Raw genomic sequence first — 56,729 nt, 5'->3', positions numbered from 1 at the left:
CTGGGTGCTGCTGCGCACCAAGTACGGCAACTGGGTCTTCGCGGTCGGCGGCAACCAGGACAGCGCCCGCGCGGTCGGCGTCCCGGTGAAGTTCACCAAGATCACGCTGTTCACGCTCGTCGGGTTCGGCGCCTGGTTCATCGGCATGCACAACCTGTTCTCCTTCAACACCGTGCAGTCCGGTGAGGGCGTCGGCCAGGAGCTGATCTACATCGCGGCGGCCGTCATCGGCGGCTGCCTGCTCACCGGCGGCTACGGCTCCGCGATCGGCCCGGTCTTCGGCGCGTTCATGTTCGGCATGGTCAACCAGGGCATCGTCTACGCCGGCTGGAACCCCGACTGGTTCAAGGCCTTCCTCGGCGTGATGCTGCTCGGCGCCGTCCTGATCAATCTGTGGGTCCAGCGCACCGCGACCCGGAGGTAACCCGCGATGACAAGCAACGAAGCCGGCACGCACGGCGCCGTCCTCGCCGACCCCCCGCCCCCCGGCGAGGCCCCCCTGGTCGAGCTGCGCGGCGCGGGCAAGTCCTACGGCAACATCCGCGCCCTGCACGGCGTCGACCTCGCCGTCCACCCCGCGAAGGTGACCTGCGTCCTCGGCGACAACGGCGCCGGCAAGTCCACCCTCATCAAGATCGTCTCGGGGCTGCACCAGCACACCGAGGGCGAGTTCCTCGTCGACGGGCAGCCGGTGCGCTTCAGCACCCCGCGCGAAGCCCTCGACCGCGGCATCGCCACCGTCTACCAGGACCTGGCGACGGTGCCGCTGATGCCGGTGTGGCGCAACTTCTTCCTCGGCTCGGAGATGACCAAGGGCCCCTGGCCGGTCCGCCGCCTGGACATCGCCCGCATGAAGGCCACCGCCGACCGGGAACTGCGCAACATGGGCATCGTCCTGGACGACCTCGAACAGCCCATCGGCACCCTGTCCGGCGGCCAGCGCCAGTGCGTGGCCATCGCCCGCGCCGTCTACTTCGGCGCCCGCGTGCTCATCCTCGACGAGCCGACCGCCGCCCTGGGCGTCAAGCAGTCGGGCGTGGTGCTGAAGTACGTCGCCGCCGCCCGCGACCGCGGGCTGGGCGTCATCTTCATCACCCACAACCCCCACCACGCCTACATGGTCGGCGACCACTTCAGCGTCCTGCGCCTGGGCACCCTGGAGCTGAGCGCCCCCCGCAGCGAGGTCGGCCTGGAGGAGCTGACCAACCACATGGCGGGCGGCGCCGAACTCGCGGCCCTCAAGCACGAACTGGCGCAGGTCCGCGGCGTCGACACCGGCGGTCTCCCGGGCGGGGACGACCTCACAGCGCCCGCGGGGGATTGACCGGGCGCAGGCCGGGAACCAACCGGGGCACGCGGGCGTTCCACCTTCCGACGGGGGAACGCCCGCGACGACGGGAGGACGACATGGCACATCGCACCCAGCCGGACACGGCGCCCCGGGAAGCCACCGAGACGGCCCCGCACACCCAGCGCTTCAGCCGCCTGCCCGAGCGGATACGCCCGGAGGACATGGTGGAGACCAGGCCCGCGACCCTGCCGGACCCGGCACGGGACCGGTACCACGCGGACGAGTGGCTGGTGCGGTACTGCGGCTGACGCGGCCGGCAGGGCACGCGTACGGCGCCGGACCCACGCCCGGCGCCGTCTTCGCGCGTCTCAGTCCCCGCGTACCTCCGCGAGCGTCACCGGGCGGTGCTCGTGCAGGGACAGGGTGCAGGCCTCCGCGATCCAGCCCGCCTCCAGGGCGTCCTCGACGGTGCACGGAGAGGGGCGGGTGCCCGCCACCACCTCGGTGAAGGCCGTCAGTTCGGCGCGGTAGGCGTCGGTGAAGCGGTCCATGAAGAAGTCGTGCGGGGTGCCGGCCGGGAAGGTCACGCCCGGCTCGACCGAGCGCAGCGGCAGCTTGTCGTCCAGACCGACGGCGAGGGAGTCCGCGAAGCCGTGCAGTTCCATGCGCACGTCGTAACCCCGGGCGTTGTGGCGCGAGTTGGAGACCACCGCGATCGTGCCGTCGTCCAGGGTGAGGATCGCGCCGGTGGTGTCCGCGTCGCCCGCCTCCCTGATGTAGGCGGCGCCCCGGTTGCCGCCCACCGCGTACACCTCGGTGACCTCGTGGCCGGTCACCCAGCGGATGATGTCGAAGTCGTGCACGGAGCAGTCGCGGAAGATGCCGCCGGAGGCGGCGACGTACGCGGCCGGCGGCGGCGCCGGGTCCAGGGTCGTGGAGCGCACGGTGTGCAGCGCGCCCAGCTCACCGGCGCGTACGGCGGCCCGCGCGGCGGCGAAGCCCGCGTCGAAGCGGCGGTTGTAGCCGATCTGCACGGGCACGTCGTGGCCGCGCAGGGCCTTGAGGACCTCCATGCCCTCGGCCATGGTGCGGGCGACCGGCTTCTCGCAGAAGACCGGCACGCCGGCCTCGGCACCGGCCAGGATCAGCGCCGGGTGGGCGTCCGTGGCCGCGGCGACGACCAGGCCGTCCACCCCGGCGGCCAGCAGGGCCTCCGGCGAGTCGGCGACCTCGGCGCCGAACCGCTCGGCGGCGACCTTCGCGGCGTCCGCGAAGGGGTCGGCGACGACGAGCGACTCGACGGCGTCCAGTGCGGAGAGGGTCTCGGCGTGGAAGGCGCCGATGCGGCCGAGGCCGAGGATTCCGATGCGCATGAGGGGTGCGGCTCCTAAGGTGCGAAGTGCGGACGTGCGGTGGTACGGGAGGAGGCTGACGGCTAGTCGAGGCCGCCGAGGACGTTCTGGTCCCAGTCGATCACCGAGCCGGTGACCACGCCCGAGCGGTCGGACAGCAGGAGGACCACGAAGTCGGCGATCTCGTCCGGCCGGCCGAGCCTGCCCATCGGCAGCCGTGCCGCGGCCTGCTCCTGCCAGTCGTCGCCGGCGCCGTGGAAGGCGCGCTGGGTGGCGTCCTCGCCCTCGGTGGCGGTCCAGCCGATGTTCAGGCCGTTGATCCGGATCCGGTCCCAGCGGTGGGCGTGCGCCGCGTTCCGGGTCAGGCCCACGAGACCCGCCTTCGCGGCGACGTACGGGGCGAGGAACGGCTGGCCGCCGTGCGCCGACGAGGTGATGACGTTGACGATCGTGCCCGGCGCCCCGCGGGCCACCATGTCGGCGACCGCCGCCTGCATCGCGAAGAACGGCGCCTTGAGGTTGATCGCGATGTGCGCGTCGAACAGTTCGGGCGTGGTGTCCAGCAGGGTGCCCCGCGACGTCAGCCCCGCCGAGTTCACCAGGCAGTCGATCCGGCCGTACGCCTCGACGGCCGCGGCCACCGACGCCTTCGCCTGCGCGGCGTCCGCCAGGTCGGCGCGGTGGAACGCCGCCTTGCCGCCCGCCGCCGCCAGTTCGGCCACCAGCGCCTCACCGGGCCCGGGGCGGCGGCCGGTCACGGTCACCGCCGCCCCCTCCCGCACGGCGGCCCGCGCGATCGCGGCGCCCACGCCCTGGCTGCCGCCGTTGACGAGGACGACCTTGTCGTCGAGCAGTCCCATGGGTCTCTCCTCAGCTCTCGCGCCGCCGGGCGGCCGCGCGCAGCTCCTCGCGGAGCGTGCCGGGGGTCCATTCCTCGCGCAGGGCCCGGCGTACCAGGTCGGCCTGCGAGGGCGGGGCGAGGCCGTCGACCGGCGGGTCGCCGTCGAGGTTGGTGGGGAAGGGGTAGCCCTCGGCGCACGCGGCGACCACGTTCGCCAGCCACCGCTCGCCCACGCCCTCGGCCCTGCGCTCCAGCAGGACGGGGTACACCGCGTCCACGACCGCCGCCCGGTCCACGGTCTCCATGGCCCGCCCGAACGCGGAGGACACCTGGAGCAGGTTCGCCATCCGGCGGACGTCCGCCGAGCGGTTCGAGCCGGCGGCGTGGAACAGTGCCGGGTTGAAGAACACCGCGTCGCCCTTGGCCAGCGGGAGCTGGACGTGGTGCGCCTCGAAGTAGGCCTGGAACTCGGGGAGCCGCCAGGCCAGGTACCCCGGCTCGTACCGCTGCGAGTACGGCAGGTACAGCGTCGGACCCGACTCCACCGGCATGTCGCAGTGCGCGACGGCGCCCTGGAGGGTGAGCACGGGGGAGAGGCGGTGCACCTGGGCGGGGTAGCGGGCCGCGACCTCGTTCGCCAGGAATCCGAGGTGGTAGTCGCGGTGCACCGTCTGCGCGGCGCCGCCCGGGTTGACCACGTTGATCTGCGAGGTCACCTGGTAGCCGGGGCCCAGCCAGGCCTCGGCGACCAGGGCCAGCAGGTCGTTGGCGTAGTAGTCCGCGAACGCGGCGGGGTCGTGCAGCGCGCCCTTCTCCAGCGCGTTCCACACCCGGTCGTTGGCGCCCGGCCGGGCGAAGTGGTCCCCGGCCGCCGCGCCCGAGGCGCGCTGTGCGGCGATCAGGGCGTCGAAGACGGCCGTGGCCCGGTCGACGACCTCCGGGTCGGGGAACGCGCCCTTGAACACCACGATGCCGGGACCGTCCGCCAGGGCCCGCACCAGCTCGGCCTGCACGGCGCGGCGGTCACCGGCGGCGCGCAGCCGCTCCCCGTCGTACACCGGGACGCCCCGGTCCACGGAGTCCGCGTACGGGTGGTCGGCGAGGTCGGTGGTCCGCTCGACCAGGGCGCGCAGCGCGCCGAGGTCGCAGTCCTGCTCGGACAGCCAGGCGGGGCCGGCTGCGGGGGTGAGGGACATCGGTGTCCTTCTTTCGGTCACGGGAGCGACGCGGCCCTGTCATTCTTGTCAGTACAAACCCCTCGAACAACCAGCAGGCAACCATCAAAAACCCCTCAAGGAGCCGGTCCATGGGCCACCCGTTCCCCCTCCGGGAGATCGCACGACAGGCAGGACTCAGCGAGGCCACCGTGGACCGGGTGCTGAACGGCAGGGGAGGCGTGCGGGAGAGCACCGCGCGGGAGGTGCACCGCGCCATCGCCGACCTGGACCGGCAGCGCACCCAGGTCCGGCTGGTGGGCCGGACCTTCATGGTCGACATCGTGGTGCGGGCGCCCGAGCGGTTCACCACCGCCGTGCGCGCCGCCCTGGAGGCCGAGCTGCCCGCGCTGCACCCGGCGGTGGTCCGCTCCCGCTTCCACTTCCGCGAGACCGGACCCGTGGCCGAGCAGGTCGCGACGCTGGACCGGATCGCCCGCCGGGGCTCGCAGGGCGTGATCCTCAAGGCGCCGGACGTCCCCGAGATCACCGCCGCAGTCGGCCGGCTCATCGCGGCCGGCATCCCCGTCGTCACCCTCGTCACCGACCTGCCCGCCAGCGGCCGTCTCGCCTACGTCGGCATCGACAACCGGGCCGCGGGCGCGACCGCCGCCTATCTGACGGGCCAGTGGCTCGGCGACCGGCCCGGCAACGTCCTCACCAGCCTCAGCAGCGGCTTCTTCCGCAACGAGGAGGAGCGGGAGATGGGATTCCGCAGCGTCATGCGGGCCCGGCACCCGCAGCGCACGCTGGTGGAGACGGCCGAGGGGCAGGGCCTGGACGCCACCCAGTACGACCTCGTCCGCGCCGCGCTCGAACGCGACCCGGAGATCCGGGCCGTGTACTCCATCGGCGGCGGCAACAACGCCACCCTGCGCGCCTTCGCCGACCTCGGCCGGGAGTGCGCGGTGTTCGTCGCGCACGACCTCGACCACGACAACACCCGCCTGCTGCGCGAGCACCGCCTGTCCGCCGTGCTCCACCACGACCTGCGGCACGACCTGCGCGAGGCCTGCCACGAGGTGATGCGCCACCACGGCGCCCTGCCGCCGGCCGGGCCGGTCCTGCCGTCCGCCATCCAGGTGGTCACCCCGTACAACATGCCTACGACGACGGCAGGCTGACCCACGCGCCGCTCTCGGCCGACACCACCATGGCGTCCAGCACCTCGGCGCTGCGCACCGCGTCCGCGAGGGTGGTGCCGTACGGCCTGCCCTCCGCGATCGAGCGCAGGAACCGGTGGGCCTCGATGACCTTGAGGTCGTCGTAGCCCATCGCGTTGGCCGCGCCCGGCTGGAACGCGGCGAACTCGCCGTCGCCCGGGCCGACGTACACGGTGCTCACCGGCTCGTCCTGGTAGGCCGTGCCGCGGCTCACCCCGAGCTCGTTCATCCTGCGGAAGTCCCAGAACACCGCGCCCCTGGTGCCGTGCACCTCGAAGCCGTAGTTGTTCTGCTCGCCGACCGATACCCGGCAGGCCTCCAGGACGCCGCGGGCGCCGGAGGCGAAGCGCAGCAGGCAGCCGACGTAGTCCTCGTTCTCGACCGGGCCCGGCTCGCCGCCCGAGGCCAGCGCGTGGCCCGCGGTGGCGCCGGCCGGACGCGCCCGCTGCGGGACGAACACCGCCGTGTCCGCGGTCAGCGAGGCGATGTCGCCGAGCAGGAACCTGGCCAGGTCGGCGCCGTGCGAGGCCAGGTCGCCGAGCACCCCGCTGCCGCCCCGCTCGCGCTCGTAACGCCACGTCAGCGCGCCGTCCGGGTGGGCCGCGTAGTCGCTGAACAGGCGGATGCGGACATGGGTGACCGTACCGATCCCGCCGGAGGCGATCAGGTCGCGGGCGGCCTCCACGGCGGGCGCGTTGCGGTAGTTGAACCCGACCGCGCCCTGGACGCCGGCCCGGGCGACGGCGTCGGCGACCGCGCGGGCGTCCTCACCGGTCAGCCCGACCGGCTTCTCGATCCACAGGTGCTTGCCCGCCTCGGCCATCGCGACGCCGATCTCCCGGTGCAGGAAGTTGGGAGCGGTGACGCTGACGGCCCGCACCCGCGGGTCGGCGGCCACCTCCCGCCAGTCGCGGGTCGCCGTCGCGAAGCCGTACCGCTCGGCGGCCTCCTCGGCCCGCCCCGGCACCTCCTCGGCCACCGCGACCAGTTCCGGACGCAGGGGGAGCCGCGGATAGTGGTGCCGGACGCGGGCGTAGGCCTGGGTGTGCACCCGGCCCATCCACCCGAACCCGACGACGGCGACACCGAGCGCATCCACCATGACAGCCCCTCTTGACCTCATTGGACGGGTCCATGCTTCTGTGCGGGCCACCTTTGTTCTGACAAATGGAGCGTGTCAAGGTTCCGGTCCCCCTTCGACAGCGCCACCGCCGCGTGGACCGGTCAGGCCGTGACGCCGGAGGTCACGGCACGACGGCGCCGCCCCCGGGCCTCACAGGGTGATCGCGTACGCCTTGCGCAGCGTCTCGTGCACCGTCCACGTCGTACGGTCGCCGGCGCGCAGCACGGCCATGTCGCCGGGCCCCACCCGCAGCACCGGCCCGCCCTCGACCTCGATCGTCGCCGACCCGCTGACCACCACGAACAGCTCGTCCGCCTCGGTGTCGGTGACCACGCCGGGCGTGATCTGCCAGATGCCGCGGATCTGCCGGCCGTCCGCCGACTCCCAGACCACCTTCCCGGTCACCTCCGGGCTGCCGGAGACGATCTGCTCCGGGTCGAGGGGCTCGGGTTCGAGGGCGGCGTCCGGGATGTGGAGCGCGAAGCTGTGCGTCATGCGCCGACCCTAGCCAGGGTGCGGGCCGCCCGGCCGTCGACAGAGTGTGCGGCATCGGGGCTGGTGGGAGGACACTTCGTCGGGCCGGCGAGTGGCGGGCCGGGCCGGTGCGGGTCATCGTGGGAGGCATGGCCGATTCAACGGCGGCCGCCGGCGAGCCGCGCCGGGGGCACGGCACGCGCGAGGCCGTGCTGTTCGGGGGTGTCTACGGCGCCGTCCTCGCCAGCTCACTGGTCGCCGCGCTCACCCAGTACGGCCACAACTCCGCCGCCAGCCGCCGCTACGACGCGCTCTGGCTGCTGGTCACCGCCTTCGCCTCCGCCCTGGCCCACGGCTACGCCCACTACATCGCCGAGCGCGACCCACGCCGCCGCCTGGTCGCCCTGCGTGCCCTCGCCGACGAGTGGCCGCTGGTCACGGCCGTGCTGCCGACGGTGTTCCTGCTCGCGGGCGCGGGCTGGGGCTGGTGGTCCGCGACCGGCGTGGAGTACCCGGCGTTCGGCCTGAACATGGCGATCCTGTTCACCCTCGGACTGGTCACCGCACGCCGGGCCAGGAGCAGTTGGCCGGTCGCCGCCCTGATCGGCCTGGGCGACGCGCTGCTCGGGGTGATCGTGGTGGTGGCCAACGCGCTCATCAAGTAGCCCGCACAACCGGGGGAGCCGGGCTCAGCGGCCGGTGCGCACGCCGTCCAGGGCGATGGACAGGACGCGCCGGCGCCGGGCGTCGTCCTCGAAGGCCGTCGCCGTGATGCCGGCGACCATCCGCAGCAGGTCCCCGAAGTCCATGTCGGCCCGGGCCGCGCCCGCCTGCTGGGCGCGCTCCAGCAGCGGGCCGCCGGCCGCGTACATCGAGTCGCGGCAGGCCACGAAGATGTCCGACTCGTCGTTCAGGGCCTCGCGTACCGCGCGCTTGGTGACCATGTAGCCGGCGAACCGGTCCAGCCAGGCCGTCAGGGCCTCCCACGGCTCCCGGCCGGCCAGCTCGACGGCCGCCTGGCACAGGGCGTCGACCTCGTCGGCGTAGACGGTCTCGAAGAGGTCGCGGCGGGTGGGGAAGTTGCGGTACAGGGTGCCGATGCCCACGCCCGCGCGGCGGGCGATGTCCTCCAGGGAGGCCTCCGCGCCGTGCTCGGCGAACGCCTCCCGGGCGGCGGCGAGGAGGGCGTCGTAGTTGCGGGCGGCGTCCTTCCGGTGCGGCCGGCGGGTCGCGACGATCTCGCTGACGGGGTACGGCGTGGCCGTCACTGCTGCCTCCCGGGGAGCCGGTGAACCGGAGGAATGCCTCCGATTGTTTGAAGTGGAGGGTCACCTCCGCTACAGTGGAGGGGTACCTCCACTTTACCAGTGCGAGGCCGGCTTCGCCGTGGACGGACGCGTCCCGGCGCGGGCCGCCCGCACCCCCGGGGGCCCGGGCCCTGCCGCACCGCGCACCGCCCGCCCTCCCCGGCCCGTCCGACCCTCCGCTCCGATCCGGAGAGGCTCCGCCATGCCCCGCACGTCCACCCGCCTCACCTTCGCGGTCCTCGCGACCGGTGCCGGCGTGTTCGCCATGCTGCAGTCGCTGATCGCGCCGGCCCTGCCGACCGTCCAGCACGCGCTGCACACCTCCCAGTCCACCGCGACCTGGGTGATGACGGCCTATCTGCTGTCCGCCTCGGTCTTCACCCCGATCCTCGGCCGCGTCGGCGACCTGGCCGGCCGCAAACGCACCCTCGTGGCCGTCCTGGCGACCGTCCTCGCTGGCTGCCTCCTCGCCGCGCTCGCCCCGAGCATCGGCGTACTGATCGTCGCCCGGGTCGTCCAGGGCGCCGGCGGCGCCCTGTTCCCGCTCTCCTTCGGCATCATCCGCGACGAGTTCGCGCCCTCCGAGGTCAGCGGCAGCATCAGCAACCTGTCCGCCGTGATCGCCGCGGGCGGCGGCGTCGGCATGGTGGCCGCCGGCCCCATCGTCTCAGCCCTCGACTACCGCTGGCTGTTCTGGATCCCGGTGGCCGTCGTCGCCGTGACCGTCCTGATCGCCCTGCGCTACGTCCCCGAGTCCCCCAACCGTGCGGAGGGGAAGGTCAGTTGGCTGGGCGCCGCACTGCTCTCCGCCTGGCTGGTCGCCCTGCTGCTGCCGCTCAGCGAGGCCGGGCGGTGGGGCTGGGGCTCGGCGCGGGTGCTCGGCCTGCTCGCCGCCGCCGTCGCGCTGTTCGCCCTCTGGCTGGCCACCGAGGCGCGCTCCCGCAGCCCCCTCATCGACCTGCGCGTGATGCGGCTGCCCGCGGTGTGGACGACCAACGCCGCCGCCCTGCTCTTCGGCGCGGGCATGTACGCGATCTGGTCCTTCCTGCCCGGCTTCGTCCAGACGCCGTCCGCGGCCGGCTACGGCTTCGGAGCGAGCGTCACCGCCGCCGGACTGCTCATGCTGCCGATGCTGGCAGCGATGTTCCTCTCCGGCGTCCTCGCCGGCCGCCTCGAACCCCGCGTCGGCGCCAAGGCGTTGCTGACCGCGGGCGCCGCACTCGGCGCGCTCGCCTGCGGCTTCCTCACCCTGTGGCACGACGCGCCGTGGCAGATCGCCGTCGTCGCGGGCCTGTTCGGACTCGGCATCGGGCTGGCCTACGCCTCGATGGCCAACCTCGTCGTCGGCAGCGTCCCGCCCGAGCAGACCGGCGCCGCCACCGGTATGAACGCCAACATCCGCACCATCGGCGGTTCCATCGGCGCCGCGGTCACCGGCGTCCTGGTCACCGGCCGCCTCCAGCCCTCCGGGCTGCCCTACGCCTCCGGCTACACCCACGGCTGGGCCCTGCTCGCCCTGCTCTGCCTGGCCGCCGCCGGTGCCGCCCTCCTCGTCCCGGCCCACCGCACCGCCCGCGTCCCGGCTCCCGCCGCGACCGGGAGCGCACGGGAACCGGCACGAGTGCGGTAGGGTCGACCTGCGTGATCACGCGGAACACCACCGCGTGAGCCGCAACGGGACGTGGCGCAGCTTGGTAGCGCACTTGACTGGGGGTCAAGGGGTCGCAGGTTCAAATCCTGTCGTCCCGACGTGCGGAGCAGTGGTCAGAGGTCATCACGGCGTGAGCCGAGGTGGCCTCTCGATCGTTTCCGCGCTCGGTGAGGCACTGGCACTGGGTGATGCGCTCACTGTGCCGGAAGGACCGGCGGACGGCCGCGCGGTCGGGGTCCCCGTCGGCGCGGCCGGACTCGGGCGGCCACTGGGCCGCCGGGGGGTCGGGTCGGCCTTCGCCGGAGGACGCGAGACGGCGGTGGCGGTGGGAGTCCGGGTGGCCGGTGGCTGCCGGTGGGACGCCGTCGGGCCAGGGCGTGCGGGACGGCCGGTGATACGGCCCCGGTGACCCTCGCGCGTGCCGTGTGTGGCCGTGGGTTTCGGTGCGGCCGGCGCGTCGGTGACCTGGACCCGGGACTCGTCGGGGAGCGGCTGGTCCGGTGCCGGTGCCGCCCGGGGGCTCGTCTGCTGAGGCAGCAGCGTCGCGGCGGCCACGCCGCCGAGCACGGTGAAGGCGGCCGCGGCCAGCGCCCGGCCGGCGTATCTCCTCAGCCTCCGTGGCCGGTCGGCCCGCGCGGTAGTGGGGGACTCGAGTATCTCCAGGGCCTCGTGCGGGCCCGGTTCGTCGCCGAAAAGGGCATCCGGCAGCGGGGCGACCGCCACCGGAGCGCTGTCGCCGCGGTCGCTCGCCTCTGCCGGCCCGGAGTCGTACGCCCCGCACTCCGGGCACGTCACGGCGCCGTTGAGGGTGCGGTCGCAGGGGATGCAGTAGTCCATGGGCATGACCTCGCTCACCGGCGGGCAGGGTGGATCACCGGTTACCGAGGTCAACGGGGCGGAACGGGACGGCACTCAGCCCCCGGCCGGAACGTGGGACAGCTAACGTTCCGGTGAACGGGCGGCGCGGGCCGCACCGGGCGTCCCGGTACGGCCTCCTGGTCACGCCCGGAACCTCACCCCGTCGTGAGGACGGTCCGCTGCGTGCCGTCCTCCGCCCGCGGCGCGCTCTCCTCCGCCTCGCGCCCCCGCAGCCTACGCGATCGGGTTCGTGGTGTGCGGCTCGGCCGCCCTGTTCTCGGCCCTGCGCCGCTGCAGTACGGCGCCGGTCCCGGGGCGCGGCGGCCTACAGCGGCGCCGGGGAGGAGGCGCCCCGGACGAGCAGGCGGGGTGTGCCCGTGCCGTCCGCGGGGACGCTCCACAGGTCGCTGCTGCCGACCGTGCCGTTCGCGGGGAGGGCGTAGGCGACGGTGTGGTCGTCGAGCCAGGTGGCCTGGTCGTCGACGCTGTGCCGTTCGGCGAGCGCCGTCTCGCGCAGGGTGCGCAGGTCGAGGACGTACTCGTGCCAGAGGTTCGTCCGGGACAGGATCCGCTTCTTGAAGGCGATGCGCGTCCCGTCGGGGGAGAGGGAGGGGCACTCCACGTTCTCGGTCAGGGTGGTGACCGTGCGCCGGGAGAGCGAACCCCGGACCAGGTACGTCTTGCCGGCCGTGTTGAGGGTGGCGTAGAAGGTGTCGTCGTCGGCGGCGAAGGTGACGCCCCAGTAGTTGATGTCCGAGGCGTGGTAGGGCTTGCCGTCCAGGACCACGGAGAACGACTCCAGGCTCGGCGTCAGCCGCATCGTGCGGGTGTCCAGGACCGAGGTCCGGGTGGAGAAGAAGGCCGACGAGTAGGACTCGCCGGAGACGAAGACGGTCCAGGCGGCGAAGCGGCCGCTGGGCGAGACCCGGGCCCGGCTGGGCGTGCCCGCGAGCGGGAAGGTGCGCCGCGTGCGCAGGCCCGCGTCCAGGAGCAGGGCGCGGTTGCTCTGCTTGAGGACGCCGGGGTCGGACTTCAGGCAGATGCCCGTGCCGGCCGCCGCGTAGAACCGCGCGCAGTTGAGGCGGGTGGCGGTCCGGGCGCCGCCCGGGTCGGTGGACGGCACCGAGGAGACCGCGGTGCGGTGCGGGCCGGGGGCCGCGTTGACGAAGGCCAGGCGGCCCTTGCTGCCGAGGGTCAGCTCGCCCGCGCTGACGGCGGGGCCGCCCGACTGCGGCCGGTTCGCCCGGTCCGCGCGGGAGGCCGCGTGCAGGACGATGCCCGTGCCCGCGCCGGCGAGCAGCAGCACCGCCGCGACGAGGACGAACAGGCGGCGGCGTATCGGTGTCATGGTGGTCCTTGTCGCGGTGGTGGTCATGTCCTGGTCACCGGGTCCCGCCGGCCGGCCGCAGCACCGCGCCCGCGACGGCCGCGCAGCACAGCAGGCCGGCCGCCGCCCCGGCGAGCGCCGGGCCGTCGCCCCACGCCGTCCAGGCGGCGCCGAAGGCCAGCGAGCAGCAGAACCGGGCCAGCGCCTGGCTGGTGCCGACGACGGCGAGGCCGCTCGCGCGCAGCTGCTCGGGCACCATGTCGGCGAGGGCGGCCGGGAGCACCCCGTCGGTGGCCGCGTAGAACGCGCCGTGCAGGGCGAGTACGACCGGGGGCAGGACCGGCGTGTCCGGGGCCCACAGCAGGAGGGCGTAGCCGGTGAGCAGGGCCACGTGCCCGGCGAGGAACACGGTGCGCCGCCCGATCCGGTCGGCCAGCGTCCCCAGGGGCAGCGCCAGCAGGAGGAACACGGCGGCGGTGCCCAGCGGCAGCAGCGGGAACCACTCCTCGCCGATGCCCGCGCGCCGTTGCAGCAGCAGGTAGACGAAGGCGTCGCTGACGGTGGTCAGACCGAGCAGCGCGGCACACCCGGCGAGCACCCGCAGCCGCGGCAGCCGCAGCAACGCGAGCGCCTCGCCCGGGCGGACGGGCCGGCGCCCGTGCTCCGCGCCGGTCGCGTCGGCCGTGTTGGCAGCGCGGACTGTTTCGGCCACCCCAGCCGCGTCGGCCAGGTCGGTCGCGTCGGCCAGGTCGGTCCCACCGGCCGCATCCGCCACGTCGGCCACACCCGCCCCGTGAGTCGCCCCAGCCACCGCACCCGCGCCCCCGCGCGCCCCCTCGCCCCGCCCCGGCACGAACAGCACCAGCACCAGCACGCCGAGCGCGGCCACGCACGTGCTCACGCCGAACACCGCGTCGTAGCCGTCGGTGGCCGCCCGCAGGATGAGGAAGGCGGCCAGTGGGCCGAGCATCGCGCCGGTGGTGTCCATCGCCCGGTGCACGCCGAAGGCCCGGCCCTGGGTCTCGGGCGGGGTGGACAGGGAGATCATCGCGTCGCGCGGGGCGGTGCGCAGGCCCTTGCCGGTGCGGTCCAGCGCGAGGACCGTGCCGAGCGTGCCGAGGCCGCTCGCGAGCAGCAGCAGCGGCTTGCACAGCGCGGACAGGCCGTAGCCCAGCCCGGCCAGCAGCTTGTGGTTGCGCGCCCGGTCGGCGAGGTGGCCGCCGGTGAGCTGGACCAGGGCGCTGACACCGTTGTAGACGCCGTCGAGGGTGCCGAAGCCGAGCGGGCTGAAGCCGAGCGTGCTGACCAGGTACAGCGGCAGGACGGCGGTGACCATCTCCGAGGAGATGTCGGTGACCAGGCTGACCGCGCCCAGCACGAGCACCACCGGGGCGACCCGGGGCCCGCGGCCGCGTCTTCGGCCCTGGCCGGCGTCCGCCTTCGCCGGCGCGGAACGATCGGTGAGGTACAAGACAAGGCTCCACGTGCGGTGCGACCGGACCCCGGGGCCCGGGGCGGTCAGTTCTGCCGGCTGCTCTCGTCCCGGAGCCAGGTCCCGAAGTCCTGTGCCCGGATGGCCCGGGCGGCCCCCCGCCGGGCGGCGACCGCCGCCGCGAGAAACACTACGACACCCGGCAGGAGCGTCGGCTCCGCGCGCAGCAGGGCGGTGAGGTCCGCCGTGCTCGTGCGCGCCGAGGGCTCCTCGGGCCGCTGGTGCTCCTCGACCTGGGCGGTGGACACCGCGGCCCGGATCCGCCGCTTGATCAAGTCCCGCCAGGTACGCGGCGGTTGGATCACGACACGGGCCGCGCCGACGACGCGCCGCTCCTCGGCGGCGAACGCCAGGGACGCGGCCAGGTCGTCGGCCATCAGCGGCGGCAGCGCGGCGATCCGGTCGTGCCCGGCCTTGGAGACGGCGATGACACCCCGGCCGAACAGCCCCTCGCGGACGGCCGGGAGACGCTGCCACACCCGGTAGTAGGCGCGCACCCGCCAGGCCGATGCGGCCAGCGGAATCTGCCGTTCGGGGGCGGTGGCGAGGATGCCCGAGGTCGCGTCGTGCAGGTGCTCGGTCAGCGCCAGGACGTCGGTGCCCGGGATCACGACGTCGGCGTCCACGTAGACCCGGGGGAAGCCGCGCGCGTGGTCGTCACCCGTGCGCAGGGCGGCGTGCTTGGACGGGACGGGTGTCTCCACCACCCGCACGCGCGGGCCGCGTTCGGCCGCGATCCGCGCGGTGTCGTCCGTACAGCCGTTGCACACGACGACGACGTCGGTGTCGTCCTCCGGGAGGCCGGCCAGCAGGGAGTCGAGGAGCCGGCCGATGACCCGCGCCTCGTTGTGGGCCGGGATCACGATGCTCGTCACGTGGGCAGTATGCCGTTGCTGTCGCTATTGCGACATGTGTTTCGACCAACCGTTCCCGCGACTGCGCCTCGTGGTCTAGATTGAGGACCGCCGGGCCGGTTGGGTGGGGAACTGGTACTTGATGGTGCGTCACGGTCCGGCGCCATGAGCAGATTCCGAAACGGACAGTAACCAGCATGCTGGGGGCATGAGGCGGTTGGGGAACCGCTGAAGCCCCCTCGCTTTACGGTGCCGCTGTGTCGAGGGCACGTCGGTCAGGCGTAGCAGCGCATGTGGGGGGGGCATGACCATTGAGGTCACGCATGAGCAACTGGTTGTGGACCGAGAAAGTCCACAGACCCGACGAAGACGGTGGGAGCAGAGGTACCGGATCGTCCTGCTGGTCGGGGACGCTCTGGCCGCTGCCGCCGCGGCCTTCCTGATCCACGCGGCGTACGGCCGCTGGGCGGTGTCCCTGGTGCTGCCCCCGACCTGGATCGTGGCCATGGTGGCCCACCGCTCCTACGACCGCGGCGCGTTGGGGCTCGGCACCGAGGAGTACCGGCGGGTGCTGCGCGGCACCCTCGCGCTGCCCGCGCTGGCCGCGCTCGCGTACTGGCTGGGCACCCGCGATGCGGGCCTCCTCCATGACATGATCATGGCCGCGGTGCCGGCCGCCGCGATCGCCCTGCCGGTCCGCTACACGCTGCGCCGCCGGCTGCACCGGCGCTGGGCGCGGGGCCGGGACCGCAGCCCGACCCTCCTCGTCGGACCGTCCCACGACGTCGCGGAACTGGTCGCCGTGCTGCGGCGCGGCGGCGTCCAGGACCTGCAGATCGCGGGCGTGTGCCTCAGCGATCCGCAGAACGCCTCCTCCGTGAGGCAGTTGGGGCTGCCCGTCCTCGGCGGCCCGGCCGACATGACCGACGTGCTGCGCGCCGTACGCATCAGCACCGTGGTCGTCCTGCCGGCCCCCGGGCTCGACACCTCCGTCCTGCGCCGGATGTCCTGGACGGCGGCCGCGCACGGCGTCGACTTCCTGCTGGCACCCGTGCTGACCGACGTGTCCGCCTCCCGGCTGGCCGTCCGGCCCACCAACGGCGTGCCCCTGCTGCGGATCCAGGCGCCCGACCTCTCCCGCACCTCCCGGCTGCCGAAGGAACTGCTCGACCGCACGCTCGCGGCGGCGCTCCTGACCCTCCTCGCGCTGCCCATGCTGCTGATCGCCCTGGTCGTCCGGCTGGACAGTTCCGGCCCGGCCCTGTTCCGGCAGCAGCGGGCGGGCCGCTACGGCGACCACTTCACCATGCTCAAGTTCCGCACCATGCGGGCGGACTCGGAGGCACTGCGGGCGGAACTGGCCCACCTCAACCAGAACAGCGACGGCCTGCTGTTCAAGGTGAAGGAGGACCCCCGCATCACCCGGGTCGGCTCGCTGCTGCGCCGCAGCTCGCTCGACGAACTGCCGCAGCTGATCAACGTGGTGCGGGGCGACATGTCGCTCGTCGGTCCCCGGCCGCCGCTGCCCGAGGAGGTGGAGGAGTACACGCCGGACATCAAACGCCGGCTGCTCGTCAAACCCGGCCTCACCGGGCTGTGGCAGGTCAGCGGCCGCTCCGACCTGCCCTGGGACGAGGCGGTCCGGCTCGACCTCGGATACGTGGACAACTGGTCGATGGGCCTCGACCTGACCATCCTGCTGCGCACCGGGTCCGCGGTGGTGCGGGGAACGGGAGCCTACTGATGGACCAGGCGAAGAGGGGGAAGCAAGTGAGCGAGAGTGCACAGCCGTTGGGGGTCGCGGTCGTCGGGGCCGGCTACTGGGGCCCCAACCTCGTCCGCAACTTCCAGGCCAGCGACCGCTTCCGGCTGCGCTGGCTGTGCGACCTCGACGTGGACCGGGCCCAGCGGGTCCTCGGCGGCTACTCCACGGTCCAGGCCACCGCGGACTACGCGGCCGTCCTCGCCGACCCGTCGGTCGACGCCGTCGCCGTGGCCACGCCCGCCGGCACCCACCTCGACATCGCCCTGGCCGCCCTGCGCGCCGGCAAGCACGTCCTCGTGGAGAAGCCGCTCGCGGCGACCTACGCCGACGGGATGCGCCTGGTCACCGAGGCCGACGAGCGCGGCCTCACCCTGATGTGCGACCACACCTACTGCTACACGCCCGCCGTGGGCCGCATCCGGGAACTGGTCCGCTCCGGAGAGCTCGGCGACATCCACTTCGTCGACTCGGTCCGCATCAACCTCGGGCTCGTGCAGAAGGACATCGACGTCCTGTGGGACCTCGCCCCGCACGACCTGTCGATCCTGGACTTCATCCTCCCCGACACCGTCGAGCCGGTCGCCGTCGCCGCGCACGGGGCCGACCCGATCGGCGCCGGACAGGCCTGCGTGGCCTACCTGACGCTCCAGCTCAACACGGGCGCCATCGCCCACGTGCACGTCAACTGGCTGTCGCCGACCAAGGTCCGCACCACCATGGTGGGCGGCGCCAAACGCACCCTGGTCTGGGACGACCTCAACCCCCTGCAGCGCGTCGCCGTGTACGACCGGGGCGTGGACCTGGCCACGCCGCAGGAGATCGGCGCCGACGAGCGCCGCGAGATGCTCGTCTCGTACCGCTCCGGGGACATGGTCGCGCCCGCGATCGGCGAGAAAGAGGCGCTGCGCAGCATGGTCGACGAGTTCGCCGACGCGATCGGGGAGCGCCGGGCGCCGCTGACCGACGGCCGGGCGGGCCTCAGGGTGCTGGACATCCTCGAGGCGGCCTCGCGGAGCCTCGCGTTCAAGGGCGCGGTCGTCGGCCTGCGTGCCGGACGTTGAGCACAGTGAATCCATCGGAAGGGCACAGCAGTTGAACAGCGTACGCGGCAAGAAGATCCTGGTCACCGGGGGAGCGGGCACCATCGGCTCCCACCTCGTCGACCTCCTGGCCGAGGGCGGCGCCCGCGAGGTCGTGGTGCTGGACAACCTCGTGCGCGGGCGGCGGGCCAACCTGGCCCGGGCGCTGCCCAGCGGCGTCGTGGAGGTCGTCGAGGGCGACATCCGGGACACCGCCACCGTACGGAAGGTCACCGAGGGCGCCGACCTGGTGTTCCACCTCGCCGCGATCCGCATCACCCAGTGCGCGGAGGAGCCCAGGCTCGCCAACGAGGTGCTGGTCGACGGCACCTTCAACGTCCTGGAGGCGGCCGCCGAGGCCGGCGTCGCCAAGGTGATCGCCTCCTCCTCGGCGTCCGTCTACGGCATGGCCGAGACCTTCCCCACCACCGAGCGCCACCACCCCTACAACAACGACACCTTCTACGGCGCGGCCAAGGCCTTCAACGAGGGCATGCTGCGCAGCTTCCACGCCATGTACGGCCTGGACTACGTGGCGCTGCGCTACTTCAACGTCTACGGCCCCCGCATGGACATCCACGGCCTCTACACCGAGGTGCTCATCCGCTGGATGGAGCGCATCGAGGCGGGCGAGCCGCCCCTCATCCTCGGCGACGGCACCCAGACCATGGACTTCGTCGACGTCCGGGACATCGCCAGGGCCAACGTGCTGGCCGCCGAGTCGGACGTCACCGACGAGGTGTTCAACATCGCCAGCGGCGCGGAGACCTCGCTCAAGGAGCTGGCCCAGGGCCTGCTGGAGGCGATGGGGGCGACGGGCCTGGAGCCGGTGCACGGACCCGCCCGCGCGGTGAACGGGGTCGCCAGACGGCTCGCGGACACCTCGCGGGCCGCCGAGCGGCTCGGGTTCACGGCGGAGATCGACCTGCGCACCGGGCTCAGGGACCTGGTCCAGTGGTGGCGCGCGGAGCGGGAGGCGGCCCAGTGAGCACCGACCGCATCCCGGTGATGACCCCCTGGCTCGGCGAGGAGGAGGCGCGGGCCGCCTCCGACGCGGTGCTGTCCGGCTGGGTCGCCCAGGGGCCCCGGGTCGCCGCCTTCGAGCGGGCCTTCGCCGAGCGGGTGGGGGCCGAGCACGGCATCGCGGTCAGCTCCTGCACCACCGCCCTGCACCTGTCGCTCGTCGCGCTGGGGCTGGGCCCCGGCGACGAGGTCGTGGTGCCCTCGCTGTCGTTCATCGCCACCGCCAACGCCGTGCGCTACGTCGGCGCCGAGCCGGTGTTCGCCGACGTCGACGCGGCGACGGGCAACCTGACCACGGCCACCGTGGACGCCGTCCGCACCCCGCGCACCAGGGCCGTCCTCGCCGTGCACCAGGGCGGCGTCCCGGCCGACGTGGCCGCCCTGCGGGCCGCCTGCGCCGACTGGGACCTGCCCCTGGTGGAGGACGCGGCCTGCGCCATCGGCTCGACCGCCGGCGGCAAACCCGTCGGGCACGGCGCGCTGCTCGCCGCCTGGTCCTTCCACCCCCGCAAGCTGGTCACCACGGGCGAGGGCGGCATGGTCACCACCGACGACGCCGAGTGGGCCGCCCGGCTGCGCCGGCTGCGCGAGCACGGGATGAACGCCTCGGCAGCGGACCGGCACGCGAGCAGCAAGCCCGTCCTGGAGAGCTACCTGGAAGTCGGATTCAACTACCGGATGACCGACGTCCAGGCCGCGATCGGCCTGGTCCAGCTCGGCAAGCTCGACGCGATGATCGCCCGCCGCCGCGAACTGGCGGCCCGGTACGCGGCGGCGCTGCACGACGTCCCCGGCCTCACCCCCGTCCGCGACCCCGCGCACGGGCAGTCCAACTTCCAGTCCTACTGGGTGCTGCTGGACGAGGACTTCCCCGTCGGCCGGGACGACCTGCTCGGCGCGCTCGCCGAGGCCGGCGTCTCCGCCCGGCGCGGCATCATGGCCGCGCACCTCGAACCCGCCTACGCGGACCACCCCCGCGGGCCGCTGCCGGTCACCGAGCGGATCAGCCGCGACTCGCTGATCCTGCCGCTGTTCCACACCATGACCGAGGCCCAGCAGGACCGCGTCGTGGCCGCACTGCGCGAACAGGCCCGCAGATGAACGCACTTGTGATCGTCGGCGCGGGCGGCTTCGCCCGGGAGACCGCGCAGGCCGTACGGGACGCGGGCGGCACCGAGCTGCTCGGGCACCTCGACGACAACCCCGCCCTGCACGGCACCACGGTGGACGGCGTGCCCGTCCTCGGCGGCCGCGACCTGGTCCACGACCTGCCCGGCGCCCGCGTGGTGGTCTGCGTGGGCAACCCCCGCGACTACGCGGCGCGCGCCCGCCTGGTCCGCCGGCTCGGCCTGCCGGCCGACCGCTACGCCACGGTGATCCACCCGGCGGCGGCCGTGTCCTCGACCTGCGAGGTCGGCCCCGGCTCGGTCCTGCTCGCGCACTGCGCCCTGACCGCCGCCGTGCACGTGGGCGCGCACGTCGCGGTGATGCCGCACGTCGTCCTCACCCACGACGACGTGGTCGAGGACTACGCCACGCTCGCGTCCGGCGTCCGCGTGGGCGGCGGCGCGCGGCTGGAGCGCGGAGCCTACGTGGGCTCCGGGGCCCTGGTCAGGGAGGGCACGACGGTCGGCGCCTGGTCGCTGATCGGCATGGGGAGTGCCGTGCTCGGCGACGTCCCGCCGGGCGAGGTCTGGGTGGGGAGCCCGGCCCGGCGGCTGCGCGCGGCGGACGCGCCCGCGCGGGACGAACTCGCGACTCGAACAATGGGGGGACCCGTCACATGAACCAGATACCGCTGGTGGACCTCAAGGCGGCCCACGAGGAGGTCGCCGACGAGGTACGGGCCGGCTTCGAACGGGTCCTCGCCGGCACCGCGTTCGTCGGCGGCGAGGAGGTCCGCCTGTTCGAGCGCGCGTACGCGGACTTCGGCGGCGTCGCTACGTGCGTCGGCGTCGCCAACGGCACCGACGCCGTCGAACTGGCCCTGCGCGCGAGCGGGGTGGGGCCCGGCGACGAGGTCGTGGTGCCCGCCAACACCTTCATCGCGACCGCGGGCGCGGTGGCCCGGATCGGCGCCCGGCCGGTCCTGGCGGACTGCCTGCCCGGCAGCCACCTGCTCGACCCCCGGGCCGCGCTGGACGCGGTCGGCCCGGCCACCCGGGCGGTGGTGCCGGTGCACCTGTACGGGCAGATGGCCGACGTGACCGAGCTCGCCGGGCACCTGCCCGACCGGGTGCGGATCGTCGAGGACGCCGCGCAGTGCCAGGGCGCCACCCGAGACGGACGGTCGCCGGGCAGCGGCGGGATCGCGGCCACCAGCTTCTACCCGGGCAAGAACCTGGGCGCCTACGGCGACGCGGGCGCGGTGCTCACCGACGACGAGGAACGGGCCGCACTGGTGCGCGCGATCGCGAACCACGGCGGCGTCGCCAAGTACCGCCACGACGTACCCGGGTTCAACAGCCGCCTGGACGGGCTGCAGGCCGTCGTCCTGCGGGCGAAACTGGCCCGGCTGGCGGACGGCAACGCCGCCCGCCGGGCGGCCGCGGCCCGCTACGACGCGCTGCTCGCCGACCTGGCCGACGCCGGCCGCGTCGTGCTCCCGGTGACCGCGCCGGGCAACGTCCACGTCTGGCACCTGTACGTCGTCCAGGTCACCGGCGCGGACCGCGACGCCGTCGTCGGCAAGCTCAACGCCGAGGGCATCGGCGCGGGGGTGCACTATCCCGCCCCGGTCCACCTCACTCCGGCCTACCGCCATCTCGGGTACTCCCGGGGCGACTTCCCGCACGCCGAGCAGGCTGCGGACCGCATCCTGTCGCTCCCGCTCTACCCGCAGATCACCCCCGGCCAGCAGCAGCGCGTCGTGGACACCCTCGCCGACGCGCTCCGCGGCTGACCGGCACCCGGCTTCACCGCTCCACCCCGACCGCACGGGTCGGGCCTGCACAGCACCGCTGAGAGGTACACATGAGAAAATGGAGCAGACGGATCCGGGGCGGCCGCCTCGCCGTCGTAGCAGCATTGGTATGGGCGGTGCTCCCGGCGGCCGTGCCCGCCCGGGCGGCATCCGATCCGTGCGGCGCGGGATCGAACCCCGTCGTCTGCGAGAACTCCAAGCCGGGCAGCCCGAAGTCCGACTGGTTCTCGCCCAACGCCTACGGTGACATCAAGGGCTTCACCACCAAGGAGAGCGTCCAGGCCGGCGACACCGTCCAGTTCAAGGTCCAGTCGAAGACCTCGTACCACATCCAGATCTACCGGCTCGGCTGGTACGGCGGCGACGGCGCGCGCGAGATGACGACCGCCGCCCAGGCGGCCGTGACCTACCCGGCCAACTACGCCACCAAGCCCGCCGGCTGCACCACCAAGAGCACCACCGGCCTGGTCGACTGCGGCAACTGGCCCGTGACCGCGACCTGGACGGTGCCCAGCGACGCCGTGTCCGGCCTGTACATCGCCAACCTGACGCAGACCGACGGCGACGGCCTGATGCCGTACCCGTTCGTCGTCCGCAAGGACTCCAGCACCTCCGACGTCGTCGTGCAGACCAGCGACCAGACCTGGCAGGCGTACAACGACTACGGCGGCCAGGACCTGTACGGCGGCGCCGGGCCCGCTCCGGACGGCCGCGCCTACGAGGTCAGCTACAACCGGCCGCTGGACATCGGCGGCGACAACGGCATCTACGGCTCCGAGTACATGATGCTCGCCTGGCTGGAGCGCAACGGCTACGACGTCAGCTACACCTCCGGTGTGGACGTGTCGTCGGCGAACGGCGCCACCCTGCTGAAGAACCACAAGGTGTACCTGTCCTCCGGCCACGACGAGTACTGGAACCAGAGCCAGTACTCCAACGTCCTCGCGGCCCGCAAGGCCGGTGTCCGGGAGGGCTTCTTCAGCGGCAACGAGGTCTTCTGGAAGACGAGGCTCGCCCCGAGCATCGACGGCACGAACACGGCGGACCGCACCCTGGTCTGCTACAAGATGACCAAGATGGCGCAGAACAACGGCATCGCCGACCCCAGCGGCGCCTGGACCGGCACCTGGATGGACCCGACGAGCACCCAGTACGGGCAGGACTACCAGCCGCCGAACGTCCTCACCGGCTCCATGTTCCAGGTGAACGGCTACCGCAGCGACGCCATCACCGTCCCCGGCTCGTACGGCAAGAACCGGATCTGGCGCAACACCTCCGTCGCGAACCTGACGTCCAGTCAGACGGCCATCTTCCCCACCGGCACCCTCGGGTACGAGTGGGACAGCGACCTCGACAACAGCACCCGGCCCGCCGGAGCCATCGACGTGTCGTCCACCACCGTGGACGTCAACGACGGCAAGTACCGCATGGACTGGGGCAACACCTACGGCAACGGCACCGCGACGCACAACCTCGTGGAGTTCCGCGACCAGGACTCCGGGGCCCTGGTGTTCGGCTCGGGAACCGTTCAGTGGTCGTGGGGCCTGACCAACGTCCCGACGTACAACCCCGCCGACACCGTGGTCACCGAGGACGCCCGCATGCAGCAGGCGACCATGAACGTGCTCGCGGACATGGGCGTCCAGCCGCTGACCCGGCAGGGCAACCTCACCGCGGCCACGGCCTCCACCGACACCACCGGCCCTGCCGTCACCGTGACCAGCCCAACCTCCGGGACCACCGTCCCGGCGCTGAAGCCGGTCACGATCAAGGGCACCGCCACCGACTCCGGCGGCGTGGTGGCCCGCGTCGAGGTGTCCACGGACGGCGGCTCGACGTGGAAGGCCGCCACCGGCCTGACGTCCTGGACCTACACCTGGACCCCGACCACCCCGGGTTCCGCGTCGGTCAAGGTCCGCGCGGTCGACGACAGCGTCAACATCGGTGCCACCACCACCGTCCCGGTGACCGTCGGCCCCCAGGCCTGCCCCTGCACCGTCTGGCCGGCCTCCGCCGTGCCCGGCACCGTCAACGGCGGCGACGGCAGCTCGGTCGAGCTCGGCGTCAAGTTCCGCACCACGGTGGCCGGTTCGATCACCGGTGTGCGCTTCTACAAGTCGCCCGTCAACACCGGCACCCACACCGGCAGCCTGTGGAGCGCCTCCGGCACCCGCCTGGCCACCGGCACCTTCACCAACGAGACCGCCTCCGGCTGGCAGCAGCTGAACTTCTCCACCCCGGTGGCCGTCAAGGCCAACACCACCTACGTCGCCTCGTACTTCGCCCCCAACGGCGGATACTCCTACGACGGCGGCTACTTCTCCGGCGGCGACGCGGGCCTCGCCCCGCTCACCGCGCTGAAGTCGGGCACCGACGGCGGCAACGGCGTCTACCACTACGGCTCCACCAGCGCCTTCCCGTCCTCGCAGTCCTCCGGCAGCAACTACTGGGTCGACGTGGTGCTGGACACCTCGACGGCCAGCACCACCCCGCCCACCGTCACCTCCACCTCCCCGACGTCCGGGGCGACCGGCGTGTCCATCACGGCACCGGTGTCGGCCGTCTTCAGCTCGGCCGTCGACGCCGACACCCTGACGTTCACCGTGAAGGACCCGGGCGGCTCCACCGTGCCCGGGACGTGGACGCTGCCCAGCTCCAACAAGGCGACCTTCACCCCGTCGACCGAACTGGAGCTGCACACCGCGTACACCGCCTCCGTCCAGGCGTCCGACCTGTGGGGCAACGCCATGGCGGACCCGGTGACCTGGTCGTTCACGACCAGCTCCACCCCGCCCGCGGTCACCTGCCCCTGCACGCTGTGGCCCTCCTCCACCGTGCCGGCCACCGCCGACATGACCGGTGACACCAACTCCGTGGAGCTGGGCACCCGGTTCACGTCCTCGACGAGCGGCTGGGTCACCGGCGTCACCTTCTACAAGGGCACCGGCAACACCGGCACCCACACCGGCAGCCTGTGGGCGGACGACGGCACCCTGCTCGCCACCGGCACCTTCACCGGCGAGACCGCCTCCGGGTGGCAGCAGCTCACCTTCGCCACCCCGGTCGCCATCACCGCCGACACGCCGTACGTCGTCTCGTACCACGCGCCGAACGGCAACTACGCGGTGGACGGCGGCTACTTCGCGGCGGCCCACCAGTCGTATCCGCTGACCGCCACCGCCGACACCACCACCCACCACAACGGGCTCTACCGGTACGGCACCGACTCCGCCTTCCCGAACGGGTCCTACGGGTCGGCGAACTACTGGGTCGGCCCCGTCTTCACCGCCGACAACCCGAGCGCGATGCTGTCGACCGGCGCCTCGGAGGAGACCGCGGCCTCGGTGACGCACACCGCCGACGCGGGCAGCCCCCTCGTCACGACCCTGCCGGCCGGGACCGGACTGTCGTCGGTCAAGGCGACCGTGACCGTCCTGAGCGGCTCCAGGGCCGCCAGGAAGCTCCACGTCACGGCCGTCACCTCCTACGACCGGGCCACCCACAAGGTGTCCGTCCACCTGTCGGCCCCGCTGCCGGACGGCACCCGGTTCAAGGTCACGGTCACGGCCCGGGACAAGCACCGCCACCCGGTGACGTCCCGCAGCTGGACCCTGACCAGCAAGACCGTCCGCAAGAAGAAGAACTGACCGACCGAACCCACCGGTGGTGGTCCGCGCCCGACCCGGCGCGGGCCGCCACCGGGGATTGGCTTGACGCATCGATGAGCACCGTCAGTGTTGTGATCCCCTGCTACAAGTACGGCCACTTCCTGGCCGACTGCGTCAGCAGCGTCCTGGACGAGCAGGACGGCGTCGACGTCCGGGTGCTCATCATCGACGACGCCTCACCCGACGACTCCGCGGAGATCGCGCACAAGCTGGCCGCCGCGGACCCGCGCATCGAGGTCCGCGTCCACCGGACCAACAAGGGCCACATCGCGACCTACAACGAGGGCCTCCTGGAGTGGGCCGACGGCGACTACGTCGCCCTGCTGTCCGCCGACGACCGGCTGGTCCCGGGCGCACTGGTGCGGGCGGCCGCGCTCCTGGACGCCCACCCCGAGGCGGGCTTCGCCTACGGGCGCCCCCTGCGCTTCCGGCACGGCGGCCCGCTGCCCAAGGCCCGCACCCGGAGCACCGGCTCGGTCGTCTACCCCGGGCGGTGGTGGCTGGAGCGGCGCTTCCGCGAGGGCACCGGCTGCATCACCTCACCGGAGGTCGTCGTCCGCACCAGCCTCCAGCGCACGGTCGGCGGCTACGACCCGGACCTGCCCCACGCCGGCGACATCGAGATGTGGATGCGGCTCGCCGCACACGCCGACGTCGGCTACGTACGCGGCGCCGACCAGGCGTTCTACCGCGTGCACGGCACCAACATGTCCACCACCGACTTCGGCGGCCAGCTCGACGACCTGCGCCAGCGCCTGGCGGCCTTCGACTCGGTGCTCGCCAAGTGCGCCGACCGGCTGCCCGACGCCGACCGCCTCGCCGGCCAGGTCCACACCCGGCTCGCCCGCTACGCGCTGCGCCGGGCCTACCGGGCCTACGACCGGGGCCGCACCGGCGTCGTCCCCGTCGACGACTGCGTCGCCTTCGCCGCGCAGTGCCTGCCCGGCTACGAGGCGCTGCCCGAGTACCGCGCGCTGCGGCTGCGCCGGCGGATCGGCCCGAAGGCCATGCCCTACCTGCAGCCGCTGATCTGGTCGGCCGTGGCCGAGCGCGGGCGGGAGCGGCTGTGGTGGGAGTCCTGGAAGCGCCGGGGCATCTGATGACCGAACGGTTCGGCTCAGTCCGTCACGGGCACCGGGCCGGCGAGCCGGCGGCGGCCCGGACGGACGTTCCGGCGGTTCATCGCGTACCGGTCCAGCCACAACGCGCCGAGCACGCCGCCGGCCGCGCCCAGCAGGGCCGTGCCCGCCAGGCCGCGGCTCCTGTCGCCCTGCACCTCGGCGGCGCTCGGGGAGGTCAGGACGGAGGCGGTGATCCGCCCGTACGCGGGGACCTTCTGCGCCGTCTGGAGCGCGTCGACGTGCCGGGTGTACACGTCGATGATCCGGCGGACCGCCGTCACGGCCGCGTCCGCGCCGGACGCCTGCGACTGGACCTGCAGCGAGGGGATCAGATAGCGGGGCGTGGCGCTGGTGCCGCTGTTGCGGGGGACGAGGTGGTAGGTCCCCCGCACGCCCGCCGCCCGCAGCTCCGCGGCACCCGCCGGGGACTGCAGCTGCTGCACCACCCCGTAGGACACCACGGCGAGCGGCGGCTGCAGGTTGGTGAGCTGGTTGGGCTGGTTCTGCGTCACCGGCGGCTTGAGCACGACCACCGCGGAGCCGACGTACTGGGGGGCGGGGCGCACCACGCGGTACGCGCCGGCGAGCGTCAGCAGCAGCGCGACCGCCACGACGTACCAGCGGCGCAGCAGCGCGTCGGCGACGTTCCCGGGCGACATGTGAGTTCCTTCCGTCGCTCCCGATACTGGCAGGACGCGTGGCGGGACGCCACCGAACAGAGGGGGTACGGTTCGTGAGCCTCGGTGAGATCTGGGCCATTCTGCGCAGGCGCTGGTACTTCATGGTGCCCTTCACCGTGCTCAGCCTGCTCGGCGGCGGCTACCTGTACGCGACCGTCCCGGTCTCGTACCAGTCGCAGAGCTCGGTCGCCCTGCTGGACTCCTCGGCCGTCGCCCGGCTGGCCCCCACCTTCGGCAACCCCATCTCGAACGCGGGCGGTTCGCTCATCGTCACGGCCGACGTACTGATCAGGACCCTCGAATCCAGCGACGCCGCCAAGGAGTTGCGCGGCCGGGGCGTCACCGACCCGTACACGGCCGGCTTCGCGCCCGCGAGCGACAGCCCGCTGCTGGTGCTGAGCGTCACCGGCACCGACCGGGCGAAGGTGCTGCGGGAGACCAACACCCTGACCACGTTCGCCGGGGAACAGCTCAGCGCCCTGCAGGCGGCCGCGAAGGTCCCGCCCGCCTACTTCGTGCAGACGGCGCCCGTCGTCCTGCCGCAGACCCCGGTCGCCAAGTCGAAGAACCGCTACCAGGACATCGCGGCCGTCGTCATCCTGGGCGTCGTCAGCGCGTTCCTGCTGTCGATCCTGATGGAGGGCGTCGCGGTCGTCCGCCGCCGGCACCGCGCCGCCCACCCGCGCGAGCCCCGGGTTCCGGACCGGGTCCGGGCGGGCCCGCTGGGCCGGCGGGTCGACGCCACCGCGATCCTGACCGTCTACCTGGTGCTGGCCTTCTTCATCCCCTCCAACCTCGCCCTGCCCGCGCTCGGCGGCGTCGGCACCCCGGCCAACGTGTTCGCCCTGCTGGGGCTGTTGTGGTACCTGGCGACCTGGCTCGGCGGCCGCATCCTCCCCGCGCCGGGCACTCGGCTCGCCCGGGTCGCGATGTGCGTGCTCGGGCTCGCGGTCCTCGCGGCCTACGTCGCCGACGCGATGCGCGAGAGCTCCCACGAGGAGGTCCTCGGGGCCGACCGCGGCCTCATCGGGTTCCTGGTGTGGGTGTCGCTGATCGTGCTCACCTCGGCGGGGGTGCAGGAGCGCGGCCGGCTGGACGTGCTGATGCGCCGCATGGTGGTCATGGGGTCCGTCGTGGCCGCGATCGGCTTCTACGACTTCTTCGCGGCCACCAACATCGCCGACTCCGTCCACATCCCCGGCCTGCAGACCAGCGTGGCCCAGGTGACCACCATGGACCGCGGCTCCTTCACCCGGCCCCGGGCCACCACCGCCCAGCCGCTGGAGTTCGCCGGCATGCTGGCCATCCTGCTGCCCTTCGCCGTGCAGCAGGCCTTCGACCCGGTACGCCGCCACCTGCACCCACTGCGCCGCTGGGCCCCCGTGGTCCTCATCGCCGGCGCGCTGCCGCTGTCGGTGTCGCGGACCTCGATCATCGGCCTGCTGCTGGTGGCCCTGGTGATGGTGCCGCGCTGGAAGCCGGCCCGGCGCTGGGCCGCGATCGGCGTGATGACGGCCTCCGTCGCCGTCTTCAAGGTGCTCATCCCCGGCCTGATCGGCACGATCACCGGCCTGTTCGCGTCGTTCCTGTCCAACTCCGACAGCAGCACGCAGGCCCGCACGGTCAAGTACAGCGCGATCGTGCCCTATCTGAAGGAACACCCGCTGTTCGGGCGGGGCTTCGGCACCTTCACCCCCGACCTGTACTTCTTCACCGACAACCAGTACATGCTGACCCTGGCCGAGATGGGCGTGCTCGGACTCGTCGCCCTGCTCACCCTGTTCGTCACCGGCATCCACCAGGGCGGCGCCGTCCGCCGGCTGGCCCGCACCGAGGCCGACCGCGAGCTGGGGCAGGCGTTCTTCGCCGCCTCGCTGGTCGCCCTGGTCATCAGCGCCACGTTCGACTCGCTCAGCTTCCCGATGTTCGCCGGCCTGTTCTTCCTGCTGCTGGGGGCCGGGGCCAGCTGCCTGGGCTTCCTGCGGCGCGACGCGGCGGCCGCCGCCGTACCGGGCCCCCGCACCTCCCCGCCAGCCCAGCCCGCCGACCTCGTGGAGTCCCGATGAGTCCCGTCGCCGTCATCGTCGTCACCTGGAACAGCGCCTCGGTGCTCCCCGGGTTCCTCGCCGCGCTCCCGGAGGGCATGGCGGGCCTCGACTGGCGTCTCGTCGTCGCCGACAACGACTCCGCCGACGACACCGTCGAGGTGCTCCGGTCGCTGGCCCCCGACGCCACCGTCGTCCAGACCGGCCGCAACGCCGGGTACGCCGCCGGGGTCAACGCGGCGCTGCGGGCCGCCGGGGAGTGGGACGGCGGACACGGTCCCGTCCTGGTCTGCAACCCCGACATCCGGATGCGGCAGGGCTGCGCCAAGCGCCTCGTCGACCGGCTCGGCGACGGCGTGGGCATCGCCGTCCCCCTGCTGTACGAGGAGGGCCGGGAGGAGACGCCCCTGCACTCGCTGCGCCGCGAGTCGAGCGTGTCCCGGGCCCTCGGCGAGGCCCTCATCGGCAACCGCCGGGCCGGGCGCTTCCCACCCTTGAGCGAACTCGTCACCGATCCCGCCGCGTACCGCCGGCCCACGCGCGCGGACTGGGCCACCGGCGCGCTCATGGCCCTGTCGGCCGACTGCGTGGCCGCCTGCGGCCCGTGGGACGAGTCCTTCTTCCTCTACTCCGAGGAGACCGAGTACTGCCTGCGGGCGCGCGACCGGGGCTACGTCACGCGACTCGAGCCGACGGCCGAGGCCGTCCACCTCGGGGGCGACTCCCGGGTCTCGCCCCGGCTGTGGACCCTGCTCACCCTGAACCGCGTACGGCTGTACCGGCGGCGCCACGGGGCGCCGGCCACGGCGTGCTTCCGGGGGGCCGTGTTCCTGCGCGAGGCGTCGCGGGCCGCCCTCGGCAGGGAGGCCAGCCGGGCGGCGGCGGGCGCCCTGCTCAGGCCGGGCGCGCTGCGCGCCGTGCCGGGGCCGTGACGCCCGCTCAGCCGGACCAGGTCGTGTAGAAGCTCCCGGGGTTCACCAGGTACCGCACGGTCGCGTGCGGCACGTGGCGCACGGTGTGGCGCCGGCTGTAGCGGTGGACGAGCTCCCAGTCCTCGCGCGGGAGCACCTCGGGGGTGCGCCGCAGCCGGCTGAAGTGCAGCGCGCGGGTGCGCCGGGCGACGAACGCGTTGGTGTCCAGGAAGGACTCGTGCGCGGCCCGGCGCCGGTCGAACGGCACGGACAGGACGTCCCGTTCGGTGCCGTCCGGCAGCAGGCGGCGCAGTGCCGTGTACACGCCGTCGGGTCCCGCGGGCGCCCGCAGGGCCGCCAGCGCCCGTTCCAGGTGGTCGGGTTCCCACAGGTTGTCGTCGTCCAGGAACGCCACGTACCGCGAGCGGCTGAGGCGGATGCCCACGTTGCGCACGACCCCGGCCACACCGGTGTTGCGGCCCAGCGAGACGGCGAACAGCCGCGGGTCGTCGGGGAGTTCCGGAAGTCCCGCGCCGTCGTCGACGACCACGACGACCTGGTCGCGCACGGTCTGGTCCAGGGCCGAGCGCACGGCCGCCCGCAGCTCGTCGGGGCGGCGGTGGGTGGCGATCACCGTGGCCACGAGCGCGGTGGGCAGCGCGTCGGCGGTGGCCGCGAGGCGGCGGACCTCGGCGTTCTCGAAGCGGCGCAGCACGAGGGCGGAGGGGGCGAGCAGGACCTTGTTGCGCAGCTCGAAGAGGACGAGCCAGCCGAAGGCGCGCTTGAGGAGCTCCCAGGGGGCGCGGGCGATACGTCGCATGACTGCTGGACCTCTTCCTCAGCCGGCCGGCGCGGGGGTCACCGGGGTGCCGTCGGAGAACCGGTTGCCGCGCCAGACGTTGCCGGCACCCCCGGCGTTCCAGGCGGTGACGGCGCCGTAGCGGCCGGAGTTGCGGTGGTAGCGGGTGGAGAAGACGTTGTCCGTGACCGTGATCCCGGTGGCGCCCTCGCCGCCGCCGTACAGGGCGTACGCGCCGCCGGCCAGCAGGTTGCCGTCGACGACGGTGCGCGAGACGGAGCCGGTGTCGGCGAACAGGCCGACGCTCGCGGACGCCCCCTGGTCGACGGGCACGGGGTTGAGCAGGGTGTTGTGCCGGATGACCAGCTCGCCCTTGCCGCCGCCGCCGCTGATCACCGCGTCGGTGTGCTGCCACTCCCCGCCGGCGTTGCGGAAGGGGACGAGGTCGTGGACGTAGTTGTCGTGGAGGTCGCCCTGCCCCATGGACAGGGCGTTGCCGAACACGGAGACGTCGCACCAGCCGACCTCGATGGAGCTGGTGCCCATGTTGGACACGGCGTAGTCCACGCCGCCGTTGTCGGGGCCCTTGCCGGGGACCGCGGTGATCGTGGTGTGCAGGATCCGCAGCCCGCGGTGGCCGGGGCGTAAGTTGACCCCCCACCAGTTGGTGGAGGTGATCCGGGAGTCGACGACGGTCACGTCGTCGGCGTAGACGTCGAGCGAGCCGGTGATGTCCCAGCCCCGGATGACCATCCCGTTCTTGCGCACGCTGATGTTCCCGGTGGCGTGCGGGGTGAGCCGGGTGCGCGGGCCGGTGGTGCGGGCGTTCGGGAAATCGGCCTCCCTGGGGGCCGCGGGGGTGGCGCGGGCCGAGTCGGGGGCGCGGGGGGCGGGTGTGGCGGGAGGAGAGGCCGGGCTGCCGGGCGGTGGGGCGGGGGTGCCGGCCCCGGCGGTGGCCGTGGCCGGGCTCGGCGCGGGGGCATGGGCGCGGGGGGTGCCGGTCGCCGGGGACGGGCCGGCGCCCGCGGCGCAGCCGGCCGACAGCAGCAGCGCCAGGCCGGCCACCAGGCCGCGGAGCCTCGTCACGCGGCCTCCACGGTCCGGGAGCCGAGCAGGAAGGGCCGGCTGGGCAGGACGCACACCACGTAAGCGGCGAGCGCGACGGTGCCGATGCCGGACAGGGCGAGGGTGCCCTCGCCCACGAGCCGCTTCGCTCCGAGGACCACCAGGGCCATCACCGCGCCCCCGAGGAAGGGCCAGGCGCAGGCCCGGGCGACGTGGGCGAGGCCGATCCCGGCCCGGCCGAGCGCGTAGAGGAACGCGGGCACGACCAGGACGGCCGCCACCAGGACGTGCCCCTGCGAGACGCCGACGATGCCCCCGAGGCGGGCGCCGACGACGAGCACGGGGAGCAGGGCGGCCACCCACAGCCCCTGGACCAGGACGAGGGAGCGGCGCTGCCCGGTGGCGACGAGGCAGTCGTAGGCCAGTTCGCAGCCGATGCGGACCAGGCCGAGCGCCATCAGCCAGGGCAGGGCGGCCGCGGCCGGCAGCCACTTGCTCCCGTACACCAGGTGGACGACCGGCCCGGCGAGGCCGCCGAGCAGCACGCACAGCGGCACCGTGCCGGTGACCAGCACCCCCAGGGCGCGACTGAAACCCGAGGCGAGGGCCTGCGGGGAGTCCGCCAGGCGGGAGAAGCCGGCGAAGGAGACGCGCCGGGCCGCCTCGGAGATGATCCGCACCGGCCAGCCGGACATGTTGAACGCCAGGACGTAGAACCCGAGGGAGACCCCGCCGAGGGTGGAGCCGACGACCATGGTGTCCACGTTGACCACGGCCAGGGCGAGCAGGCTCGCACCGGCCAGCGGCAGCCCGAACCGCAGCAGCGCGCGGGCCTGCCGGGGGTCCCAGCCGAACCGGAGGGTGCCGGGGGCGGCCAGGGCGCAGCCGGCGAGGGCGGCGAGGTTGCCCGCGACCGCGCCCCAGGCGAAGCTCATCGCACCCCAGCCGGCGAAGGCCAGCACCAGGGTCACCGCCGTGCTGAGGACGAAGTTGAGCGCGTCGATGACCATGCGCCGGCCCTGGGCGAACTCCCGGGTGAGGAAGCCGGCGGGCACCTGGGCCACCCCGTCGATCACCAGGCACAGGCACATCACCCGCAGCACGCCCGCGGCGTGGGGCGAGTCGAGCAGGCCGGCCACCGTCGGCGCCGCGGCGAAGAGGGCGGCGTAGAGCAGGGCGCTGGAGGCGGCGCCCAGCGTCAGCACGGTCGGCGCGAACCGGCGCGGGTCGCCGTCCCAGCGGACGATGGCGAGGCCCACGCCCAGCTCGTTGGCGGAGAGCAGCACCAGCAGCACCGTCTGGGCGATGCCGTAGACACCCCACTCGGCCGGTCCGAGGGCCAGGCGCGCCAGCAGGATGCCGGTGGCGAAGTTGCCGAGGCGCATGACCACGGTGTTGATCAGGCTCCAGCGGGCCGCGGAACGGACCTTGCGGCCGAAGGCGGCGGGAGCGGGGGTGTCGCTCGGCTCAGCGGTCCCGCTGTCCGGTGTGCGAACGCTGTCCATGAGTCGACTCCTCGTCGAGCGGCTCGGTGGCGGGGGCCACGGCCATGGCGGGCCGCCCGGCCCTCGGCTCCGCGGCGCGCCTGTTCTCGGCGGTCCGCGACCAGCTCGGCGGCGGCCGCAGGGCCATCGTCTGTTCCGCGACCGGCTCCCCGGCCGGGGTCCCGGCCGGTTCCCCGGTCCCGGGCTCGGGGACGGTGAGCGGCGGTGCGGTCTCCGCCGGGGACGCCTGGGTCGCCAGGGTGCGCGGGCGGCGGCGCGCCTCCACGTAGAAGACGGCGACCAGGCTCACGACCAGGCCGAGCACCCCGGCCATGACCAGGTACTCCAGCCGGGTCTTGGTCTGCGCCACCGGGTTCTGCGGGGGCACGATCGTCGTCATCCGGATCATGGCCTTCGGGGCGACCGACTGCTGCTTCTGGAACTGGTCCAGCCGCTCCTTGGCGTAGGCGGTCAGGACGCGGTCCGAGGCGAGGACGGCGGCCTTGTCCGTGCCGGTGACGGTGAGCCACATCAGCGGCCCCTGGGCGTTGTCGGCGAGCTTGGCCTCGAACGTGCCGGTGGCACCACGGGACTTCAGCTCCCGCAGCGAGACGTCGGAGTTGAGGTTGCGGGCCAGGCTGTCGGCCATGCCGGTGAGCGAGGTCTGGGTGCTGAGGAAGGGGTTGCCGTCGTAGGCGACGGTCGCCTTCTGGGAGTTGAGGAGGACCACCGTGCTCTGCGACTGGTAGGTGACCGGCACCATGAGGGCCGCGGCGACCGTCAGGGCGGCGGTCAGCAGCAGTCCGGGCAGCAGGACGTACCAGCGCCTGCGCATGACCCGGAAGATCTCAGCGAGATCCATGGTGGTTCCCCCTCGCGCCCCGACGTTCGACGAGCATAAGTTGCAAGCGGATCATATGGTGAACGTTCGGGCCGTGGGTCTCGGGTGCGTGCTCGCCGTCCCTCCTCCCAGCAGCACGTCGGCGATGCGCTCGCTCGCGCGGCCGTCCCACAGGGCCGGCCGGCGCGGCGCGGGCGGCGCGTCCAGCACCCGGTGCACGGTGGCCACGATCCGCTCGGGGTCCCGGCCGGCCAGCACGTTCGTGCCCTCCTCGACGGTGATGGGCCGCTCGGTGTTGTCCCGCAGGGTCACGCACGGCACGCCCAGCGCGGTGGTCTCCTCCTGCACGCCGCCGGAGTCGGTCAGCACGACGCGGGCGGAGTCCTGCAGCGCGATGAAGTCCAGGTACCCCGCGGGCTCCACGAGCCGGACACCCCCGGGGACGCCGATGTCGGCCAGCCGTCCGGCCGCGCGCGGGTGCACGGGCAGGACGAGCGGGCAGCGGCCGGCGATCTCGCCCAGGGCCTTCAGCAGCCCGGCGAGGACCCCGGGGTCGTCCACGTTGGCCGGGCGGTGCAGGGTGACCAGGCCGTACCCGCCGCGGGACAGGCCGTACCGGCCGAGCACGTCCGAGGCGCGGGCCCGCTCCAGGTTGGCCAGCAGGGTGTCGATCATGACGTTGCCGACGAGGTGGATCTGGTCGTCCCGGTACCCCTCCGCGCGCAGGTTCTCCGCGGCGTCGGGGGAGGGCGCCAGCAGGTAGTCGCTGACGCGGTCGGTGGCGACGCGGTTGACCTCCTCGGGCATGCTCCAGTCCCGGCTGCGCAGCCCGGCCTCGACATGGGCCAGCAGCGGCCCGGCCTTGGCGGTGACCAGTGCGCAGGCCAGCGTGGAGTTGATGTCGCCGACCACGACGACGAGGTCCGGCGACAGCTCGGCGACGAGCGGCTCGAACGCGGTCATCACGCGCCCGGTCTGCTCGGCGTGGCTGCCGGAACCGACCCCGAGGAAGCGGTCGGGCGGCCGGATGCCGAGGTCGGCGAAGAACACGTCGTTCATGGCCGGGTCGTAGTGCTGACCGGTGTGGACGAGGACCACCTCGGCACCCCGGCGCTCCAGGGCGTCCATCACCGGTTTGATCTTCATGTAGTTGGGGCGCGCCCCGGCGACGCAGACGATGCGCGGCATGGTTCAGAGCACCTCGATCGTGGGTCCGGACGGCAGCCGGCGGCGGCAGTCGAGGACGAACGGGGCGTGCTCGGCGACCAGTTCGTAGTCGAAGCCGTCGTGGTCGGTGAGCAGGACCGTCACATCGGCGGCCGCCAGCTCCTCGGGCGTCGGGTCGACCCGCACCAGCCGGGTGTCCACCGGCAGGCTCTCGACGACGTGCGGGTCCGCCGCCCGGACCTGGGCGCCCATGTCCAGCAGCAGCTGGGAGATGCGCAGGGCCGGCGACTCGCGGGCGTCACCGGTGTTCTTCTTGTACGCCAGACCGAGCAGCAGGACGCGGGAGCCGTTCACGGACCGGCGTCTTTGGTTGAACAGGTCCGCGATGCGGCGCGTCACGTACTCCGGCATGTGGTTGTTGATGTCGTTGGCGAGCTCCACGAAGCGGAAGCTCTGCCCGAGTTCGCGCTGCACCCGCCACGACAGGTACGAGGGGTCGATCGGCAGGCAGTGGCCGCCGACGCCGGGCCCGGGCGTGAACCTCATGAAGCCGAACGGCTTCGTGGAGGCGGCGTCGATGGCCTGCCAGACGTCGATGTCCAGATGGTGGGCGAACATCGCGATCTCGTTGACCAGCGCGATGTTCACGTGCCGGAAGGTGTTCTCCAGCAGCTTGGCGAGTTCGGCCTCCTTGGGCGAGCCCACCGGCACGGTCGTGTCGACGAGCTGCGCGTAGAAGTCCCGAACGGCCTTCAGGGAGGCCTCGTTGACGCCGGAGACGACCTTCGGGGTCTGCTGGAAGCCCCAGACGGTGTTGCCGGGGTCGATCCGCTCCGGGCTGTAGCCGAGGTGGAAGTCGGTGCCCGCCGTCAGACCCGAACCGTCCTCCAGGATCGGCGCGAACAGCTCCTGCGTGGTGCCGGGATAGGTGGTCGACTCCAGGACGACGGTGGCGCCCGGGCGCAGGTAGCGGGCGAGGGTGACCGCCGACTCCTTGATGTACCGCAGGTCGGGGGTGCCCTCGTGCAGCGGGGTGGGCACGGTCACGACGGCGACGTCGAAACCGCCGCAGTCGCGGGCCGACTCGCTCGGGCGGTAGGTGCCGGCGTCCAGTGCCGCCCGGATCCGCTCGGCGGAGACGTCCTCGACGAAGGACTCGCCGGCGGCCAGGCTCTTGATCCGCCGCGAGTCGACGTCGTAGCCGATCACCTCGTGTCCGACCTCGGCGGCGCGGATGGCCAGTGGCAGGCCGACGTATCCCTGTCCGACCACGACGACGCGCATCAGTGACTCCTGTTCGCGGGAGCGGGCGACGGGGTGAGCCGGATGAACTCGCGCGCCGTCATGAGGACGAAGGCAGCGTTGGTGGTGAGGTAGCGCCGGCCCAGGCGGCGCGGTTCCTGCAGGGCGCGGTAGAGCCACTCGAGTCCCCGTCGCTGCCAGGACTCGGGGGCCCGCCGGGTGACCCCGGCCAGGATGTCGAAGGAGCCGCCGACCCCGTGCACGACGCGGGCACCGGTGCGCGCGCCGTAGGCGGCGGTGAAGATCTCCTTCTTCGGCGAGGTCATGCCGAGGAACAGCATCTGGGCGCCGCTGCGGGCGATGGCCCCGGCCACGGCCTCCTGCTCGGAGTCGTCGAAGTAGCCGTTGCGGCTGCCGGCCACCTTCAGACCGGGGAAGCGGCCGGCCACCCGGCGCAGCATCTCCTCCAGCACCTCCTGCTTCGCGCCGAGGAAGTACACGGGGATCCCCGCCGACTCGGCCTCGGCCAGCAAGCGCAGGAACAGATCGATCCCGGCGACCCGTTCGGGCAGCGGGGCGCGCAGGATCCGGCCGGCCCAGACCACGGCCTGTCCGTCGGCGAGGACGAGGTCGCAGCCGGCCACGGCCCGGGCCAGCCGCGGGTCGCGCCGCATGTTCACCAGCTTCGCGGCGTTGACCACGCCGATCTCCAGCTGTCTGCCGTCCCGCACCGCCCCGAGGCAGCGCTCCACGGTCTCGTCCATGGTCAGCGGGTCCAGCTCCACCCCGAACAGGGACTGACGCCCACTCATATCCGGCCCCCCTCCCAGGCGTAGAGCATCCAGCCGAACTCGTACGGCCGGCATTCGCGGTCCACGGAGACGGGGCGGTACACCCGGTCCAGGGGCGTCAGCCGGAGCTTCGGGGAGACCCGGACCCCGAGTCCGCGGGCGGCGCGCACGGCCTTGCGGGGATCGCCCCGGTGGACCTTGCGCCAGGTGACGCCGAGCTCGTCGAGGATCATCGGCTCCCGCCGCTCCGGGCGGGCCGCCAGTTCCGGCACGTCCGTCATCCAGCCGAGGCCCTTGCGGATCGCCGCGCCGAAGTCGGTGCCGCCGGCGTCGGCGAGGTCGAACAGGGCGGTCGGCGCCATCGCGTGCTGGTGGACGCTGTACACCGGGTAGCCCTCCACGACACCGCCGGTGCGCGCGTCGTAGTGCCACCACCACTGCCCGCCGTCGCCCTGCAGCGCGCAGATGCGCGCCGCGCACGCCTCGGCCGCGGCCAGCGCCTCCGGGTCGCCGTCGCCGCTGGCGTGGGCCCGGGCCAGCGCCTGGAGCGGGTACGTCTGGTCGGCGAAGCAGCTCACGTGCGCCCGGTACCAGGGCAGCAGGCCGGGCCCGGTGGCGTGCGGGAACAGCGGGCTGTCCCCGAGCCGGGCCCGCAGCAGACGGTCACGGGCCGCGGAGAAGCGCCGCTCCACGTCGACCGTGCCCCGCGCCGCCGCGAGCGCGGACAGCACCCACGCGGCCTCGACGGTGTACTGCGGCCGATGCTCCTCGTCCAGGGCGTCGACCCGGGCGAGGGCGTCGGACAGCTTGGGGTGCCCGGTCTCCGCGGCGGCCCAGGCGATGAGCGCCGCGTCACCGAGGTTGGTCACCGCGGGCAGGGACTCGACCAGCAGCCCGGTGAACTCCTCGGCGGTGCGCCCCGCGAGCACCGCGCGCTGGCGGTCCTCGGGCAGGAACCGGACGCCCAGCGCGGTGATGGCCGCGTACCGGGTGCTGGTCCCGCGCCGTTCCAGGCTCCAGGAGCCGTCGGGAGCCCGCCGCCCGGCCATGGTGAAGGCGAACGCCTCACCGCCGGGGAGCAGCATCCGGGGAAGGCCCGACTCGGCCACCGCGAGGAGCCGCCCGGCGAGCGCGAGCAGCGACGGCTCCTCACGGCCGAGAGCCGTCAGACGTGTGATGGTCATCGTGTGGGCACACCAACCCCCCATTGGGTCCTCGAAAACGCGGACGTGTGATCGCCGCGGCTCGGACGGCCACGCGGCGCGAAGCGGACATCAGGCGTCGGAGCGGTGCTCGCCCCTCGCAACAGGCATGGGTGTCCCCACCCGGTAACCCCCCCTGGGCACTGCCGGTTCGTGTGCCGGCCGTGCTCGGCCTGCACACTTCGCACACATGTTATGCCTGCAGATGTTCGAGGATTGGTGTTTTGCGGGAATCAAGGAACCGGGGTTCGGCGGCCGCGACTCGCGGTGGCGGACTCGGCGTCACGGGCTCGCGGTCGGGGACTCAGCCGCGCTCGACGAGCTCGCCGTCCTTCTCGTCGTGGAGCGCGCCCGTCTCGGGGCACTCCCACACGCCCGGCTCCCCGGCCCGCTCGGCCAGGCGCACCCCGGCCCGTCCCACCCAGCCGATCCGGCGCGCCGGGACACCGGCCACCAGTGCGAAGTCCGGCACGTCCCGGGTCACCACGGCGCCCGCCGCGACCAGCGCCCACCGGCCCACGCGCACCGGCGCCACGCACACCGAGCGGGCCCCCAGCGAGGCCCCCTCGGCCACGACCACCGCCACGGCCTCCCAGTCGCCGCCGCGCTTGAGCCGGCCCTCGGGATCCACCGAGCGCGGGAAGTGGTCGTTGGTGAGGACGGCCGCCGGTCCGACGAACACCCCGTCACCGAGCACGGCGGGCTCGTAGACGAGGGCGTGGTTCTGCAGTTTCACCTGGTCGCCGATCCGCACGCCCGGACCGACGTACGCCCCCCGGCCGACGATGCACTCCCTGCCCAGCCGGGCGTCCTCGCGGATCTGGGCCAGGTCCCAGACCGTCGTTCCCTCGCCGAGGGTGGCCGTCTCGTCGACCTGGGCGGTCGGCTGGATCCTGCTGTTCATGGGCTGAAACCTTTCTTCTTGGTCGGCCGTCACGACGAGATCCGCACCTTGCTGTGGTCGCCGAGGACGAGGCGGTGGGCGGCGGGCTTGCGGGTCGCGGGGGTGACCTCGACGTCGCGGCCGACGAGGGAGGCCTCCACACGCCCGACGCCGCGCAGCGAGGAGCCGCGCAGCACGATCGAGTACTCGATCTCGCTGTCCTCGATCCGGCAGTCGCCGGCTATCGAGGTGAAGGGGCCGACGTAGGAGCCGGCGACCACGGTGCCCGGGCCCACGACCGCCGGGCCGAGGATCCGGCTGCCGGTCACCTCCGCCCCGGCCTCGATGCGCACCCGGCCGATGATCTCGCTGTCGTCGTCGACCGTGCCGTCGATGCGGCGCTCCAGTGTCTCCAGCACCGAACGGTTGACCTCGAGCATGTCGGTGACGTTCCCGGTGTCCTTCCAGTAGCCGGAGATCGTCGTGGAGCGCACCTCCCGCCCGGCGTCGATCAGCCACTGGACGGCGTGCGTGATCTCCAGCTCGCCGCGCCAGGACGGTTCGATCGCGCGCACGGCCTCGTGGACCGCCGGCGAGAACAGGTACACGCCCACCAGCGCCAGTTCGCTCCTCGGCCGCCGGGGCTTCTCCTCCAGGCCGATCACCTGTCCGGCCGCGTCCAGTTCGGCCACCCCGAACGCGGTCGGGTTCGGGACCCTCGTCAGCAGGATCTGCGCGTCCGGCCGTTCGGCGCGGAAGGCGTCCACCAGGTCCGCGATGCCGCCGACGACGAAGTTGTCGCCGAGGTACATCACGAAGTCGTCGTCGCCGAGGAAGTCACGGGCGATCAGCACCGCGTGGGCCAGCCCCAGCGGCGCCGCCTGCGGGATGTAGGTGACGTCGACGCCGAACGCGGACCCGTCGCCGACCGCCGCCCGGATCTCCGCGGCGGTGTCCCCGACGACGATCCCGACCTCGGTGACACCCGCCTCGGCGATCGCCTCCAGGCCGTAGAAGAGCACCGGCTTGTTCGCGACCGGTACGAGCTGCTTCGCCGAGGTGTGGGTGATGGGCCGCAACCGGGTGCCTGAGCCACCGGCCAGGACGAGTGCCTTCATGGGTGATCACCCTACTGACGCGCTCCTCGCTGACGGGGGCATTCCGCATACTTTCGTACCGCTTCCGGCGGGGCGCCCGCTCAGCCTCCGCCGGCCGCCTCCGTCACCAGGGACGCGAACTCCCCGGCCGTCCACACCGGCCGCTCGGGCAGCGGCCGCAGAGCGGCGCAGACGAGCGACGCGAGCCGCCCGCCGGCGCCGTGCCCGGTGAGCCGCCGCACCACCCGCTCGTGCGCCTGCCGGTAGGGCGGGTCCTCGCCGGTGAGCAGCCAATGGGCCACGGCCGCCAGGGAGTAGAGGTCCGACCGGCGGCTGTGGTGGCGGTCCCCGGTGCGGATCTCCGGGGCCACGTAGGGGGACGGGTTGCGGTGGAAGAGCCGGGAGACCGAGGCGGTGGCCGTGCGCGGCACCCGCATCCACTCCAGCATGGACACCTTGCAGTAGGGGTCGTCCGGGGCGCCCGGGGGAGGCGGGCACAGGTACGCCGAGTCCGGCGAGAGATGGCGCAGGACCAGGTCGCCCGCGTGGAGTTCGGCCACCGCGGCGCCCAGCGCGGTGACGACGGCGGCGGCCTCGGCGGCGGGCAGCGGGGCGGGCAGGCCGCGCACCGGGCGGTCGTGCTCCCACACGTACGCCACCAGCAGGTGCGGTTCCACCGCGTAGGTGTCCCGGGGCAGCAGCACCGGCCGGAAGACCCGCGCGGCGAGGTCCGGCCGGTCCGCCAGCGCCCGGGCCACCGCGTGCATCCGGTCGCTGAGGTCCCGTCGCAGGTCCGCCGCCTCGGCCTCGGGCAGGGTGGTCATGTTCTCGCCGACGACCTTCAGGTAGTACGGCAGGCCGTGCGCCTCCGCCCGGTACGCCTGCCAGCCGTCCCCGAGCGCGTGCAGGGCCCCCAGCCGGAAACCGGAGAGCACCGGCGGGACGGCGATCTCGCCGACCAGCCGCCGCAGGCACTCCTCGAACTCCCGCGGGCGGGCGCCGCCGGGGGCGATCTCCCGGACCCGGGCGACCAGCGCCGCGGCATCCTGGGACACCAGCGTCCTGGCGGCCTCGGACCCCGGGTCGGTGAGGACGGGCACCCGGGGGACCACCAGCAGGCAGTCCGTCCGGCCCGGCCGGCAGCTCCGGGCTCTCCCCGATGTGCCGGGCGACGCCGCCGAGCCGGCCGCGGATCGACGCGAGGTGGCTGTGCGCCTCGGCGACCACGCCCCCGGTGCGGCCGGTCTCGCCGAGCACGAGGGCGGGGCGCAGCGCCTCCTCCGGCTCCAGCAGGCTCAGCTGGGTCTCCAGCAGGTCGAGGACGGGCACGACGTCGAAGGCGCCGGTGTCGCCGTCCTCCTCGGTGAGGTCCAGCAGGACCAGGGGCAGCAGGGCGCGCGCGGGGCCGGACAGCTGGGCCGCCTCGTCGTCGCCGAGACGCAGCGCCGCGGGCGGCGGGGACTGCCGCACGATGTCGGTCAGGGCGACCACCTCGCGCATCCGGCCGGCGATCCGGTCGGCGGTCTCCACGATCTGCTGGTAGCGCACCCCGCCCATGGTGAGCGGCTTGAGCAGCGCGTTGTTGACCGTCTTGACGGCGTCGGCTGGGGACTTGGCCAGCAGCAGGCAGGTGTCGGGGCCGTCCTCCAGGAGCGTCTGCAGCGGGCGCAGGAACAGGTCCCGGCCCATGACCCGGTTGGCGGCCGCGGCCTCCTCGGTCTCGGCGGTGAGCCGCCGGCGGGCCTCGCGCAGCAGCCCGCCCCGGGCCGCGTACAGCGCCGGGCGCCCCCCCCGCCGAGACGATCGGCTGCAGCGCGTGCTTGAGGGACCGCGGCAGCGCGTCCTCGCTGAGGAACGTCCCCGTGGCGAACCGGCTGGTCCAGGCGAAGTGCCAGAAGTCGAGCAGGGCGCCCACGCCGTCGGGGTCGGCGCTGATGAAGGCCCGGGCGAGCGCCTCCACCTGGCCGACGGCGAGCGACTTCTCCGGGGCGACGGCGTGCGCGTGGAAGATCGCCTGGCGGGCGACGACCACGGAGACGGGGGCGGCGGCGCCGGCGAGGTCCGGATCGTCGGGGGAACCGGACGTCAGCCACCTGGTCCAGCGTTCTGCGGCCGACGACCATTCCACGGACCCACCCACCCGTGCCCCCCGAGTTGTCGAACGTGTGACTGAGCGTCAAGACGAAGCGCTACAAGCATTGTTGACGGAATCGGTACACGCTTCGGAGGCACCTCGGATTATCAGCTTCGGCGCAAACGGGACCCCGGACGGAGAAGCCGGAACGCCCGCCCCCGCGCGCCCCACCACGGCATCTGCGGCCGGCGGGAGGGGCGTAGCCCGTGCGGCGGTGGCCGGTTCCGTGCCGCCCACGGGCTCCGTACGGGCGCCAGGTGCCGGGCCGGGGGTGCGCGGGGCCCGGCCGGCGTGCGGCGCGCAGGACACGGCGCGGCCGGGGATGTCGCCCTCCCCCGAAGGCGGCATCCCCGGCGGCTCCCCCGATGCCCGCGCCGTGGCCTGGACTGCCAGGGTGGCCGCCCCGGGGGCCGGGCGCCTGAGTCGGGGGGTACTCAAGTCGCCCTGTATCAGACCTGAGCAGACGTACTCCCGATGGTGTGACGACTCACGAACAGGACGCGAAGACCCTCGAGCTGCCCTGGCCGTTCACCGGCCGGGCGGACGAACTGGACCAGGTGCGCCGCTCGTTGGCGGCCGGACGGCCCGGCATCGTGGTGACCGGACCGGCCGGGCGCGGCAAGACACGGCTGATCACGGAGGCCGTCCGGGGCACGGACCGCGCCCGGGTGACCGGCACCCCCGAGACGCGCGGACTGCGCTTCGCGGCCTTCGCGCACCTCCTGCCCGACTCCGTCTCGCTGCACCGCGCGCTGCACCTGCTGTCCGGCGTCCGCCTCCTCGTCGTCGACGACGCCCACCTGCTCGACGACGCCTCCGCCGCGCTCGTCCACCAGCTCGCCGTGCACGGGCGCACCCGGCTGGCCGTGGCCGCCACCGACGGCGGGCGGGCGCCGGGCGCGGTGTCCCGGCTGTGGACCGGGGACCTGCTGCCGCGCCTGGCGCTGGAACCGCTGTCCGGCGAGGCCACCGCCCACCTCCTCGGCCCGGCCGGTCTGGAGCCGCTCACCGTGCGCCGGCTGCACCGGGTGTGCCGGGGCGATCTGCGGCTGCTGCGCGACCTGATCCAGGCCCTGCACCGGTCCGGCGGACTGGTCCGCCTCCCCGGCGGCGACGACTGGGCCTGGCGCGGCCCCGTCCCGGTCTCCGCGGCCGTCCGCGACCGCCTCGCCCCCGTCCTCGACCGCGCCGACGCCGGCGAACGCGAGGCACTGGACCGGCTCGCCCTCGCCGAGCCCCTGCCGCTCCCGCTGGACGACCTCGCCCCGGACGCCCGCGCCCTGGCCGTCCTCGAACGCCTGGAGGCGGACGGCCTGATCCGCGTGGACGACCGGGGCGCCGTCACCCTCACCCACCCGCTGCACGGCCCGGCCCTGCGCGCCACCGCCGGCCGGCTGCGGACACGGCGGCTCGCCCACCGCGCACCGGAGCGCTGGCGGCCCGCCCTGCACGCCGAACAGGCCGTCCTGCGGAGCCGGTTGGCGCGGCACGACGTGCGGGCCGTGGCGACACCGGTGGGGGACTGGCTGCTGCACGAGGGACTGCCGGTCCCGGCCGGCTACGCGGTCGTACGCGCCCGGTACGCCCGGCTGCGCGGCGAGCTGCGCGAGGCGGCCGCGTGGGCGCGCGAGGGGCTGCGGGCGGCGCCGGGGGACGCGGAGTGCCGCGGCGAGAGCGATTTAGCGGCCGGGCAGTCGGGAGAGGCGTCGGGCTCGGGCGTGTGGGCCGCGGCGGCCCGTGGCGACCTCGACGCCGCCCTGGACGCGATCGCCGGGGACGACGTGCTGGACCTCTACGACGCCGTGCGCCTCGGTGCGCCCGAACGGGTCGCCGGGCGGCTGCCGGCCGGCGGGCCCTTCGCCCGGCACGCCGAGGCGCTCGCCCGGGAGGACGGGCCCGCGCTGGACCGGGCGGCCGAGGCGCTGGAGCGGCGCGGCTTCCTGCTGTTCGCCGCGGAGGCCCGCGCCCAGGCCGTACGCGCCCACCGGGACCCGCGCGCCGCCCGCCTCTCCCGTACCCGCGCGGTCGCCCTGGCCCGCCGCTGCCAGGGCGCCCGCACGCCCGCGCTGGCCGGGCTCGTCCTCGGCGAACTCACCGCCCGGCAGCGGCAGATCGTCACCCTCGCGGCGGCCGGACTGAGCAACCGCGAGATCGCCGAACGGCTGACCCTGTCCGTACGGACCGTCGGCAACCACCTGTACGGCGCCTACACCCGACTCGGCGCGAGCGACCGGGGCGCCCTGCCGTACCTCACCGACCTGCCGCGGACAAAGCCCGCCTGACGGCCCACAGGCCGCTCCGGCCGCGGCGCCGGCGGGGCGGCGCGAGTGTCGTGAAGCGGCTCGGCGGGGGAGAGGGCGCCCGCCTCCGGCACGGTCCGTCGGCCCCCGGCCCGACGCCCCTCACGCCGCGCCGAACGCGGCGAACGCCCAGCCGGTGGCCTGGTGGAGCGGGTCGTCCGGCTGGGCGGCGCGGGCGTCGCGGAGGGACTCGGCGAGGGAGTGGCCCGCGTCGAGTCCCTTGTGCAGGGCGAGCATCAGGGGCACGACCGCGGCGTCGTTGACCGGGGCGCTGCTCGCCACCACCCCGGCCGTGCCCAGCGGCAGCAACGCGGTGACCAGGCCCAGCAGTTCGTCGGCGCCCACCGAGGCCAGGCGGGCGGTGTCGCAGCTGGACAGGATGATGCGGTACGGGCTGCGCGCCAGGCGCTCGAAGTCGTGCACGATCAGGGGCCCGTCGGCCATCCGCAGGGCCGAGAACAGGGGGCTGTCGGCGCGGAACGTGCCGTGTGCGGCGAGGTGGGCGAGGCCCGCGCCGTCGAGTTCCGCCAGCACGCTCGGGACCTGCGCCGCCCGGCCCTCCAGGACCCGCGCCGTGCCGTACCGGCCGGCCAGTTCGGGTACCTCCGCGCCGCCCGTGGCGAGCCCGGGGCCGCGCACCAGGACGGTCCGGCCGTCCCGCGGCGGCTCGGTCTCCCGCGCGCGCAGCCAGCTGCCCGCCGACGGCGACACGCTGAGCACCCGCTCCCGCAGCGCGGGCAGCAGCGCCCACGGCACCCGGTGCAGGGCGCCCGGCGGCACGATCACCACCGGCCCCGGCCCGAGATGCGCAGCGGCGTCGCCCAGCAGCACTTCCTCCAGGCGCCGGCCCGCCGCCTCCACCAGCGGCAGCCGCGCCTCGCCGCCCGGGTGGGCGAGGCGCCGCAGCCCGGCCTGCACGTGCTCGGCCTCGGCCACGGCCTCGGCGAGCGCGCCGCCCGCGAACCGCCGGACCCGGCCCTGCCCGCACAGCAGGACGTGCACCCGGCCGTCCACGACGGCCAGTTCGATCAGGCGCGCCCGGCCGAGCCGGTCCAGCAGACGGGCCACGTCCAGCCGGTCGCCGGCGCCGGGCGCGTCGCCGTGGGTGTGGTGGGTGCGGGAGCGGATCTCCCGTTCCAGGCGCCGCTGTTCGCGCTCCAGGGCGGGCACCGGGCGGCCCTCCCTGCGGGCCTCCTCCGCGCGGGCCGCTATCTCCCGGTAGGCGGTCAGGCAGCCCAGCAGCGCCGGGTCGGCGGGCGGCCGGGCGGGCGGCGCGGACAGCACCGTCGCCCGCCAGCGCTCGCTCCACTCCAGCAGCCGCCGCGGACCCCCGTGCGCGAGGCTCGCCTCCTGGGCGAGCGCGGCCAGTTCGGCGCCCCGAGCGGTGGCGCGGGCCCGCAGCTCGGAGGCGCCCAGCGTCATCCGGTGGTCGTCGAGCACGTCCAGGCCGCGCCGGCAGGCCTCCCGCACCCCGCGCGGCGAACCGGCCGCCCGGGCCCGCAGCGCCTGCGCCACCCAGCCGGTCACCCGGGCGGTCGGCGGGCCGCCGTACCGGCTGCGCGCGGCCACCGCCAGATGCCGATCCGCCTGGGCCGTCCGGCCCAGCCCGAGCGCGATGCGCCCGGCCAGCAGCGAGGCCTCGGGCGCGGCGGGCGAGCCGAAGGCGGCGAGGCGCTCGGCGGCCGCCGCCGCGTCCGCCACCAGCCGGGCCGAGCCGCCGCCGGCCGCGGCACGCGCCTCGATGAGCACCAGCCGGGCGTGCGTCTCCCACCAGGGCCGCCGCTGCACCGCGAACAGGCGTACGGCGTCGGCGGCGCGGGCGACCGCGGTGTCGGTGTCCCCGGCCGAGCGGGCGGCCCCGGCGGCGGCGAGCAGCAGCTCGGCCTTGCGCGTGGCCTGCCCGCCCATCCGGTCCAGCAGCGCGATCGCCGCGTCGGCCTCCGTCAGCGCCTCCGGGGCGAGTCCTGCCGCCATCAGCACCTCGCAGCGCCGGACGGACAGCATGAACGTGGGCGTGCCGAGCTTGGCGTACCGCTCCTCGGCCTCGTCCAGCAGCCGCAGCGCGGCCGGGATGTCGCCCGAGCGGAACGCGGCCAGGCCCCGGCTCTCCACCGCGTCCGCCTTGTCGTGCTCCTGGCCGGTGGTGTCCCACAGCCGCTCGGCCGCGGTGAAGTCGGCGTCGGCCCGGTCCACGGCGCCCAGCGCCAGATGCACGGTGGCCCGCAGGGTCAGCGCCCGGGCGGTCCAGATGTCGTCCCCGGCCTGCCGCAGCACCGGAAGCGCCCGCCGCACGTCCTCCAGCGCCTCCCGGTGCCGCCCGAGCACCCACCACACATAAGCCCGCCGGTACCGCACCCGGGCCCTGGTGTGTCCGCTGCCCCGCGCGACACCCCGCTCGAACGACGCGAGCCCCTGCCGCGTGCGCCCCGCGTGCACCAGTGCGACCCCCAGCGTCGCGAGCACATCGGCCTCCCGCTCGGCGGACGCGGCGCGCGCGGCGAGGTCCCGGGCCCGGCGCAGATGCCGCAGGGCGATCTTCAGATCGCCGAAGTCCCGCTGCCAGATGCCCAGGACCTGGTGGGCCACGCTGGCGTGCAGCGGCGGGGGACCGGTGTGCAGGACGTGTTCCGCGCGTGCCCGGGCCTCGCCCGGGTCGGCGAACACCATCGGCAGCAGTTCGAGCACCGAGTCGCTTCCCGCTGTCACGCCTCGCATGGTAGTGGCCTGGTGTATCAATCGGCGGGCCGGCGGCTCTCACTGTCGACCACCGTCCAGGGGGAGGACCCGCGATGGCTCCACAGCGATTCCACGAGCAGTTCGACCAGATCCAGCGCGCGCTGCCGGACGTGGCCCTCGCCATGGGGCCGCAGGAGGAGGCCCACTACCTCTACGAGCGGGGCGTCGTCCTCGCCCGCGACGGCGAGGAGGCCCGCCTGGTCGAGGACACCGTCCGCACCCACTTCACCGAGACCCGCGGCCTGGTCCCGGACCACGTGCGCCGCACCGGGCCGGCCGCCAACCGCACCGGTGTCACCCGGATCCGGGTCGGCGACCCCGCCCAGGGCGAGGACGTGGTGCCGCACGCCCTGCGCGCCCTGCGCGAGGCCGAGGAACGGCAGAGCCGCCCGCTGGTCGCCCGCAACCACGTCGTGCACGTCGCGGTCAACGCCTGCCCCGGTGACGAGCCCGTGCCCGCTCCGCGCAGCGAGCCGCCCAACCCGGCCCCGGCCGAGGGCCGTTACGACCCGGAGAGCGCTGTCGGGGTCCTCGTCGTCGACACCGGACTCGTGCACGACCACGCGTCCTGCCCGCTCCTCGCCCACACCGGCGGCGACGCCCAGACCGGCGAGACCGACGCCGGCGGGGTGCTGCGGCAGTACGTCGGCCACGGCACCTTCATCGCCGGGATCCTGGCCGCCGTCGCCCCCAGCACCGACATCACCGTCCGCGGCACGCTCAGCGACGCGGGCGCCGTCCTGGAGTCGGAGTTCGGCACGCGGCTCTTCGAGGCCGTCGACCAGGGCGGCTGGCCCGACATCATCAGCCTGTCCGCCGGCACCTCCAACGGCCGCACCGACGGCCTGCTCGGCCTCGACGGGTTCATGCGGGAACTGCGCGAGCAGCGCACCCTGCTGGTGGCCGCCGCCGGCAACAACGCGAGCGACGTGCCGTTCTGGCCCGCCGCCTACGCCGCGCTGCCCGAGTACGCGGACAGCGTGCTGTCGGTCGGCGCGCTGCGCGGTGACGGGGAGTCCGCCGCCTGCTTCACCAACCACGGCCCCTGGGTGCGGGTGTACGCCCCCGGCGAGCGCCTCACCGGCGTTCTCACGGGCTTCGACACGCCCGTGCCCTACGTCTACCAGCACTCCACCTACGACACCTGCCGCTACGGCTTCACCTACGCCTGCACCTGCCAGTACCCGCGCCACACCGGTGTGTTGAGCGAGGCGCGGGAGAGCACCGGGGCGAAGCCGGACCAGGTGATGTTCGACGGTCTCGCGCAGTGGAGCGGCACCTCCTTCGCCACCCCCGCCGTCGCCGGACTCGTGGCGGCCCACATGACGGCGCACCGGGAGCGCGACCCGCGCGCCGCCCGCACACAACTGCTCGGTTCCTCCACCGAGTCCGCCGACGTGCGCGGGGCGCGTGTTCCGGCGCTCCGGCCGCCCACCTGGCGCCCGGTTCCGGTCGCGACCCCGGCGCGGTCCGTATGAGGGCCGGAACCCTCCACTCCACGGCGTACGATGACGTGCCGTACACGAGGGGTGGAGCCGTGGACCGTACAGAGGTCGGCGCGCTGGTCCGGTCCGCCGTCGACGGGGACGCCGCGGCCTGGAAGGCGCTGGTGGAAGGGCTGAGTCCGCTGGTGTGGTCGGTCGTGCGCGCGCACCGGCTCTCCGACGCCGACGCCCACGAGGTCTTCTCGACCGTCTGGTTCCGTTTCGCCCAGCACCTCGGCCGGCTGCGGGAACCCGACAAGGCGGGCTCCTGGCTGGCGAGCACGGCCCGGCACGAGTGCCTGAAGGTGCTCAGGGGGCTGACGCGGCTGACGCTGACGGACGACCCGCAGGTGCTGGACCGGGCGAGCGAGGAGCGGACGCCGGAGCAGTCGCTGATCGACTCCGAGGAGCAGGCCCTCCAGGCCGAGCGGATCCGCCGGCTGTGGCAGGAGTTCGAGGCGCTCGGCGAACGCTGCCGGCAACTGCTGCGGGTGCTGATGGCCTCGCCGCCGCCCAGCTATCTGGAGGTGTCGTCCGCGCTCGGCATCGCGGTCGGCAGCATCGGGCCCCTGCGCCAGCGCTGCCTGCGCCGGCTGCGGGCCCGGATGGACGCGCGGGGGGCGGCGTGAGCGGCATGGACGACGACGGGACGTTCCCCGCGGAGGGCTTCGACGAGGCCGGGTTCGACGGCGATCTGCTGGAGGAGGAGCTGCGCGAGGCGGCCGCCGTACTGGACCCCGTACCCCCCGAGCTGCGCCGCGTCGCCATGGGCGCCTACGCGCTGCACGACCTGGACGCCGAGATCGCCGAGCTGACCTTCGACTCGCTCGTGGACGCGCTGCCGGTCAGGGGAGTGCCCCAGGCCCCGCGCATGCTGACCTTCCGGGCCGGCGAGCTGACCGTCGACGTGGAGGTCACCGAAGAGGGTCTGATCGGCCAGGTGCTGCCGCCGCAGCCGGCGCGCATCGAGGTCCTGGGCGGTCCGCAGACGGCCCAGCCGGTCGCGGTCGACACCCTGGGCCGCTTCACCAGTGACCAGACGCCCGCCGGCCCGTTCGCCCTGCGGCTGCGCACCGGCGGGACGGTGGTCGTCACGGAGTGGCTGCGGGCCTGACCCGGCTCACCAGGTGACCGGCAGGGTCCGCGGTCCGCGGATCATCGTCTGGTGCCGCCAGCGGACCTCGTCCGCCGGGACGGCCAGGCGCAGCCCCGGCAGCCGGTCCAGCAGTGTGCCGACCAGTACCTCGGTCTGCAGCCGGGCGAGCACGGCGCCGGTGCAGAAGTGCGGGCCGTTGCCGAACGCCAGGTGCGGGTTGGGGTCCCGGTCGGGGTGGATGCCGTCGGGGTCCGGGAAGACGTCCGGGTCGCGGTTGGCGGCCAGGTAGGAGACGTAGACCGGCTCGCCCTCCGCGATCCGGTGGCCGGCGATCTCGACGTCCTCCAGCGCGATCCGGGCGAGGCCGACCGTGCTGCGGTGCGGGATGTACCGCAGCAGCTCGTCGTACACCGGGCCGCGCGCCTCGGGTCGGTCGCGCATCCGCCGCATCAGCTCCGGCCGGGTCAGCAGCAGGTACAGCATCTGCCCGCAGTTGTGGGTGACGGCCTCCCCGCCGATCTGCAGTGGACCGGCCAGGCCGACGGCCTCCTCCTCGCTGATCTCGCCGCGCGTCACGGCGGCCCCGAGCAGCGTGTAGACGTCCTCGCCGTCCTTCCCGGGGATGCTGTGGGCCCGCGCGCGGACGATCGTCCGGATCCAGCCGTACAGCCCGGTCTTCGCCTGCTCCGCCGCCTCTGCGCCACCCGAGGTGGAGATGATCCGCCGGGTCCAGAAGTGCACCTGCTCCCGGTCGGCGGGCGGTACGCCCATCACCTCGCTGACGACCGTGAGCGGGAACGGCTCCAGCACCCGCTCCACCAGGTCGGCGGGCGGCCCGTCCCGGACGATCCCGTCCACCAGCTCGTCGAGGATCCGCTGCGCGCGGGGGCGCAGCCGCTTCATGGCGCTCACCGTGAAGGCGCCGGCGACCGCCTTGCGCAGCCGGTTGTGGTCGGGCTGGTCGGTCCAGGCGAGGGAGCCGGGGCGCGGCGCGAAGTTCGGGGCCAGCCGGGTCACCTGACGGCGGGTGACGTCGGCGCGGCCGAAGCGCGGATCGTTGGTGATCAGCTTCACGTCCTGGTAGCGGGTGGCCAGCCATGCCCAGCCCTCGCCGAACGGCAGCCGGATCCGGGTCAGCGGGCCCTCCCGCATCAGCTGGGCGAGCACCGGGTCGAAGCCCGTCCCGTCCAGGTCGCAGGCGGGCCAGTCCCGTACGGGAGGCGGGGGCTCCGGCCCGGTCGGCGCGCTGGTCTCCACGGTCGTCATGTCATCAACTTTTGTCCGACCCGGCGCCGCTGTCCTGCCGGAGTGCTCCAGCCGGAGGCTCTGAGGCTCAGAGGGCGTCCACGAGCGCGGCCAGGGCGCGGGCGAGCCGCTCCAGGCCCGGCCCGGCCGGACCGCCGGGCTCGGTCATGTAGGTGTCCCGGCGTATCTCCACCATCAGCGCGGTGACCCGGGCGTCCGTGCCGTAGTACTCCAGCGGCACGTACGTCCCGCTGAACGGACTGTCCAGCCCCGTCTCCCCGCACCCGGCGAACGCCGACCGCGCGGCCTCGGCCAGCTCCGGCGGTGTGTGGAAGGCGTCCGTGCCGAGGCACACCGGCGGCCGCGGTCCCGCGCCGTGCAGCTCGTAGGGAAGCGCCTTCGCCGGATAGGAGTGGACGTCGATCACGACCGCCCGCCCGGTCGCGGCGAGCCGCTCCGCCACCGCGTCGCTCATGGCCTGCGCGTACGGCCGGAAGTACCGCTCGACCAGCGGCCCGGGGTCGGTGTCCGGGGCCCGCAGCGCGCCCCGGTGCGTGGTCCGCGTGTAGACGGCGCCCATCCCGACGGCGAGCATCTCCTCCCGCTCGTCCGGGAACCGCTCCGGATCCACCACCAGCCGCGACAGCCGGTTGACGAACCGCCAGGGCCGCACCCCGGCCAGCTCCGCGGCCCGCTCGGCGATGCCGTCCGTGTGCGCGTCGGTGATGTGGTCCAGCTCCCGCCCGAGCGCCGCGTCGTCCAGCACGATCCCTTCCCGCACGTCACCGGGGATCGCCCGCGCGGAGTGCGGCACGTGCAGCAGCACGGGGGAGTCGGCGGAACCGGGCAGGAGTTCGAAGGAAGGCATGGGCGGCTCCCGGAGGTCGTCGGCGGCGTGGACGGGGATCAAGAAGATCAAGGTGTCACACACCACTGACAACGACTGACAACGGGGGAACGCGACCGCCCCGGCCGGGGGCTCCGGCCGGGGCGGTGAGCGGTGACGACGGCTCGGCCGCCGCCGGTACTAGCCCAGCGACGCCAGCGTCTCGTTCCAGGTGGCCGACGGGCGCATGACCGCGTCCGCCTTGGCCTGGTCGACCTTGTAGTAGCCGCCGATGTCGGCCGGCTGGCCCTGGACGGCGTTCAGCTCGTCCACGATCCTCTGCTCGTTCGCGGCCAGCGTCTCCGCGAGCGGGGCGAACGCCTTCGCCAGGTCGGCGTCGTCGCTCTGCCGGGCCAGCTCCTGCGCCCAGTACAGGGACAGGTAGAAGTGGCTGCCGCGGTTGTCGATGCCGCCGACGCGGCGGGTCGGGGACTTGTCCTCGTTGAGGAAGGTCGCCGTGGCGCGGTCGAGGGTGTCGGCGAGCACCTTGGCACGGGTGTTGCCGGTGGCCTCCGCGTACTGCTCGAAGGACGGCACCAGGGCGAAGAACTCACCCAGGGAGTCCCAGCGCAGGTAGTTCTCCTTGACCAGCTGCTGGACGTGCTTCGGCGCGGAGCCGCCGGCGCCCGTCTCGAACAGGCCGCCGCCGGCCATCAGCGGGACGACCGACAGCATCTTGGCGCTGGTGCCCAGCTCCAGGATCGGGAACAGGTCGGTCAGGTAGTCGCGCAGCACGTTGCCGGTGACCGAGATGGTGTTCTCGCCGCGGCGGATGCGCTCCACCGACAGCTTGGTCGCCTCCACCGGGGGCAGGACGCGGATGTCCAGGCCCTCGGTGTCGTGCTCCGCCAGGTACTGCTTGACCTTGGCGATGAGCTGCGCGTCGTGGGCGCGGGTCTCGTCCAGCCAGAACACGGCCGGGTCGCCGGTGGCGCGCGCCCGGGTGACGGCCAGCTTCACCCAGTCCTTGATCGGCGCGTCCTTGGTCTGGCAGGCGCGGAAGATGTCGCCGGCGGAGACCGCCTGCTCGATCACCACGTTGCCGGCCTGGTCGACCAGCCGGACGGTGCCCGTGACCGGGATCTCGAACGTCTTGTCGTGGGAGCCGTACTCCTCGGCCTTCTGCGCCATCAGGCCGACGTTCGGTACGGAGCCCATGGTGGAGGGGTCGTAGGCGCCGTTGGCGCGGCAGTCCTCGATCACGGCCTGGTAGACGCCCGCGTAGGAGGAGTCCGGCAGCACCGCGAGGGTGTCGGCCTCCTGGCCGTCCGGGCCCCACATGTGGCCGGAGGTGCGGATCATGGCCGGCATGGAGGCGTCGACGATGACGTCGGACGGCACGTGCAGGTTGGTGATGCCCTTGTCGGAGTCGACCATCGCCAGGGCGGGGCCCTCGGCGAGCTCGGCGTCGAAGGAGGCCTTGATCTCGGCGCCCTCCGGCAGGGACTCGATGCCCTTGAGGATGCCGCCCAGGCCGTCGTTCGGGGTCAGGCCGGCCGCGGCGAACGTCTCGCCGTACTTCGCGAACGTCTTCGGGAAGAAGGCGCGCACCACGTGACCGAAGACGATCGGGTCGGAGACCTTCATCATCGTGGCCTTCAGGTGCACGGAGAACAGGACGCCCTCCTCCTTGGCCCGGGCGACCTGCGCGGTCAGGAACTCGCGCAGCGCGCCGACGCGCATCACGGAGGCGTCGACGACCTCGCCCTCGAGGACCGGCACCGACTCGCGCAGCACGGTCGTCGAGCCGTCGTCGCCCTTGAGCTCGATGCGCAGCGAACCGGCCTCGGGGATCACCACGGACTTCTCCGTGGAGCGGAAGTCGTCCACGCCCATCGTCGCCACGTTGGTCTTGGAGTCCGAGCTCCAGGCGCCCATGCGGTGCGGGTGGGTCTTGGCGTAGTTCTTCACGGAAGCCGGGGCGCGGCGGTCCGAGTTGCCCTCACGCAGGACCGGGTTCACGGCGGAGCCCTTGATCTTGTCGTACCGGGCGCGGATCTCGCGCTCCTCGTCCGACTTGGGGTCGTCCGGGTAGTCCGGCAGCGCGTAGCCCTTGCCCTGCAGCTCCGCGACGGCGGCCTTCAGCTGCGGGATGGACGCCGAGATGTTCGGCAGCTTGATGATGTTGGCGGCGGGCGTCTTCGCCAGGTCGCCCAGCTCGCTCAGGGCGTCCGGGATGCGCTGGTCCTCGTTCAGGTACTCCGGGAAGACGGCGATGATGCGCCCGGCCAGCGAGATGTCACGCGTCTCCACGGGCACACCGGCCTGCGAGGCGTACGCCTGGATCACCGGCAGGAACGAATGCGTCGCCAGGGCCGGGGCCTCGTCTGTGTAGGTGTAGATGATGGTCGAGTCAGTCACCGGGTGCTCCGCTCCACGTCTGCAACATTGCTCGACATCAAGATATCTCGTGATCGGGGTCGGCTCGACAGGGGTCCTGGCTCGAAAACGCGCCGCGCCGCCGCAACCGCACGCCGGATCTTGTGGTCATGACAAGCGATCGCCCATCGACCACGGGCGATCGCCCACCGACCGGCGGCCGGACCCAGACCACCCGGCCGCCCGAGCGAAAGCTGACGATGAGATATCGCACCAGAGTGACGGCCCCCGCGGCCGCCCTGATCGGTACGGCGGCGGCACTGGCCGCGGGCTCCCCGGCCCGCGCGGCGACGGCCCGGCAGCCGGGGGAACCGGGCCCGGAGACCCTCGGCGACCCCGTCTTCCCGGACCTCGGCAACGACGGCTACGGGGTGTCGGCGTACCACCTCGACCTGGCCTACGACGCGACGGCGAAGCAGGTGGCGGGCACCGCCGCCCTGCGCGTCCGCACCACCCGTGCGCTCAGCCGCCTCTCCCTGGACGCCCTCGGCCTGGACATCGCCTCCATACGCGTGGCGGGCCGCACCGCCACCTGGGAGCAGGCGGGGGAGAAGCTGCGGATCACCCCCGCCGCGCCGCTCCCGGCGGGCGCGGCGGCGACGATCTGCGTCGCGTACTCCGCCGACCCGCGCCGCACCCTCGCCCACACCGCCTGGGTGCCCACCCCGGACGGGTTCGCGATCTGCCCCCAGCCGAACTCCGCGCACACCGTCTTCCCGTGCAACGACCACCCCTCGGACAAGGCGGACTTCAGCTTCCGCCTCACCGTCCCGAACGGCCTGCGGGCGGTGGCGAACGGCGTGCTCACCGGCACCGAGGCCGTCGACGCCGACCGCACCGCGTACACGTACCGCTCCCGGGCGCCGATCGCGACCGAGCTCGTCCAGATCACCGTCGGCGACTACGTGGTCAGGGAGCGCCAGGGCCCGCACGGCCTGCCCCTGCGCGACGTCGTCCCCGCGGCCCGCGCCACCGCCCTCGAACCGGCCCTCGCCCTCACCCCGGGCCTGGTGACCTGGCTGGAGGACCGCCTCGGCATCGCCTTCCCGTTCGAGACGTACGGCCTGCTGCCCTGCAACTCCGACGACCCGAACGCGTTCGACTTCACCGGTCTGGAGACCCAGACCCTCACCTTGTACAAGCCGAACTTCCTGCTCCAGGCGGAGCCGAAGATCGGCTCGCACATGATGCACGAGCTGGTCCACTCCTACTTCGGCGACCTCGTCAGCCCCGCCACCTGGGCCGACCTGTGGCTGAACGAGGGCCACGCCGACTTCTACGGGCTGCTGTACCGCTACGAGCGCGGCTGGGCCGACTCCCTGGGCCTGACCACGATGGAAGCCCGCATGAAGGACACCTACGCCCGCGGCGACCAGTGGCGCCACGACTCGGGCCCGGTGGCCGCCCCGAACGCGGCCGACCTCTTCGACAGCCAGCGCTACCTGGGCGGCGTCCTCGTGCTGTACGCCTTCCGGCAACTGGTCGGCGAGGACGTCTTCCACGCCGTCGAGCGGACCTTCCTGGAGCGCTTCCGGGGCGCCTCGGCGTCCACGGACGACTACATCGCGGTGGCCTGCGAGGTCAGCGGCCAGGACCAGTCGGGCTTCCTGCGCGACTGGCTCTACGGCACGAAGACCCCGCGCATGCCCGGCCACCCCGACTGGACGGTCACCCCGGTCGCCACCTCCTTCGCGGCCCCGCACAGCAGGCGCGGCGGCCACTGGCACGAGAACTCG

47 protein-coding genes and 1 tRNA gene (2 of these 48 only partly in view) are annotated in these 56,729 nt (G+C 73.8%); 23 read left to right on the top strand and 25 right to left on the bottom strand.

The features are described 5' to 3' along the window. From AQJ66_RS25980 to AQJ66_RS25970, 3 genes are all read left to right on the top strand, one after another. Positions 1–424, top strand: partial view of an ABC transporter permease gene (locus AQJ66_RS25980; RefSeq protein ID WP_061926847.1) — the 3' portion only. It extends 653 nt beyond the left edge of the window; 424 of the gene's 1,077 nt are visible here — the last part of the coding sequence; its start codon lies off the left edge, out of view; the stop codon is at positions 422–424. A gap of 6 nt (positions 425–430) precedes the next feature. After that, on the top strand, positions 431–1,324 hold the full coding sequence (locus AQJ66_RS25975) for an ATP-binding cassette domain-containing protein (RefSeq protein WP_061926845.1): 894 nt from the start codon (positions 431–433) through the stop codon (positions 1,322–1,324). An 83-nt stretch (positions 1,325–1,407) separates the two neighbouring features. Then, positions 1,408–1,599, top strand: a complete 192-nt coding sequence (locus AQJ66_RS25970) for a hypothetical protein (protein ID WP_061926843.1) — start codon at positions 1,408–1,410, stop codon at positions 1,597–1,599. 60 nt (positions 1,600–1,659) lie between these two features. Here AQJ66_RS25970 and AQJ66_RS25965 read toward each other — a convergent pair whose 3' ends face one another. From AQJ66_RS25965 to AQJ66_RS25955, 3 genes are all read right to left on the bottom strand, one after another. Then, positions 1,660–2,664 (bottom strand): Gfo/Idh/MocA family protein, encoded by a 1,005-nt coding sequence (locus tag AQJ66_RS25965; RefSeq protein WP_061926841.1) that lies wholly within the window; start codon positions 2,662–2,664, stop codon positions 1,660–1,662. Positions 2,665–2,726: 62 nt separating this feature from the next. Further along, complete coding sequence (locus AQJ66_RS25960) at positions 2,727–3,503, bottom strand: SDR family oxidoreductase (protein ID WP_061926839.1); 777 nt, start codon at positions 3,501–3,503, stop codon at positions 2,727–2,729. Positions 3,504–3,513: 10 nt separating this feature from the next. Further along, positions 3,514–4,680 (bottom strand): phytanoyl-CoA dioxygenase family protein, encoded by a 1,167-nt coding sequence (locus tag AQJ66_RS25955; RefSeq protein WP_061926837.1) that lies wholly within the window; start codon positions 4,678–4,680, stop codon positions 3,514–3,516. Positions 4,681–4,790: 110 nt separating this feature from the next. On the opposite strand from AQJ66_RS25955, the gene AQJ66_RS25950 reads away from it, so the two are divergent. Then, complete coding sequence (locus AQJ66_RS25950) at positions 4,791–5,822, top strand: LacI family DNA-binding transcriptional regulator (protein WP_061926835.1); 1,032 nt, start codon at positions 4,791–4,793, stop codon at positions 5,820–5,822. On the opposite strand, the gene AQJ66_RS25945 is transcribed toward AQJ66_RS25950, so the two are convergent. Continuing rightward, a complete protein-coding gene (locus AQJ66_RS25945) occupies positions 5,803–6,963 on the bottom strand; it encodes a Gfo/Idh/MocA family protein (RefSeq protein ID WP_061926833.1) in 1,161 nt (386 codons plus the stop codon). The genes AQJ66_RS25950 and AQJ66_RS25945 overlap by 20 nt on opposite strands. 171 nt (positions 6,964–7,134) lie before the next feature. After that, on the bottom strand, positions 7,135–7,479 hold the full coding sequence (locus AQJ66_RS25940; protein WP_061926831.1) for a cupin domain-containing protein: 345 nt from the start codon (positions 7,477–7,479) through the stop codon (positions 7,135–7,137). A 128-nt stretch (positions 7,480–7,607) separates the two neighbouring features. Here AQJ66_RS25940 and AQJ66_RS25935 point away from each other — a divergent pair, with 128 nt between their 5' ends. After that, positions 7,608–8,123: a hypothetical protein gene (locus AQJ66_RS25935; protein WP_061927012.1), complete on the top strand. Its 516-nt coding sequence runs from the start codon at positions 7,608–7,610 to the stop codon at positions 8,121–8,123. Positions 8,124–8,147: 24 nt separating this feature from the next. On the opposite strand, the gene AQJ66_RS25930 is transcribed toward AQJ66_RS25935, so the two are convergent. Next, positions 8,148–8,726 carry a TetR/AcrR family transcriptional regulator gene (locus AQJ66_RS25930; RefSeq protein WP_061926829.1) on the bottom strand — a complete coding sequence of 193 codons (579 nt, stop codon included), beginning with the start codon at positions 8,724–8,726 and terminating at the stop codon, positions 8,148–8,150. Positions 8,727–8,967: 241 nt separating this feature from the next. Here AQJ66_RS25930 and AQJ66_RS25925 point away from each other — a divergent pair, with 241 nt between their 5' ends. Together AQJ66_RS25925 and AQJ66_RS25920 are read left to right on the top strand one after the other, a co-directional pair. Further along, complete coding sequence (locus tag AQJ66_RS25925) at positions 8,968–10,395, top strand: MFS transporter (RefSeq protein WP_061926827.1); 1,428 nt, start codon at positions 8,968–8,970, stop codon at positions 10,393–10,395. Between the two features lie 45 nt (positions 10,396–10,440). Continuing rightward, positions 10,441–10,514, top strand: a tRNA-Pro gene (locus AQJ66_RS25920). 1,085 nt (positions 10,515–11,599) lie between these two features. Here AQJ66_RS25920 and AQJ66_RS25915 read toward each other — a convergent pair. The 3 genes from AQJ66_RS25915 to AQJ66_RS25905 are packed head-to-tail and all read right to left on the bottom strand — an operon-like array spanning position 11,600 to position 14,968. Beyond that, on the bottom strand, positions 11,600–12,622 hold the full coding sequence (locus AQJ66_RS25915) for a TolB family protein (protein WP_061926826.1): 1,023 nt from the start codon (positions 12,620–12,622) through the stop codon (positions 11,600–11,602). Positions 12,623–12,656: 34 nt separating this feature from the next. Continuing rightward, positions 12,657–14,072 (bottom strand): MFS transporter, encoded by a 1,416-nt coding sequence (locus AQJ66_RS25910; RefSeq protein ID WP_061926824.1) that lies wholly within the window; start codon positions 14,070–14,072, stop codon positions 12,657–12,659. Between the two features lie 47 nt (positions 14,073–14,119). After that, entirely contained in the window at positions 14,120–14,968 is an 849-nt protein-coding gene (locus AQJ66_RS25905; RefSeq protein ID WP_061926822.1) for a glycosyltransferase family 2 protein, read from the bottom strand. Between the two features lie 283 nt (positions 14,969–15,251). Between AQJ66_RS25905 and AQJ66_RS25900 the strand changes: the two genes are divergently transcribed. From AQJ66_RS25900 to AQJ66_RS25865, 8 genes are all read left to right on the top strand, one after another. Then, positions 15,252–16,691, top strand: a complete 1,440-nt coding sequence (locus AQJ66_RS25900) for a sugar transferase (protein ID WP_061926820.1) — start codon at positions 15,252–15,254, stop codon at positions 16,689–16,691. A gap of 26 nt (positions 16,692–16,717) precedes the next feature. Beyond that, positions 16,718–17,773 (top strand): Gfo/Idh/MocA family protein, encoded by a 1,056-nt coding sequence (locus AQJ66_RS25895; RefSeq protein WP_208611459.1) that lies wholly within the window; start codon positions 16,718–16,720, stop codon positions 17,771–17,773. A 31-nt stretch (positions 17,774–17,804) separates the two neighbouring features. Continuing rightward, entirely contained in the window at positions 17,805–18,779 is a 975-nt protein-coding gene (locus tag AQJ66_RS25890) for an SDR family NAD(P)-dependent oxidoreductase (RefSeq protein WP_061926816.1), read from the top strand. Further along, positions 18,776–19,915 (top strand): DegT/DnrJ/EryC1/StrS family aminotransferase, encoded by a 1,140-nt coding sequence (locus AQJ66_RS25885; protein WP_079060430.1) that lies wholly within the window; start codon positions 18,776–18,778, stop codon positions 19,913–19,915. Before AQJ66_RS25890 ends, AQJ66_RS25885 begins: the two co-directional genes overlap by 4 nt. Next, the gene (locus AQJ66_RS25880) at positions 19,912–20,601 is read left to right on the top strand and encodes an acetyltransferase (RefSeq protein ID WP_061926814.1); all 690 of its coding nucleotides are present in this window, start codon (positions 19,912–19,914) and stop codon (positions 20,599–20,601) included. The genes AQJ66_RS25885 and AQJ66_RS25880 overlap by 4 nt, the downstream gene beginning before the upstream one ends. After that, positions 20,598–21,716 (top strand): DegT/DnrJ/EryC1/StrS family aminotransferase, encoded by a 1,119-nt coding sequence (locus AQJ66_RS25875; protein WP_061926812.1) that lies wholly within the window; start codon positions 20,598–20,600, stop codon positions 21,714–21,716. The genes AQJ66_RS25880 and AQJ66_RS25875 overlap by 4 nt, the downstream gene beginning before the upstream one ends. Before the next feature lie 71 nt (positions 21,717–21,787). Next, positions 21,788–25,384: a DUF4082 domain-containing protein gene (locus tag AQJ66_RS25870; protein WP_061926810.1), complete on the top strand. Its 3,597-nt coding sequence runs from the start codon at positions 21,788–21,790 to the stop codon at positions 25,382–25,384. A 74-nt stretch (positions 25,385–25,458) separates the two neighbouring features. After that, complete coding sequence (locus AQJ66_RS25865) at positions 25,459–26,505, top strand: glycosyltransferase (RefSeq protein ID WP_061926808.1); 1,047 nt, start codon at positions 25,459–25,461, stop codon at positions 26,503–26,505. A gap of 17 nt (positions 26,506–26,522) precedes the next feature. On the opposite strand, the gene AQJ66_RS25860 is transcribed toward AQJ66_RS25865, so the two are convergent. Next, positions 26,523–27,185 carry a hypothetical protein gene (locus AQJ66_RS25860; RefSeq protein WP_061926806.1) on the bottom strand — a complete coding sequence of 221 codons (663 nt, stop codon included), beginning with the start codon at positions 27,183–27,185 and terminating at the stop codon, positions 26,523–26,525. Between the two features lie 74 nt (positions 27,186–27,259). Here AQJ66_RS25860 and AQJ66_RS25855 point away from each other — a divergent pair, with 74 nt between their 5' ends. Both AQJ66_RS25855 and AQJ66_RS25850 read left to right on the top strand, forming a co-directional pair. Further along, the gene (locus AQJ66_RS25855; protein ID WP_061926804.1) at positions 27,260–29,272 is read left to right on the top strand and encodes an O-antigen ligase family protein; all 2,013 of its coding nucleotides are present in this window, start codon (positions 27,260–27,262) and stop codon (positions 29,270–29,272) included. Then, positions 29,269–30,183 (top strand): glycosyltransferase family 2 protein, encoded by a 915-nt coding sequence (locus AQJ66_RS25850; RefSeq protein WP_061926802.1) that lies wholly within the window; start codon positions 29,269–29,271, stop codon positions 30,181–30,183. Before AQJ66_RS25855 ends, AQJ66_RS25850 begins: the two co-directional genes overlap by 4 nt. A gap of 7 nt (positions 30,184–30,190) precedes the next feature. On the opposite strand, the gene AQJ66_RS25845 is transcribed toward AQJ66_RS25850, so the two are convergent. The 11 genes from AQJ66_RS25845 to AQJ66_RS25795 form a co-directional block, all read right to left on the bottom strand. Then, entirely contained in the window at positions 30,191–30,982 is a 792-nt protein-coding gene (locus tag AQJ66_RS25845) for a glycosyltransferase family 2 protein (protein WP_061926800.1), read from the bottom strand. 18 nt (positions 30,983–31,000) lie between these two features. Next, positions 31,001–32,047: a hypothetical protein gene (locus tag AQJ66_RS25840; RefSeq protein ID WP_061926798.1), complete on the bottom strand. Its 1,047-nt coding sequence runs from the start codon at positions 32,045–32,047 to the stop codon at positions 31,001–31,003. Beyond that, positions 32,044–33,531 (bottom strand): oligosaccharide flippase family protein, encoded by a 1,488-nt coding sequence (locus AQJ66_RS25835; RefSeq protein WP_061926796.1) that lies wholly within the window; start codon positions 33,529–33,531, stop codon positions 32,044–32,046. Before AQJ66_RS25835 ends, AQJ66_RS25840 begins: the two co-directional genes overlap by 4 nt. Next, the gene (locus tag AQJ66_RS25830) at positions 33,494–34,372 is read right to left on the bottom strand and encodes a YveK family protein (protein WP_061926794.1); all 879 of its coding nucleotides are present in this window, start codon (positions 34,370–34,372) and stop codon (positions 33,494–33,496) included. Before AQJ66_RS25830 ends, AQJ66_RS25835 begins: the two co-directional genes overlap by 38 nt. A gap of 51 nt (positions 34,373–34,423) precedes the next feature. After that, complete coding sequence (wecB, locus tag AQJ66_RS25825) at positions 34,424–35,539, bottom strand: non-hydrolyzing UDP-N-acetylglucosamine 2-epimerase (protein WP_061926792.1); 1,116 nt, start codon at positions 35,537–35,539, stop codon at positions 34,424–34,426. Between the two features lie 3 nt (positions 35,540–35,542). Continuing rightward, positions 35,543–36,802 (bottom strand): nucleotide sugar dehydrogenase, encoded by a 1,260-nt coding sequence (locus tag AQJ66_RS25820; RefSeq protein WP_061926790.1) that lies wholly within the window; start codon positions 36,800–36,802, stop codon positions 35,543–35,545. Further along, a complete protein-coding gene (locus AQJ66_RS25815) occupies positions 36,802–37,572 on the bottom strand; it encodes a WecB/TagA/CpsF family glycosyltransferase (protein WP_061926788.1) in 771 nt (256 codons plus the stop codon). The genes AQJ66_RS25820 and AQJ66_RS25815 overlap by 1 nt, the downstream gene beginning before the upstream one ends. Beyond that, entirely contained in the window at positions 37,569–38,735 is a 1,167-nt protein-coding gene (locus tag AQJ66_RS25810; RefSeq protein WP_061926786.1) for a hypothetical protein, read from the bottom strand. Before AQJ66_RS25810 ends, AQJ66_RS25815 begins: the two co-directional genes overlap by 4 nt. A 322-nt stretch (positions 38,736–39,057) precedes the next feature. Next, the gene (locus tag AQJ66_RS25805) at positions 39,058–39,657 is read right to left on the bottom strand and encodes an acyltransferase (RefSeq protein ID WP_061926784.1); all 600 of its coding nucleotides are present in this window, start codon (positions 39,655–39,657) and stop codon (positions 39,058–39,060) included. A 29-nt stretch (positions 39,658–39,686) separates the two neighbouring features. Beyond that, positions 39,687–40,754, bottom strand: a complete 1,068-nt coding sequence (locus AQJ66_RS25800; RefSeq protein WP_061926782.1) for a glucose-1-phosphate thymidylyltransferase — start codon at positions 40,752–40,754, stop codon at positions 39,687–39,689. A gap of 80 nt (positions 40,755–40,834) precedes the next feature. Next, positions 40,835–41,833 carry a protein kinase family protein gene (locus tag AQJ66_RS25795; protein WP_159052642.1) on the bottom strand — a complete coding sequence of 333 codons (999 nt, stop codon included), beginning with the start codon at positions 41,831–41,833 and terminating at the stop codon, positions 40,835–40,837. 61 nt (positions 41,834–41,894) lie between these two features. Here AQJ66_RS25795 and AQJ66_RS25790 point away from each other — a divergent pair, with 61 nt between their 5' ends. Next, positions 41,895–42,557 carry a hypothetical protein gene (locus AQJ66_RS25790; RefSeq protein ID WP_159052641.1) on the top strand — a complete coding sequence of 221 codons (663 nt, stop codon included), beginning with the start codon at positions 41,895–41,897 and terminating at the stop codon, positions 42,555–42,557. 789 nt (positions 42,558–43,346) lie between these two features. Beyond that, entirely contained in the window at positions 43,347–45,149 is a 1,803-nt protein-coding gene (locus AQJ66_RS25785) for a LuxR family transcriptional regulator AbsR2 (RefSeq protein ID WP_061926776.1), read from the top strand. A gap of 120 nt (positions 45,150–45,269) precedes the next feature. Here the strand turns inward: AQJ66_RS25785 and AQJ66_RS25780 are convergent, their stop codons facing one another. Further along, positions 45,270–47,882: a CHAT domain-containing protein gene (locus AQJ66_RS25780; RefSeq protein ID WP_107119048.1), complete on the bottom strand. Its 2,613-nt coding sequence runs from the start codon at positions 47,880–47,882 to the stop codon at positions 45,270–45,272. A 74-nt stretch (positions 47,883–47,956) separates the two neighbouring features. On the opposite strand from AQJ66_RS25780, the gene AQJ66_RS25775 reads away from it, so the two are divergent. The 3 genes from AQJ66_RS25775 to AQJ66_RS25765 are packed head-to-tail and all read left to right on the top strand — an operon-like array spanning position 47,957 to position 50,501. Further along, positions 47,957–49,381, top strand: coding sequence for a S8/S53 family peptidase (locus AQJ66_RS25775; RefSeq protein WP_061926772.1), 1,425 nt, complete (start codon positions 47,957–47,959; stop codon positions 49,379–49,381). Then, the gene (locus tag AQJ66_RS25770; protein ID WP_208611458.1) at positions 49,378–50,016 is read left to right on the top strand and encodes an RNA polymerase sigma factor; all 639 of its coding nucleotides are present in this window, start codon (positions 49,378–49,380) and stop codon (positions 50,014–50,016) included. Before AQJ66_RS25775 ends, AQJ66_RS25770 begins: the two co-directional genes overlap by 4 nt. Positions 50,017–50,021: 5 nt before the next feature. Next, positions 50,022–50,501 carry a hypothetical protein gene (locus AQJ66_RS25765; protein ID WP_061926768.1) on the top strand — a complete coding sequence of 160 codons (480 nt, stop codon included), beginning with the start codon at positions 50,022–50,024 and terminating at the stop codon, positions 50,499–50,501. Between the two features lie 6 nt (positions 50,502–50,507). On the opposite strand, the gene AQJ66_RS25760 is transcribed toward AQJ66_RS25765, so the two are convergent. The 3 genes from AQJ66_RS25760 to AQJ66_RS25750 all read right to left on the bottom strand — a co-directional run bounded on the left by AQJ66_RS25760 (position 50,508) and on the right by AQJ66_RS25750 (position 54,975). Beyond that, positions 50,508–51,749: a cytochrome P450 gene (locus AQJ66_RS25760; RefSeq protein ID WP_061926766.1), complete on the bottom strand. Its 1,242-nt coding sequence runs from the start codon at positions 51,747–51,749 to the stop codon at positions 50,508–50,510. A gap of 67 nt (positions 51,750–51,816) precedes the next feature. Then, the gene (locus AQJ66_RS25755) at positions 51,817–52,596 is read right to left on the bottom strand and encodes an N-formylglutamate amidohydrolase (RefSeq protein ID WP_061927004.1); all 780 of its coding nucleotides are present in this window, start codon (positions 52,594–52,596) and stop codon (positions 51,817–51,819) included. A 159-nt stretch (positions 52,597–52,755) separates the two neighbouring features. Then, a complete protein-coding gene (locus AQJ66_RS25750) occupies positions 52,756–54,975 on the bottom strand; it encodes an NADP-dependent isocitrate dehydrogenase (RefSeq protein WP_061926764.1) in 2,220 nt (739 codons plus the stop codon). Positions 54,976–55,193: 218 nt separating this feature from the next. On the opposite strand from AQJ66_RS25750, the gene AQJ66_RS25745 reads away from it, so the two are divergent. Continuing rightward, positions 55,194–56,729, top strand: the 5' portion of a protein-coding gene (locus tag AQJ66_RS25745) for a M1 family metallopeptidase (RefSeq protein WP_061926762.1). Its footprint extends 12 nt past the window's final position; the window shows 1,536 of its 1,548 coding nt (coding positions 1–1,536); its start codon is at positions 55,194–55,196; the stop codon falls past the right edge of the window.

The sequence above is a fragment of the Streptomyces bungoensis genome, from assembly GCF_001514215.1.
Taxonomy (GTDB): Bacteria; Actinomycetota; Actinomycetes; order Streptomycetales; family Streptomycetaceae; genus Streptomyces; species Streptomyces bungoensis.
This window is presented reverse-complemented; position numbering and strand designations above follow the sequence as displayed.

Excerpts from the sequence above, each read along its gene's own strand:
- AQJ66_RS25865 (WP_061926808.1), top strand. The coding sequence starts at position 25,459 with ATGAGCACCGTCAGTGTTGTGATCCCCTGCTACAAGTACGGCCACTTC.
- AQJ66_RS25955 (WP_061926837.1), bottom strand. The coding sequence starts at position 4,680 with ATGTCCCTCACCCCCGCAGCCGGCCCCGCCTGGCTGTCCGAGCAGGAC.
- AQJ66_RS25950 (WP_061926835.1), top strand. The coding sequence starts at position 4,791 with ATGGGCCACCCGTTCCCCCTCCGGGAGATCGCACGACAGGCAGGACTC.
- AQJ66_RS25770 (WP_208611458.1), top strand. The coding sequence starts at position 49,378 with ATGAGGGCCGGAACCCTCCACTCCACGGCGTACGATGACGTGCCGTAC.
- AQJ66_RS25915 (WP_061926826.1), bottom strand. The coding sequence starts at position 12,622 with ATGACACCGATACGCCGCCGCCTGTTCGTCCTCGTCGCGGCGGTGCTG.
- AQJ66_RS25755 (WP_061927004.1), bottom strand. The coding sequence starts at position 52,596 with ATGCCTTCCTTCGAACTCCTGCCCGGTTCCGCCGACTCCCCCGTGCTG.
- AQJ66_RS25960 (WP_061926839.1), bottom strand. The coding sequence starts at position 3,503 with ATGGGACTGCTCGACGACAAGGTCGTCCTCGTCAACGGCGGCAGCCAG.
- AQJ66_RS25935 (WP_061927012.1), top strand. The coding sequence starts at position 7,608 with ATGGCCGATTCAACGGCGGCCGCCGGCGAGCCGCGCCGGGGGCACGGC.
- AQJ66_RS25900 (WP_061926820.1), top strand. The coding sequence starts at position 15,252 with ATGACCATTGAGGTCACGCATGAGCAACTGGTTGTGGACCGAGAAAGT.
- AQJ66_RS25965 (WP_061926841.1), bottom strand. The coding sequence starts at position 2,664 with ATGCGCATCGGAATCCTCGGCCTCGGCCGCATCGGCGCCTTCCACGCC.
- AQJ66_RS25820 (WP_061926790.1), bottom strand. The coding sequence starts at position 36,802 with ATGCGCGTCGTCGTGGTCGGACAGGGATACGTCGGCCTGCCACTGGCC.
- AQJ66_RS25880 (WP_061926814.1), top strand. The coding sequence starts at position 19,912 with ATGAACGCACTTGTGATCGTCGGCGCGGGCGGCTTCGCCCGGGAGACC.
- AQJ66_RS25870 (WP_061926810.1), top strand. The coding sequence starts at position 21,788 with ATGAGAAAATGGAGCAGACGGATCCGGGGCGGCCGCCTCGCCGTCGTA.
- AQJ66_RS25815 (WP_061926788.1), bottom strand. The coding sequence starts at position 37,572 with ATGAGTGGGCGTCAGTCCCTGTTCGGGGTGGAGCTGGACCCGCTGACC.
- AQJ66_RS25975 (WP_061926845.1), top strand. The coding sequence starts at position 431 with ATGACAAGCAACGAAGCCGGCACGCACGGCGCCGTCCTCGCCGACCCC.
- AQJ66_RS25940 (WP_061926831.1), bottom strand. The coding sequence starts at position 7,479 with ATGACGCACAGCTTCGCGCTCCACATCCCGGACGCCGCCCTCGAACCC.
- AQJ66_RS25925 (WP_061926827.1), top strand. The coding sequence starts at position 8,968 with ATGCCCCGCACGTCCACCCGCCTCACCTTCGCGGTCCTCGCGACCGGT.
- AQJ66_RS25945 (WP_061926833.1), bottom strand. The coding sequence starts at position 6,963 with ATGGTGGATGCGCTCGGTGTCGCCGTCGTCGGGTTCGGGTGGATGGGC.
- AQJ66_RS25875 (WP_061926812.1), top strand. The coding sequence starts at position 20,598 with ATGAACCAGATACCGCTGGTGGACCTCAAGGCGGCCCACGAGGAGGTC.
- AQJ66_RS25800 (WP_061926782.1), bottom strand. The coding sequence starts at position 40,754 with ATGAAGGCACTCGTCCTGGCCGGTGGCTCAGGCACCCGGTTGCGGCCC.
- AQJ66_RS25860 (WP_061926806.1), bottom strand. The coding sequence starts at position 27,185 with ATGTCGCCCGGGAACGTCGCCGACGCGCTGCTGCGCCGCTGGTACGTC.
- AQJ66_RS25845 (WP_061926800.1), bottom strand. The coding sequence starts at position 30,982 with ATGCGACGTATCGCCCGCGCCCCCTGGGAGCTCCTCAAGCGCGCCTTC.
- AQJ66_RS25970 (WP_061926843.1), top strand. The coding sequence starts at position 1,408 with ATGGCACATCGCACCCAGCCGGACACGGCGCCCCGGGAAGCCACCGAG.
- AQJ66_RS25780 (WP_107119048.1), bottom strand. The coding sequence starts at position 47,882 with ATGCGAGGCGTGACAGCGGGAAGCGACTCGGTGCTCGAACTGCTGCCG.
- AQJ66_RS25765 (WP_061926768.1), top strand. The coding sequence starts at position 50,022 with ATGGACGACGACGGGACGTTCCCCGCGGAGGGCTTCGACGAGGCCGGG.
- AQJ66_RS25760 (WP_061926766.1), bottom strand. The coding sequence starts at position 51,749 with ATGACGACCGTGGAGACCAGCGCGCCGACCGGGCCGGAGCCCCCGCCT.
- AQJ66_RS25805 (WP_061926784.1), bottom strand. The coding sequence starts at position 39,657 with ATGAACAGCAGGATCCAGCCGACCGCCCAGGTCGACGAGACGGCCACC.
- AQJ66_RS25830 (WP_061926794.1), bottom strand. The coding sequence starts at position 34,372 with ATGGATCTCGCTGAGATCTTCCGGGTCATGCGCAGGCGCTGGTACGTC.
- AQJ66_RS25810 (WP_061926786.1), bottom strand. The coding sequence starts at position 38,735 with ATGACCATCACACGTCTGACGGCTCTCGGCCGTGAGGAGCCGTCGCTG.
- AQJ66_RS25835 (WP_061926796.1), bottom strand. The coding sequence starts at position 33,531 with ATGGACAGCGTTCGCACACCGGACAGCGGGACCGCTGAGCCGAGCGAC.
- AQJ66_RS25850 (WP_061926802.1), top strand. The coding sequence starts at position 29,269 with ATGAGTCCCGTCGCCGTCATCGTCGTCACCTGGAACAGCGCCTCGGTG.
- wecB (WP_061926792.1), bottom strand. The coding sequence starts at position 35,539 with ATGCCGCGCATCGTCTGCGTCGCCGGGGCGCGCCCCAACTACATGAAG.
- AQJ66_RS25775 (WP_061926772.1), top strand. The coding sequence starts at position 47,957 with ATGGCTCCACAGCGATTCCACGAGCAGTTCGACCAGATCCAGCGCGCG.